At 66.4% G+C, this 56185-nt stretch carries 51 protein-coding genes and 4 tRNA genes (2 of these 55 running past the window's edge); 22 read left to right on the forward strand and 33 right to left on the reverse strand.

The genetic code is table 11. The features are described 5' to 3' along the window. The 3 genes from ACY65G_RS11515 to ACY65G_RS11525 form a co-directional block, all read right to left on the reverse strand. Positions 1–221, reverse strand: the start of a protein-coding gene (locus ACY65G_RS11515) for an efflux RND transporter periplasmic adaptor subunit (protein WP_464997487.1). 997 nt of this gene lie to the left of the window's left edge; the window shows 221 of its 1218 coding nt (coding positions 1–221); it begins with the start codon at positions 219–221; its stop codon lies beyond the left edge, outside the window. Positions 222–403: 182 nt separating this feature from the next. After that, on the reverse strand, positions 404–1291 hold the full coding sequence (locus tag ACY65G_RS11520) for an alpha/beta hydrolase (RefSeq protein ID WP_464997488.1): 888 nt from the start codon (positions 1289–1291) through the stop codon (positions 404–406). Continuing rightward, a complete protein-coding gene (locus ACY65G_RS11525) occupies positions 1288–1482 on the reverse strand; it encodes a hypothetical protein (RefSeq protein ID WP_464997489.1) in 195 nt (64 codons plus the stop codon). Before ACY65G_RS11525 ends, ACY65G_RS11520 begins: the two co-directional genes overlap by 4 nt. Before the next feature lie 193 nt (positions 1483–1675). On the opposite strand from ACY65G_RS11525, the gene ACY65G_RS11530 reads away from it, so the two are divergent. From ACY65G_RS11530 to bla, 5 genes are all read left to right on the forward strand, one after another. Then, the gene (locus tag ACY65G_RS11530; protein WP_464997490.1) at positions 1676–2617 is read left to right on the forward strand and encodes a LysR family transcriptional regulator; all 942 of its coding nucleotides are present in this window, start codon (positions 1676–1678) and stop codon (positions 2615–2617) included. Continuing rightward, positions 2614–3591 carry a D-2-hydroxyacid dehydrogenase gene (locus ACY65G_RS11535; RefSeq protein WP_464997491.1) on the forward strand — a complete coding sequence of 326 codons (978 nt, stop codon included), beginning with the start codon at positions 2614–2616 and terminating at the stop codon, positions 3589–3591. The genes ACY65G_RS11530 and ACY65G_RS11535 overlap by 4 nt, the downstream gene beginning before the upstream one ends. A gap of 145 nt (positions 3592–3736) precedes the next feature. Beyond that, a complete protein-coding gene (locus ACY65G_RS11540; protein ID WP_464997492.1) occupies positions 3737–4711 on the forward strand; it encodes an OmpA family protein in 975 nt (324 codons plus the stop codon). Positions 4712–4727: 16 nt separating this feature from the next. Further along, complete coding sequence (locus ACY65G_RS11545; RefSeq protein WP_464997493.1) at positions 4728–5132, forward strand: hypothetical protein; 405 nt, start codon at positions 4728–4730, stop codon at positions 5130–5132. Positions 5133–5239: 107 nt separating this feature from the next. Continuing rightward, on the forward strand, positions 5240–6094 hold the full coding sequence (gene bla, locus ACY65G_RS11550; protein WP_464997494.1) for a class A beta-lactamase: 855 nt from the start codon (positions 5240–5242) through the stop codon (positions 6092–6094). A 125-nt stretch (positions 6095–6219) separates the two neighbouring features. Here the strand turns inward: bla and ACY65G_RS11555 are convergent. The 4 genes from ACY65G_RS11555 to ACY65G_RS11570 form a co-directional block, all read right to left on the reverse strand. Further along, positions 6220–6296, reverse strand: a tRNA-Arg gene (locus ACY65G_RS11555). An 81-nt stretch (positions 6297–6377) separates the two neighbouring features. Then, positions 6378–6454 (reverse strand) — tRNA-Arg (locus ACY65G_RS11560). Positions 6455–6561: 107 nt separating this feature from the next. Continuing rightward, a tRNA-Arg gene (locus tag ACY65G_RS11565) sits at positions 6562–6638 on the reverse strand. Between the two features lie 116 nt (positions 6639–6754). Next, a tRNA-Arg gene (locus tag ACY65G_RS11570) sits at positions 6755–6831 on the reverse strand. 232 nt (positions 6832–7063) lie between these two features. Between ACY65G_RS11570 and ACY65G_RS11575 the strand changes: the two genes are divergently transcribed. The 3 genes from ACY65G_RS11575 to ACY65G_RS11585 all read left to right on the forward strand — a co-directional run bounded on the left by ACY65G_RS11575 (position 7064) and on the right by ACY65G_RS11585 (position 12310). Beyond that, positions 7064–7876: a response regulator gene (locus ACY65G_RS11575; RefSeq protein WP_464997495.1), complete on the forward strand. Its 813-nt coding sequence runs from the start codon at positions 7064–7066 to the stop codon at positions 7874–7876. Between the two features lie 164 nt (positions 7877–8040). Then, on the forward strand, positions 8041–11019 hold the full coding sequence (locus tag ACY65G_RS11580) for a hybrid sensor histidine kinase/response regulator (RefSeq protein ID WP_464997496.1): 2979 nt from the start codon (positions 8041–8043) through the stop codon (positions 11017–11019). 292 nt (positions 11020–11311) lie between these two features. Further along, the gene (locus ACY65G_RS11585) at positions 11312–12310 is read left to right on the forward strand and encodes a diguanylate cyclase domain-containing protein (RefSeq protein ID WP_464997497.1); all 999 of its coding nucleotides are present in this window, start codon (positions 11312–11314) and stop codon (positions 12308–12310) included. A 212-nt stretch (positions 12311–12522) separates the two neighbouring features. Here ACY65G_RS11585 and ACY65G_RS11590 read toward each other — a convergent pair whose 3' ends face one another. Beyond that, positions 12523–12939 carry a hypothetical protein gene (locus ACY65G_RS11590; RefSeq protein ID WP_464997498.1) on the reverse strand — a complete coding sequence of 139 codons (417 nt, stop codon included), beginning with the start codon at positions 12937–12939 and terminating at the stop codon, positions 12523–12525. A 205-nt stretch (positions 12940–13144) separates the two neighbouring features. Here ACY65G_RS11590 and ACY65G_RS11595 point away from each other — a divergent pair, with 205 nt between their 5' ends. Then, positions 13145–14788 (forward strand): response regulator, encoded by a 1644-nt coding sequence (locus ACY65G_RS11595; RefSeq protein WP_464997499.1) that lies wholly within the window; start codon positions 13145–13147, stop codon positions 14786–14788. A gap of 45 nt (positions 14789–14833) precedes the next feature. Here ACY65G_RS11595 and ACY65G_RS11600 read toward each other — a convergent pair whose 3' ends face one another. Beyond that, entirely contained in the window at positions 14834–15346 is a 513-nt protein-coding gene (locus ACY65G_RS11600) for a hemerythrin domain-containing protein (protein ID WP_464997500.1), read from the reverse strand. Positions 15347–15500: 154 nt separating this feature from the next. Between ACY65G_RS11600 and ACY65G_RS11605 the strand changes: the two genes are divergently transcribed. Beyond that, entirely contained in the window at positions 15501–16202 is a 702-nt protein-coding gene (locus ACY65G_RS11605; protein ID WP_464997501.1) for a sensor histidine kinase, read from the forward strand. A gap of 11 nt (positions 16203–16213) precedes the next feature. Here ACY65G_RS11605 and ACY65G_RS11610 read toward each other — a convergent pair whose 3' ends face one another. Next, the gene (locus ACY65G_RS11610) at positions 16214–17503 is read right to left on the reverse strand and encodes an NAD(P)/FAD-dependent oxidoreductase (protein ID WP_464997502.1); all 1290 of its coding nucleotides are present in this window, start codon (positions 17501–17503) and stop codon (positions 16214–16216) included. A gap of 195 nt (positions 17504–17698) precedes the next feature. Next, complete coding sequence (locus tag ACY65G_RS11615) at positions 17699–19300, reverse strand: hypothetical protein (RefSeq protein ID WP_464997503.1); 1602 nt, start codon at positions 19298–19300, stop codon at positions 17699–17701. Between the two features lie 203 nt (positions 19301–19503). On the opposite strand from ACY65G_RS11615, the gene ACY65G_RS11620 reads away from it, so the two are divergent. Continuing rightward, a complete protein-coding gene (locus tag ACY65G_RS11620) occupies positions 19504–22344 on the forward strand; it encodes a hypothetical protein (protein WP_464997504.1) in 2841 nt (946 codons plus the stop codon). Positions 22345–22481: 137 nt separating this feature from the next. Here ACY65G_RS11620 and ACY65G_RS11625 read toward each other — a convergent pair whose 3' ends face one another. Both ACY65G_RS11625 and ACY65G_RS11630 read right to left on the reverse strand, forming a co-directional pair. Further along, positions 22482–24137 carry a DUF4214 domain-containing protein gene (locus ACY65G_RS11625; protein ID WP_464997505.1) on the reverse strand — a complete coding sequence of 552 codons (1656 nt, stop codon included), beginning with the start codon at positions 24135–24137 and terminating at the stop codon, positions 22482–22484. A gap of 167 nt (positions 24138–24304) precedes the next feature. Next, positions 24305–24796 carry an Lrp/AsnC ligand binding domain-containing protein gene (locus ACY65G_RS11630; protein WP_464997506.1) on the reverse strand — a complete coding sequence of 164 codons (492 nt, stop codon included), beginning with the start codon at positions 24794–24796 and terminating at the stop codon, positions 24305–24307. Positions 24797–24896: 100 nt separating this feature from the next. Between ACY65G_RS11630 and ACY65G_RS11635 the strand changes: the two genes are divergently transcribed. Continuing rightward, positions 24897–26195, forward strand: coding sequence for a D-amino acid dehydrogenase (locus tag ACY65G_RS11635; protein ID WP_464997607.1), 1299 nt, complete (start codon positions 24897–24899; stop codon positions 26193–26195). A gap of 73 nt (positions 26196–26268) precedes the next feature. After that, positions 26269–27102, forward strand: coding sequence for an HDOD domain-containing protein (locus ACY65G_RS11640; RefSeq protein ID WP_464997507.1), 834 nt, complete (start codon positions 26269–26271; stop codon positions 27100–27102). A gap of 36 nt (positions 27103–27138) precedes the next feature. Here the strand turns inward: ACY65G_RS11640 and hmpA are convergent, their stop codons facing one another. From hmpA to ACY65G_RS11665, 5 genes are all read right to left on the reverse strand, one after another. Beyond that, positions 27139–28344 carry an NO-inducible flavohemoprotein gene (gene hmpA, locus ACY65G_RS11645; protein ID WP_464997508.1) on the reverse strand — a complete coding sequence of 402 codons (1206 nt, stop codon included), beginning with the start codon at positions 28342–28344 and terminating at the stop codon, positions 27139–27141. Between the two features lie 114 nt (positions 28345–28458). Next, positions 28459–28917, reverse strand: coding sequence for an RrF2 family transcriptional regulator (locus tag ACY65G_RS11650; protein WP_464997509.1), 459 nt, complete (start codon positions 28915–28917; stop codon positions 28459–28461). A gap of 61 nt (positions 28918–28978) precedes the next feature. After that, complete coding sequence (locus ACY65G_RS11655; protein WP_464997510.1) at positions 28979–29215, reverse strand: hypothetical protein; 237 nt, start codon at positions 29213–29215, stop codon at positions 28979–28981. Between the two features lie 84 nt (positions 29216–29299). Continuing rightward, entirely contained in the window at positions 29300–31522 is a 2223-nt protein-coding gene (locus tag ACY65G_RS11660) for a hybrid sensor histidine kinase/response regulator (RefSeq protein ID WP_464997511.1), read from the reverse strand. 10 nt (positions 31523–31532) lie between these two features. Beyond that, entirely contained in the window at positions 31533–32738 is a 1206-nt protein-coding gene (locus ACY65G_RS11665; protein WP_464997512.1) for a pyridoxal phosphate-dependent aminotransferase, read from the reverse strand. A 158-nt stretch (positions 32739–32896) separates the two neighbouring features. On the opposite strand from ACY65G_RS11665, the gene ACY65G_RS11670 reads away from it, so the two are divergent. Then, positions 32897–33373 carry a hypothetical protein gene (locus ACY65G_RS11670; RefSeq protein WP_464997513.1) on the forward strand — a complete coding sequence of 159 codons (477 nt, stop codon included), beginning with the start codon at positions 32897–32899 and terminating at the stop codon, positions 33371–33373. A 42-nt stretch (positions 33374–33415) separates the two neighbouring features. Here ACY65G_RS11670 and ACY65G_RS11675 read toward each other — a convergent pair whose 3' ends face one another. The 3 genes from ACY65G_RS11675 to ACY65G_RS11685 are packed head-to-tail and all read right to left on the reverse strand — an operon-like array spanning position 33416 to position 37765. Then, positions 33416–36082 (reverse strand): bifunctional diguanylate cyclase/phosphodiesterase, encoded by a 2667-nt coding sequence (locus ACY65G_RS11675; protein WP_464997514.1) that lies wholly within the window; start codon positions 36080–36082, stop codon positions 33416–33418. Further along, entirely contained in the window at positions 36082–36507 is a 426-nt protein-coding gene (locus ACY65G_RS11680; protein WP_464997515.1) for a phosphate ABC transporter substrate-binding protein, read from the reverse strand. Before ACY65G_RS11680 ends, ACY65G_RS11675 begins: the two co-directional genes overlap by 1 nt. A 13-nt stretch (positions 36508–36520) precedes the next feature. After that, entirely contained in the window at positions 36521–37765 is a 1245-nt protein-coding gene (locus ACY65G_RS11685) for a hypothetical protein (RefSeq protein WP_464997516.1), read from the reverse strand. Positions 37766–38056: 291 nt separating this feature from the next. Here ACY65G_RS11685 and ACY65G_RS11690 point away from each other — a divergent pair, with 291 nt between their 5' ends. Then, positions 38057–38479 (forward strand): NUDIX hydrolase, encoded by a 423-nt coding sequence (locus tag ACY65G_RS11690; RefSeq protein WP_464997517.1) that lies wholly within the window; start codon positions 38057–38059, stop codon positions 38477–38479. 4 nt (positions 38480–38483) lie between these two features. On the opposite strand, the gene ACY65G_RS11695 is transcribed toward ACY65G_RS11690, so the two are convergent. Genes ACY65G_RS11695 through ACY65G_RS11705 form a run of 3 tightly spaced genes read right to left on the reverse strand, consistent with a single transcriptional unit; the run spans position 38484 to position 41789 of the window. Further along, positions 38484–40028 carry an FAD-dependent oxidoreductase gene (locus ACY65G_RS11695; protein ID WP_464997518.1) on the reverse strand — a complete coding sequence of 515 codons (1545 nt, stop codon included), beginning with the start codon at positions 40026–40028 and terminating at the stop codon, positions 38484–38486. 12 nt (positions 40029–40040) lie between these two features. Continuing rightward, positions 40041–40595 carry a hypothetical protein gene (locus ACY65G_RS11700; protein WP_464997519.1) on the reverse strand — a complete coding sequence of 185 codons (555 nt, stop codon included), beginning with the start codon at positions 40593–40595 and terminating at the stop codon, positions 40041–40043. Positions 40596–40604: 9 nt separating this feature from the next. Further along, positions 40605–41789 (reverse strand): zinc-dependent alcohol dehydrogenase, encoded by a 1185-nt coding sequence (locus tag ACY65G_RS11705; RefSeq protein ID WP_464997520.1) that lies wholly within the window; start codon positions 41787–41789, stop codon positions 40605–40607. A 131-nt stretch (positions 41790–41920) separates the two neighbouring features. Between ACY65G_RS11705 and ACY65G_RS11710 the strand changes: the two genes are divergently transcribed. Then, on the forward strand, positions 41921–42571 hold the full coding sequence (locus tag ACY65G_RS11710) for a hypothetical protein (RefSeq protein ID WP_464997521.1): 651 nt from the start codon (positions 41921–41923) through the stop codon (positions 42569–42571). 189 nt (positions 42572–42760) lie between these two features. Here ACY65G_RS11710 and ACY65G_RS11715 read toward each other — a convergent pair whose 3' ends face one another. Together ACY65G_RS11715 and ACY65G_RS11720 are read right to left on the reverse strand one after the other, a co-directional pair. Next, entirely contained in the window at positions 42761–42961 is a 201-nt protein-coding gene (locus ACY65G_RS11715) for a DUF2905 domain-containing protein (protein WP_464997522.1), read from the reverse strand. A gap of 71 nt (positions 42962–43032) precedes the next feature. Beyond that, positions 43033–44199 (reverse strand): 4-hydroxybenzoate 3-monooxygenase, encoded by a 1167-nt coding sequence (locus tag ACY65G_RS11720; protein ID WP_464997523.1) that lies wholly within the window; start codon positions 44197–44199, stop codon positions 43033–43035. 125 nt (positions 44200–44324) lie between these two features. Here ACY65G_RS11720 and ACY65G_RS11725 point away from each other — a divergent pair, with 125 nt between their 5' ends. Further along, positions 44325–45209 carry a helix-turn-helix domain-containing protein gene (locus ACY65G_RS11725; RefSeq protein WP_464997524.1) on the forward strand — a complete coding sequence of 295 codons (885 nt, stop codon included), beginning with the start codon at positions 44325–44327 and terminating at the stop codon, positions 45207–45209. 186 nt (positions 45210–45395) lie between these two features. On the opposite strand, the gene ACY65G_RS11730 is transcribed toward ACY65G_RS11725, so the two are convergent. Continuing rightward, on the reverse strand, positions 45396–46154 hold the full coding sequence (locus ACY65G_RS11730; RefSeq protein WP_464997525.1) for an IclR family transcriptional regulator domain-containing protein: 759 nt from the start codon (positions 46152–46154) through the stop codon (positions 45396–45398). A 139-nt stretch (positions 46155–46293) separates the two neighbouring features. Here ACY65G_RS11730 and pcaH point away from each other — a divergent pair, with 139 nt between their 5' ends. From pcaH to pcaCD, 4 genes are read left to right on the forward strand one after another with little or no spacing between them, the layout of a single operon-like run. Then, complete coding sequence (gene pcaH / locus ACY65G_RS11735; RefSeq protein WP_464997526.1) at positions 46294–47016, forward strand: protocatechuate 3,4-dioxygenase subunit beta; 723 nt, start codon at positions 46294–46296, stop codon at positions 47014–47016. A 10-nt stretch (positions 47017–47026) separates the two neighbouring features. Then, a complete protein-coding gene (locus tag ACY65G_RS11740; RefSeq protein WP_464997527.1) occupies positions 47027–47545 on the forward strand; it encodes a peptidase associated/transthyretin-like domain-containing protein in 519 nt (172 codons plus the stop codon). Between the two features lie 19 nt (positions 47546–47564). Further along, positions 47565–48953 carry a lyase family protein gene (locus ACY65G_RS11745; protein ID WP_464997528.1) on the forward strand — a complete coding sequence of 463 codons (1389 nt, stop codon included), beginning with the start codon at positions 47565–47567 and terminating at the stop codon, positions 48951–48953. After that, the gene (pcaCD, locus tag ACY65G_RS11750) at positions 48950–50194 is read left to right on the forward strand and encodes a bifunctional 4-carboxymuconolactone decarboxylase/3-oxoadipate enol-lactonase PcaCD (protein WP_464997529.1); all 1245 of its coding nucleotides are present in this window, start codon (positions 48950–48952) and stop codon (positions 50192–50194) included. Before ACY65G_RS11745 ends, pcaCD begins: the two co-directional genes overlap by 4 nt. A gap of 122 nt (positions 50195–50316) precedes the next feature. Here pcaCD and ACY65G_RS11755 read toward each other — a convergent pair whose 3' ends face one another. The 3 genes from ACY65G_RS11755 to ACY65G_RS11765 are packed head-to-tail and all read right to left on the reverse strand — an operon-like array spanning position 50317 to position 53535. Then, positions 50317–51489: an ABC transporter substrate-binding protein gene (locus ACY65G_RS11755; protein WP_464997530.1), complete on the reverse strand. Its 1173-nt coding sequence runs from the start codon at positions 51487–51489 to the stop codon at positions 50317–50319. Between the two features lie 28 nt (positions 51490–51517). Then, positions 51518–52474 carry a PDR/VanB family oxidoreductase gene (locus ACY65G_RS11760; protein ID WP_464997531.1) on the reverse strand — a complete coding sequence of 319 codons (957 nt, stop codon included), beginning with the start codon at positions 52472–52474 and terminating at the stop codon, positions 51518–51520. Next, positions 52471–53535, reverse strand: coding sequence for a Rieske 2Fe-2S domain-containing protein (locus ACY65G_RS11765; RefSeq protein ID WP_464997608.1), 1065 nt, complete (start codon positions 53533–53535; stop codon positions 52471–52473). The genes ACY65G_RS11760 and ACY65G_RS11765 overlap by 4 nt, the downstream gene beginning before the upstream one ends. A 118-nt stretch (positions 53536–53653) precedes the next feature. Between ACY65G_RS11765 and ACY65G_RS11770 the strand changes: the two genes are divergently transcribed. Then, positions 53654–54166, forward strand: a complete 513-nt coding sequence (locus tag ACY65G_RS11770) for a MarR family winged helix-turn-helix transcriptional regulator (protein WP_464997532.1) — start codon at positions 53654–53656, stop codon at positions 54164–54166. A 63-nt stretch (positions 54167–54229) separates the two neighbouring features. Here the strand turns inward: ACY65G_RS11770 and ACY65G_RS11775 are convergent, their stop codons facing one another. The 3 genes in view from ACY65G_RS11775 to ACY65G_RS11785 are tightly spaced (each overlapping or abutting the next) and all read right to left on the reverse strand, a layout consistent with a single transcriptional unit that may run on beyond the window. After that, on the reverse strand, positions 54230–54931 hold the full coding sequence (locus ACY65G_RS11775; RefSeq protein WP_464997533.1) for an ABC transporter ATP-binding protein: 702 nt from the start codon (positions 54929–54931) through the stop codon (positions 54230–54232). Further along, entirely contained in the window at positions 54924–55676 is a 753-nt protein-coding gene (locus tag ACY65G_RS11780) for an ABC transporter ATP-binding protein (RefSeq protein ID WP_464997609.1), read from the reverse strand. Before ACY65G_RS11780 ends, ACY65G_RS11775 begins: the two co-directional genes overlap by 8 nt. After that, positions 55676–56185, reverse strand: the 3' end of a protein-coding gene (locus ACY65G_RS11785; RefSeq protein ID WP_464997534.1) for a branched-chain amino acid ABC transporter permease. 525 nt of this gene lie beyond the right edge of the window; 510 of the gene's 1035 nt are visible here — the last part of the coding sequence; its start codon lies off the right edge, out of view; the stop codon is at positions 55676–55678. Before ACY65G_RS11785 ends, ACY65G_RS11780 begins: the two co-directional genes overlap by 1 nt.

Raw genomic sequence — 56185 nt, forward strand, 5'->3', positions numbered from 1 at the left:
AGCCGGCCGGAAAATTCCTGCGTTTCCGTGATCTGCTTTTCGATGACGAGCGCCGCGGAAATGGGCGGGCCGCCGGCGGCCGGTGCGGATGCCTCGGCAGCCTTGCTGTTGGCATCTTCGCAGCCGGCCAGCGTGACGGCAACGCCGGCCGCAGCCAGGGCCATGACGACCCTGGCAAGTGCCGGCCGCGTCCATGATGACAGTGGATTCGTGTTTTTCATTGTTAACCCCTTTTTGTATGAAAAATATTAATAACCTAGCGTTGCCGATTTTCACTCGCCTAGTTCGAGAGAAAAAGCGGTGCCACCACGCCTCATGGGCGCGTTTTACTTTTGGTTACAGGAAATCGGTCGTTCGACTATATCGCCAGCCTGACGATAAGTAAACGTTTTTATTTATTTATCTAAGAGGCTGGTGGGGGCTCCACCCCATCGGCGCCGCGAATGAACGCGACAATTTCGGTCAGTGCAAAGACGCAGGCACAATCGTTGCGCCCACCGGGTTGTTCGAGCGGCGCGGGGGGCAGGCGTTTCACCGTGGTGGTGATGCCGCACTTGATGAGTTTTGCCCCGTATTGTTCAGCTTCGTCGCGTAACGGGTCGTCCTCGGCGGACAGGATCAACGCCGGCGGCAGGTTCTTCAGGCGCGACGATTGCAGCGGCGATGCATACGGATGGCTGCGGTCGGCCGCGTTCGGCAGGTAGCCGCGGTAACCGGCCGCGCAGGTATCGGCCACCTTGTCGATGACGGCCGCCTTGTCGCGGCACACCGGCACTTCGCGCATCGAGCACGTGGACAATGCCGGATCGAGCATCGGCATGATGAGCACCTGGCCGGCCAGCGGCGGTCCGCCGCGGTCGCGCGACATCAGCGACACCACGGCCGCCAGGTTCGCACCGGCCTCGATACCGGCCACGACGAGGCGCTTGCCGTTCCACGACAGCTTCGACTTGTTCTTCTTCGCCCACAACAGGAGCGCGTGCGCATCCTCGACGGCGGCGGGGAACGGTTTCACGCAGGCCAGCGTGTAGCCGGCCGACAAGGCCACCTGGCTGCGGTCGCCGCTGACGAGGTGCGACAGGAAATCGTCCGCCTCGTCGATCGAGCCGCCCACGAAGCCGCCGCCATGGAAAAACACCACGAGCGTTTCACGCTTCGCGCTGGCGGCGCCGGCCAGGTAGAGCCGCGCCGGGAGTGGCCCTTCGGCACCCTGCACTTCCAGGTCGCGCAGCACGATATCGTCCGCCACCGGCGCGACTTGCTGCAGCGCGTTGTGCTGCGAGCCACTCATCGGGAGGCTCCGCGTGGCGCTTCGGCCAGCAGCGGATCATGCGCGGTCGCACGCACTTCCGCCATCAGCGCATGCAGGCCGCGCGCCTCGGTACCCGCCGCCTGCGAGTAGGCATCCGTGCTGACGATGCCGGCCATGGCCAGCGCATACAGCGCCAGGGCCACGATGATGAGAAGGTTGCGCAGTTCCATGATTGCTTTCCTTGCTGAGACTGCCAGTGGCAGCGTTTCTATGATGCAGTGCAGTAATCATAGGCTTGATCTACAATCTGATAAATACGGCAATGACGAATTGATTGTTCATGGATCCGAACAATGACAGGTTCGTGACGGAACAGCACTCCGGATCTTGCCGTGCAATGACGGGGCACAGGTGGAGGGTGGAATGAACAAACTACAGGCGATGGAAGTTTTCGTGCAGGTCGTGGATGCGGGCGGCTTTTCGCGTGCAGCCGACCTGATGCAGTTGCCGAAAGCCACGGTGTCCACCCTGATCCAGCAGCTCGAAGCGTCACTTTCAGTTAAATTGCTGCACCGGACCACGCGCCAGGTCAGCGTCACGGCCGATGGCGCGGCCTATTACGAGCGCTGCCTGCGCATCCTGTCCGACGTGAAGGATGCCGAGGAGTCGCTGTCGCGCACCCGCCTGTCGCCAAGCGGCCGGCTGCGGGTGGAATCGCCGACCGGCCTGGCTGGCGAGGTCCTCGTGCCCGCCCTGCCCGCGTTCTTCGAGCGCTATCCGGACATCCAGCTGGAACTGGGGAGCTCGGACCGCCCCGTGGACCTGATCGAGGAAGGTGTCGACTGCGCCGTGCGCGGTGGCGCGCTGGGCGATTCCACGCTGATCGCGCGGCGCATCGGCATCGTCAACTTCGTCACCTGCGCGGCCCCCTCGTACATCGCGAAGTACGGCACACCGCAGCATCCGCGCGACCTGGAACGGCACCGCTGCGTGAACTATTTTTCCGCCAAGACTGGCAAGATCTACGACTGGGATTTCACGAAGGATGGCGAGCGCATCCAGGTGCCGATGCCCGGCGTGATCGCGCTGAACGACTCGAACGCCTACGTGCAGGCGGGGCTGGCCGGCCTGGGCGTCATCCAGATGACGGATTACCTGCTGCTGCAGCACGTGCGCGAAGGCCGCATGGTGCAGGTGCTGCCCGACTGGACCACCGACGCGCTGCCGATCCACATCGTCTACCCGCAGAACCGCCACCTGTCCGCGAAGGTGCGCGTGTTCGTCGAATGGGTCGCCGAACTGTTTGCCAACCACCCGGGCATGCGCCTGCGCACGCCCCACCAATCATTACCGGAGGCTGCTTGAATTCCGACCGACACACCGTCACCCACCACATCGTTTTCCTCGACCGCGACAGCGTGATCGCCAATGTGCGCCGCCCGGCCTTCGACCATACGTGGACCGAATACCCCGCCACCACGGCCGCGCAAGCGGGCGAACGGCTGCAGCACGCCACGATCGCGATCACGAACAAGGTGCCGCTGCGTGCCGACACGCTGGCCCGGCTGCCGAACCTCAAGTTGATCGCGGTGGCCGCCACCGGCACCGACATCGTCGACCTGCAGGCCGCACGCGAACGCGGCATCGTGGTATCGAACATCCGCGACTACGCGTATGCGGCGGTGCCCGAACACACCTTCGCGCTGATCCTCGCACTGCGCCGCAACCTGGTGGCCTACCGCGCCGACGTGGAAGCGGGCAAGTGGGAAACGGCGCCGCGCTTCTGCCTGTTCGACCACCCGATCCGCGACCTGCACGGCAGCCGCCTCGGCCTGTTCGGCTATGGCGCCCTGGGCCGGAAAGTGGCGCAGATCGGCAGGGCGTTCGGCATGGAGATCGCCGTGCACACGCGCACGCCGGTGCCGGATGCCGACGTGGTGAACGTGACCTTCGACGAACTGCTGGCGACGTCCGACGTGCTGTCGCTGCACGCGCCGCTGTCGGATGCGACGCGCAACCTGATCGGCGCGGCGGAACTGGCGCGCATGAAGCGGACGGCCCTGCTGGTCAATACGGCCCGCGGCGGCCTTGTCGATGAAGCGGCGCTGGCCGCCGCGCTGGAGCGGGGCACGATCGCCGGCGCGGGGTTCGACGTGCTCACGCAGGAACCGCCGCCCGCCGACAATGCGCTGTTAAAGCTGCGGCTGCCGAATTTCATCCTCACGCCGCATAACGCCTGGGCCAGCCACGAAGCGATGCAGGGGCTTGCCGACCAGTTGATCGGCAATATCGAAGCCTTCGTGGAGGGGGCACCGGTCAATATGGTGAATGCAAGGTGAACTGATTACGGATGAGTGGCTTGCATATCGCTATGAAATCCAGAGAATACCTGCACAAAGCAATGCCTATTGCAAAGTTGCATTTTATGCATTTTTTAGGTTTTTTTGCTTATAATGCGGGACTTTCATTCCCGATATTCCGGCCATGAGCTTGCGTAAATCCGCGTTTCTCTCCCTTTCCCTTGCCGCCGTATTATCTTTCCCACTCGCCCAGGCGCACGGCGCGGCGACGGCCAAGGCCGCCACGGCGGCCGCATCTGCCTTCAATTCCGACAGCGTGCCGGTCAGCACGAAGCCGCTGCCCGCCTTTCCATACCTGGACTGGCCGGAAAAGCTGGCCGAACGCGAACGCCGCGGCAAGACCGAGGATTTCGACCGGGCCTGGTTTGTCGCGGGTAATGCCCGGCATGCGGCCGAGGGCCGCGTGTCGCGTCGTTGGTATTATCTTTCGAGAGCCGGTTTATCCCAGCTGGCCGCCACGCGCAATTATGAGCATGCGCTGAAGGAACTTGGCGCCGTGCGCGTCGATACGGTCAAACCTTACAGCAAGGAGTTCCCGGCGGAGAATGCAGCGGAACGAACAAAGTTCATCCGGAAGGAATTCGGCGTCTATGGCGCAAATACCGAGTATTCCACCTGGCTGATCCGTACGCCGGAAAAGCGGATCTGGTTCGGCCTGACGACCACGGACCAGAAGGTGGAACTGACCACGCTGGAAGAAAAGCAGATGGAACAGTCGATCGCGCTGACGAAAGCCGATGAAATGAAGGCGGCCCTCGACAAGCAGGGCTTCATTGCGCTGTACATCAATTTCGACACCGACAAGGCGGCGCTGCGCGACGATGGCAAGCCGGCCGTCGAAGAAATCGTGCGGCTGCTGAGGAACAATCCCGGCCTGAAGATTTCCGTCGAGGGCCACACGGACAACAGCGGCGATGCGAAACGCAACAAGGCGCTGTCCGAGCAGCGCGCCGCGACGATCGTGACTGCGCTGAAGGGCGCGGGCATCGAGGCGGCGCGATTGAAATCGGCCGGCTTCGGCGCCGACAAGCCGATCGCCGACAACCGTACCAAAGATGGCCGCGCGCGCAACCGGCGCGTGGAACTCGTCAAACTCTGATCAGCAAGGACTTTACATGACTCACCGCTACTGGATCGCCGCGCCGCTGCTGGCCGCCGCGTTTACCGCCTCGGCCGCGCCGCAGGTTACCGACCTGAACAAGCTGCAATTCAACACCGTGCAGCAAAAGAAGAACGTGACCGTCAATATCCTGAATGCGGCGATCGGCGATATCGGCGACACGGGCGGGCTGAACGGCCTGCAAGGCGCCACCACCGACTTCCAGGGCAAGCGCCTGCCGCTGTACGTGCTGTTCGCGCCGTCCGTCGACGAGGCACAATACGAACACCTGGCCGAGAAGCAGGGCCGCATCGAAGGCAGCCTGCAATGCGCCCTGGTGCGCGTCGGCAGCAGCCCGCAGTTCCCGCTCATCAAGATGGGCGTGCTGGCCCAGGACTGCACCGTCAGGAAGCTGCAGTAGCCAGTCCCGGTGGGATGAAATGCCCGGCCGGCGTGACAGCCGGCCATGGTGCCCACCATGCCGGCGCACCTACAATGCTCCCGACACTTTCCACCATCGAGAGCCTCATGACCATCACCCGCCGTACCCTGCTGGCCGCCGCCGCCACCCTTCCCTTCGCTTCACTGCCGGTCCGCGCGGCCACGACGGGCTTTGCCGCCATCGAAGGCGACCTGAAGGGCCGCCTCGGCGTGGCCATTATCGACACCGCCACCGGCAAGAGCGCCGGCAACCGCCTCGATGAACGCTTCCCCATGTGCAGCACGTTCAAGGCGATCCTTGCCGCCCAGGCACTGCACCGCGACGCGCGCGAGCCGGGTTTCATCGAACGGCGCCTGCGTTACGCGGAGGCAGATCTGGTGAGCCATTCGCCCGTCACGGGCAAGCACGTCGACACGGGCATGACGGTGGCCGAGCTGTGCGCGGCCACGGTGCAATACAGCGACAATACCGCCGCCAACGCGCTGATGAAGGAACTGGGCGGCCCGGCCGGCCTGACGGCGTTCGCGCGCAGCCTTGGCGACAGTGCGTTCCGGCTGGATCGCTGGGAAACGGCGCTCAACAGCGCCATCCCGGGCGACGAGCGGGATACGACCACGCCGCGGGCGATGGCCCGCTTGCTGCAAAAACTGGTGGTGGGCGATGCGCTGCCGGCACCGCAGCGCCAGCGGCTGAAGGACTGGCTGCTGGGGAATACGACCGGCGGCAATCGCATCCGCGCCGCGGCGCCGGCGGGCTGGCAGGTGGGCGACAAGACGGGAACCGGCGCCTACGGTGTCACCAACGATATCGGCATCGTGTATCCGCCGGGCCGGGCGCCGCTGGTGGTGGTGGTCTTCACGCACCAGGAGGGAAAAGATGCCGATGCGCGCGAGGATGTCGTGGCGGCTGCGGCAAGGGCAGCCATCCAGGCAGCAGCCTAGCCTTCGACAGTGGCAGGCGGCTCGTCCGAGGCGGGCCGCCATCGCAAAAGGACAGAGAAGCGGACACGGAAGCGGACATGGAAACGAAAAAAGGGACCGGATTTCTCCGGTCCCTTCTTCACTTCTGGTGCGGCTGGCAGGAATCGAACCCACGACCCCTTGGTTCGTAGCCAAGTACTCTATCCAGCTGAGCTACAGCCGCAAAAACCTCCATCGACCCGGATCACTCCGGGGGTACGACAACTGCTACCGAAAAGCCGGATCGCTCCGACTCTCGATTTACTGGTGCGGCTGGCAGGAATCGAACCCACGACCCCTTGGTTCGTAGCCAAGTACTCTATCCAGCTGAGCTACAGCCGCAAAACTCTTCAACAACTTCAACTGCTTCAACTGCTTCAACTGCTGGGAGGCGACCCTCGCATGCAGATTTCGACATGCTCCGACGGACTTCCATCCATCGGTAAAACTGGTGCGGCTGGCAGGAATCGAACCCACGACCCCTTGGTTCGTAGCCAAGTACTCTATCCAGCTGAGCTACAGCCGCAAAAACTTGTCACAGACACTGTATAACAAGCAGCGCAATGTCGAGCGCACGCCTGTCATCCAAGACTGCTTCTTACTTTACTGCTCCCGCCGCCTTCCGGCTGCGGTACGAAAATCTGGTGCGGCTGGCAGGAATCGAACCCACGACCCCTTGGTTCGTAGCCAAGTACTCTATCCAGCTGAGCTACAGCCGCAATCAACAGCGTTCGGCATTTTACAGTATTGATTACGGTTTGGAAAGCTTGATGTTTCATCTCGTTTTCCGCCGCAGCGATACTGCCTTCCGCCGCCCTTCGTGGTGTTCGTTGCGAAGGAGGCAGGATTATAGGGACAAGCCTCCTGCTTGTCCAGCGTCAAAGTGCTGGCATCGCCTCCTGTATGGTGTAGCATGCATCCACCTTATCTACACAACAATGGAGACCCTGCATGAGTGTGCCTGCGATGAACAGCCTGTCCACGCTGGAGGCCGACTGGACGCGTACCGACGTGGGCCATCCGGACGGCTGGCCGCTGCCCCTGCGCGTGGCCGCCGACCTCATGCTGAACTCGCCCCTGCCCACGCTGGTCATGTGGGAGCGCCGGCAGGTCATGCTGCTCAACGCCGCGTACACGGCATTGTCCGGCCTGCCCACGCAACCGCCCGGCGGCCGCATCCCGGCGATGCAGCCTTCGGCGTGGAGCTGGAACGCGGCCGCGCTGGAGCGGGCCTGGCAGGGCGAATCGCTGGTATTCACGGGCCAGGTCCTGCAGATGTGGCGCGCCGACGGCGTCAGCGAACAGCGCTTCGACCTGTACTACACGCCGCTGCGCGACGGCGACGGCACGGTGCTGGGTATCGTATGCACGCTGGCGCCGCCCAGCGCGACGGTTGCCCCGGCGGCCGCGCGCGCGCTGAAGATGCTGGTGGTCGAGGACAATCTCGATGCGCAATACCTCGTCTGCGAAATGCTGCGTGCGATCGGCCACGAAGTCGAGGCGGTGGCCGACGGCGAGCGCGCACTGCAGTACCTGGAAGGCACCGCATACGACGTGCTGTTCACCGACGTGAGCCTGCCCGGCATTTCCGGCGTGGAGGTGGCGCGCCACGCCGTGGCCCGGCGGCCGGGCCTGCACGTGATCTTCGCGTCCGGCTACAGCGACACGCTGACGCAGCAGCTCGACTTCCGGGCCGAGGCGATCCAGAAGCCCTACGATATCGAGCAACTGCAAGCCATCCTGGATCGGATTCCGCGCGCCTGACATACCGTGCCGTTCAGTCAACGGTGCGAGCGTGACGCGCCGCGCAGCGCTACAATCCGCAGCGGCAGCCGCACCGGCAGCCGGCAAAACCAATCGTCCTGAACCGTCCATCAATGATTCTTTCCAACGGGGCTATCCCTCCTGAAGCAGACCCGCTGCGCGCCATGCTGGAAGCAAGGGAAGCGTTGCGCCGCGCGCGCGCCTGGACGGGAGATGTTCTGGACAGTATCGCCGACGGCCTGGCGATCGTGGACGAGGCATGGACGATCACCTGGATCAATGCGCGTGCCGCCGGCTTGCTGGGCAGCGACGGCGTGGGCCGTGAAAACGGCGCCGCCAGCCTCGCCGGGCGCGAACTGTGGCAGGCCTTCCCCGCCCTGCCCGGCACCGCGCTGGAGGCACGGCTGCGCCAGGCCATGGCCGATCGCGCGGGCGCAACCTTCGAGCTGTTCCATGCACCCTGCCAGCGCTGGCTCGAGGTGCGGGCCTGTCCCTCGGCACAAGGCCTGACATGCATGCTGCTCGATATCGACGCGCGCAAGCGCGATGAACGGGCGCTGCGCGAGAACAGCAACCGGCTGCAGGTGGCGATGGCGGCGGGCCGGCTGGGCGAATGGACCTGGGACGCCGCCACCGACGTCGTCACGCTGGGCCGCCGGGCCGCCGAGATCTTCGACCTGCCGGAAGGAACGCCGATCGCGTGGCACGCGCTGCAGGAGCGGATCGCGCCGGAAGACCGCGCCGCGGCGCGCCAGGTCTTCGTCGACGCCTACGTGGCGCACCGCGACTTCGACATCGAATGCCGCATCCGGGCCCGTAATGGCGTTGGCGGCGACGGCGGGGAACGGCGCTGGCTGTCCGTGGTCGGCCATGGCAACTACGGCGATGGCGACCGCCTGCTCGGCATGACCGGCATGGTGCAGGACATCAGCGCGCGCCGCGCCGCCGAGGAAGCGCTGAAGGACAGCGAAGCGCAATTGCGCGCGCTGGCCGATTCGATCCCGCAGCTGGCCTGGATCGCCCACCACGACGGCCGCATGACGTGGTACAACCGCCGCTGGATCGAATACACGGGCCTGGCGAGCGACGACCTGCGCGGCGAAGGCTGGCGCCAGGTCTACGATCCCGAGTGCATCCCGGCGATGACGCAGCATTGGAAGGGCTCGATCGAATCGGGCCAGCCGTTCGAAATGGAATTCCCGATCCGCGGCGCGGATGGCCAGTACCGCTGGTTCCTGACCCGCGCCAACCCGGTGCGCGACGCCGAGGGCCGCACGCTGCGCTGGTTCGGCACCAGTACCGACGTCGACCAGGTCAAGCGCGCCCAGGAAGCGCTGCGCGACGAGACGGCCGTGCTGGAACTGCTGAACAGCACCGGCAACGCGTTGTCCCGGCATCGCGACCTGCAACCACTGCTGCAGGAAGTGACCGATGCGGCCACGCGGATCAGCGGGGCCCGCTTCGGCGCCTTCTTCTACCACAGGAATCGGGAGCATTCGCGCGAAGATGCGCGCCATGCCGCGCCGGATAGCGGGGCTGGGCAGGATGGCAGCGACGATGCGCTGACACCCTACACGCTCGCCGGCCGCCCACCGTCGTCCTTCGGCGAACTGGCGCGTGCGCATGCCGCGGCCCTGTTCGGCGACACGCTGCGCGGCAGCACGATCACCCGCTGCAGCGACCTGCTGCGCCAGCCCGGATGCGAGCCCGCGCTGCCGGCCGGGCACGCGGGCGCGCTGCGCAGCTACCTGGCAGCGCCGGTGATGTCGCGCGATGGCAGCGTCATCGGCACGCTGCTGTTCGGCCACCCGGAGCCGGGCATGTTCAGCGAGCGCACGGAGCGCATCATCGGCGGCATCGCGGCCCAGGCCGGCGTGGCGATCGACAATGCACGGCTGAACGAAGCGGCACGCCGCGCCGCCGAGGAGCGCATCGCGCTGCTCGACAGCGAACGCAACGCCCGCGCCGAGGCCGAACGCACGAGCCAGATGAAAGATGAATTCCTCGCCACGCTGTCGCACGAACTGCGCACGCCGCTGACGGCGATCCTCGGCTGGTCGCAGATCCTGCGGCGCGGCGGACGGGGCGAGTCCGACATGGAAAAAGGCCTGCAGACGATCGAGCGCAACGCGCGCGCCCAGGCCCAGCTGATCGAGGACCTGCTCGACATGAGCCGCATCATGTCGGGCAAGGTGCTGCTCGATATCGAAGCCGTGGCGCCGGCGACGGTCATCGATGCCGCCATCGAAACCGTGCGCCCGGCCGCCGCGGCCCGGCATATCCGCATCGAACGCGATTTCCAGCCGTGCGGCATGGTGGCGGCGGACCAGAGCCGCCTGCAGCAGGTGGTGTGGAACCTGCTGTCCAACGCGATCAAGTTCACGCCGCAGGATGGCACCGTGCGCGTGAGCGTGCGCGAGGCCGACGGGCAGGCGGAAATCGTCGTGGCCGATACCGGCATCGGCATCGGCGCCGGCTTCCTGGCCCACGTGTTCGAACATTTCCGCCAGGCCGACGCGTCCTCCACGCGCCGGCATGGCGGGCTTGGCCTGGGACTGTCGATCGTCCGGCATCTGATCGAGCAGCACGGTGGCGCCGTGATGGCGGACAGCGCCGGCGAAGGCCGCGGCGCCACGTTTACCGTGCGGCTGCCGCTGGCGGCCCGCGTGCCCGGTGCGGAGCGAACGCCCCGCCCGGCCCTGCCCGATGGCGCACCGCGCGCAGCCGTGGCAGACGATTTGCGCGACCTGGGCGGATTGCGTGTATTGATCGTCGACGACGAACCGGACACGCGCGAGCTGATCAAGCGGGTTTTATCGGATTGCAACGCCGAAGTCGTGACCGCCGACAGCGCCCCCGCCGCGTTGTCACTGCTGCCGCGCTGGCATCCCGACCTGCTGCTGTCCGATATCGGCATGCCGGAAATGGATGGCTTCGAGCTGCTGGCCAAGGTGCGCGCCCTTGGACCGGAGTCCGGCGGCAACGTGCCGGCCATCGCCCTGACCGCGTTTGCCCGCACGGAAGACCGGCTGCGCACCCTTGCCGCCGGCTTCTCCGACCACATCGCCAAGCCCGTCGAGGCACCCGAGCTGGTCGCCGCCGTCGCGCTGGCGGCCGCCCGGCGCCGCGCCCAGCCCTCTTGAGTCATATCTGTTTTTCGCATATACACTACTGAAGTGTGTGCATGCTACACATTTGCGTAAGAAAATACTCGATGCGTATTAATTAATTTATAATTGGGAAAAAGTGTCCTACTGCATGACGCGGCAATGTCCTACAAGAAACTTGTCAGCGGTTTGCTACACTCGAAGTGCTGAAAATTCTTCATCAGGAGAAGATTTTTCCTTTACGTGCGCCGCAGCAAATTCTTCGGCGCTACACTGAGTATTCCGCCCCGGCCTTGAATCCGCCGGGGCACAGTATGCGAGACCAATTATGCCCAGCCCGGATGAGATCCTGAATGCCAAGATTCTGGTCGTGGACGACTGCGCCGACAACGTCGATCTGATGCTCGAGATCTTGCGTGAAGCCGGCTACGCGAACGTCACGGCCACCATGCTGCCCGACCAGGTTTGCTCCCTGCACCGGCAGCATAACTACGATCTGATCCTGCTGGATCTGCAGATGCCCGGCCTGAACGGATTCCAGGTGATGAAGGGCCTGAAGGAAATCGAACAGGAAGGCTACCTGCCCGTGCTGGCGCTGACAGCCCAGCCGAGCTTCAAGATCGCCGCGCTCGAAGCGGGCGCCCGCGATTTCATCAGCAAGCCGTTCGACCTGCTCGAAGTACACAAGCGCATCCATAACATGCTGGAAGTGCGCCTGCTGTACAAGGAACTGGCCCAGTACAGCAAGCGCCAGCAGGAACTGGCCCTGCACGACCCGCTCACGGGCCTGCCGAACCGCCGCCTGCTGGAAGACCGCATCGAAACCACGTTCCAGCACGCGCTGCGCAACCAGCGCAAGGCGGCCGTGATGTACCTGGACCTGGACGGCTTCAAGCCCATCAACGATACCCATGGCCACGCCTATGGCGACGAGATCCTGAAGCTGGTGGCCCAACGACTGGTCGGCTCCTCGCGCAAGGAAGACACCGTGGCGCGCGTGGGCGGCGACGAGTTCGTGATCGTGCTGGGCGATGTGAGCGGTTTGAACGATGCACGCGAGCCGGCGTCGAAGCTGATCGAAGTGGTGTCCGAACCCTATGTCGTCAACGGCGTCACGCTGCGGCTGTCCACGTCGATCGGCATTGCGCTGTTCCCCGACGATGCGGAGTCCGTGGGCGACCTGATCCATGCTGCCGACAATGCCCTGTACGACGCGAAACGCTCGGGCAAGAACCGCTTCTGCTCGGCGCCGGGCAGCACCGCACTGGCGACAGCCGCCGCGGCGGCGATGCCGCACCAGCTCAAGAGCGTTGCAACGACGGTCTGACGCTGATCCGATCGTCCCGCGCTCGACCGTCTCGTAACCCCGCAAGCACAAGACCGTGGTCAGCAAGGCATGCAAGCCGTCAGGCTCGCGCGCCTTGCTGACCACGGTTCTTCGTCCGGGTCTGGTTTGCAAAAAAATGCCGGCCACCTGCTCGAAAGCGGGTGGCCGGCATCGATGCATCGGCGAGCAGCCCGTTCGCAGGGCTGCCGGGCTTACTGCGCCGCTTGCTTTTCCTTGCCGGTGGCCGTGCACTCCTCGACCTTGTTGGCGTGCTGGTGATCGGTATGGGCATCGACCTTGTCCGGCGACACTTCGATGCGCGTGATGCCGGCATCGACGGAGATCGGGTCGCTGGCGGGGAACGTCATTTCCACGGCATCATCGAGCAGCTCTTCCTTGGCTTTGTCCTGGGGCAGCATCTGCTCCTCGGCGGCCAGCGTGGCAATGGCGGAAGCCCATTTGATGAAGTTCAGGTTCGCCAGTTCCCGCACGGTCGTGACGCCGAACGCTTGCTGCAGGGCTTGCGCGCCTTCCTCACCGACACCGTTCAGTGCGCTGACCGGCGCATCGGCCAGCTCGCGAAAACATTTACCCAGATAATCCTTACCCACCACGGTATCGACATTCATGATCGTATCCTTTCGTATTTTGATTGCTCGTTCAACGCTTTCACTATTGCATGACGACTTTGTCCTGTATGTGCGCAATCGAACAATCCAGGTCGCGTCCTGTTGCACGCAGGACTTTTGACAGCGCCGATGCCTGTTGCTATGATCGATCAGATGTTTGTCTTATAGAATTGTTTTCAGCAGTGCATCCCAACGACAAGTGCCCGTGCCTAAAGTAGACAAACCAAAGATCCTCGTCGTTAACGACGACGCGAACAGCCTGTTTGCACTCACGAGCTTGTTGGCGCAGTGGGCCGAACTGGAGTCGTATGAAGTGATCGCCGCGCGCAGCGGCGAAGAGGCACTGCGGCAGGTACTCATGCACGACTTCGCCGTGATCCTGCTGGATGTGAACATGCCCGGCATGGACGGCTTCGAGACCGCCGAGGCGATCCACCAGCGCGCCCGCTCGGCCAATATCCCGATCATCTTCATCACGGCATTCGTGGCGGATGAACTCGACCGGCTGAAGGCCTACCAGAAAGGCGCGGCCGACTTCCTGTTCACGCCGGTGATCCCGCAGATCCTGCACGCGAAGATCTCCGTCTTCGTGGCATTGGCAATGAAGAACGAGGAGTTGAAGAAACAGGCGCGCCAGCTGAGCCAGCGCACCAATGACCTCATCAGCAGCAACAAGCGGCTGCTGCAGGAAATCGAGGAACGCAAGGTGGCCGAGCGGCAGAACCATGCCAAGGACGAGTTCCTGGCCATGCTCGGGCACGAGCTGCGCAATCCGCTGTCGGCCATCAGCAGTGCCGCTTCGCTGCTCGGCCTGCCCACGGTAACGGTCGATGCGGCCGTGCGCGCCAAGAAGATCATCCAGCGCCAGAGCCAGCACCTGGGCCGCATCGTCGACGACCTGCTCGACCTGTCGCGGGCGATGTCCGGCAAGATCCTGCTGAACCGCACACCGGTCGACGTGGCGGCCCTGATCCGGAACTGCCTCGAGACCTACCGCACCACGGGCCGCACGGCCGACTACGACGTGCACGTGGCACTGGAAAGCGGCTGGGTCGACGGCGACGTGACACGGCTGGAGCAGATCTTTTCGAACCTGCTCGACAACGCACTGAAATACACGCCTCCCGGCGGCACGATCGATATCCTGCTGGAGGTGGAAGAAGAAGACGTCGTGCTGACCGTGCACGACAGCGGCGTCGGCATCGCGGCCGAATTGCTGCCGCACGTATTCGACGTGTTCGTGCAGGGCACGAGCACGCTGGACCGGGCCCAGGGCGGGCTCGGCATTGGCCTTGCGCTGGTGCGCCGCCTGGCCGAACTGCATGGTGGCGGAGTGGAAGCCGACAGCGCCGGCCCCGGCGAAGGCAGCACCTTCCTGATCCGCCTCCCGCGCACCGAACGAATCACCGAACCCAACCTGCAAATCATGGAAACCACTGAACGGGCCAAGCCCACTGTCCTGCTGATCGAAGATAACGATGACGGCCGCGAAATGATGGCGATGATGCTGTCGTGCTACGGCTATGAGGTGCGGCATGCCGCCGACGGACTGCAGGGCCTTGCCGTGGCGCGCGAGTACCGGCCCGGCGTGGCGCTGGTCGATATCGGCCTGCCCGGCATCGACGGGTATGAAGTGGCGCGCCGTCTGCGCGGCGATCCGGACATGCGGCATATCCGGCTCATCGCGCTGACGGGCTACGGCCTGGCCGAGGACCAGCGCCGCGTGCTGGAAGCGGGTTTCGACATGCACCTGGTGAAACCGGTCGACATCGACAGCCTGATGAAGGCCATTGCCAGCCTGACCACCGACGTCGCTCCGCCGGCAGCCGCGGTGGCCGCCAGGTCGTAGCACGGCTGCCCCCATCGGGGCGGGCAGCCGCCCGTCAAACGAAGTTCAGGCCGCAGGCTGGGTGGCGTACACGACCTTTCCCGGCACGGGCATCGGCGGGATTTCATCGATCTCGTCCTTGCGGGCCTGGATCCGTTCGCCGAGGGCCACGAGGTCGACGCCGGCCTTCTTCGCCTGCGGGAACATCTCCTGCTCTTCTTCCTTGACGTGGTGCTCGATATACTCGCCCAGCACCTTCACCTTCGCATCGTAGAGGTCGTCGTGCGGATCCATCGCGTGGATCTGTGCGATCAGGTCCTTGGCCGATGCGTGCTCGACGGTGGCTTCGTCGACCAGGTCATCAGCATCGTCGACCTCGGCGCGCACGGCCGGGTAGAAGATCTCTTCCTCGGCGATCGCATGCTTCGTCAGCTCCAGGCAGATTTTCTCGGCCAGCTTCTGCTTGCTGGCAAAGGCGCGGTCGCCGAGCTCTTCATATTGCTTGAACATCGCTTTCACTTCATCGTGATCCTGCTTCAGCAGGGCGACGGCATCACGCGGCTTGGCTGTTGCACTCATGGCTGCTCCTTGTAATGGTTTGACAACGTGGGTTCAGTGTGCCCGCTGCCGTTACCGCTGACTGTGCGACAACACACGATAGTGCCAGTGCGACATTTCCGAAAAACATCCGGTATGATCCCGCTGTCTTATCGGCCAAATACCTATACCAACCATGCCCGACGAAATCACCAACGGCAGCGAGCGCGCCGCCGAACTCTCCGACCTGCTGGGCCACGTGGTCACCAGCTGGGATAACGACCGCCGCGCCCTGGCACGCCAGCTGCACGACAGCCTGGGCTCGTCGCTGACGGCGCTGACCATGCACCTGGGCCTGCTCACGGCCAAGCTGCCGCCGGACCAGCCGCTGCGCGACCGTGCGGCGCAGATGAAGAACCTGCTGCACACGATCATCGAGAACAACCGGCAGATGCAGCACAAGATGTGGAACGACAAGCTGGAGTTCCTCGGCATCAAGGTCGCGTTCTCCGAACTGGTGACGCAGTTCGCCCAGCAATACGCACTGACGGCACGCTACAGCCTGCCGGAAGACGAACCGAGCTGCCCGCGCGAATACGGCGTGGTGCTGCTGCGCGTGCTGGAACAGGGCTTGTCGAACGTGACCGCGCATTCGGGCGCCAGCGAGGTCGATGTCATCGTCGACGACAACGAAGACGAGATCATGCTGACGGTGCGCGACAACGGAAAAGGCATCGGCGATGGCGGCATGCCGCCCGAAGGGGCTGGCGTCGGGCAGTACGGCCTGCGGCTGCTGCGCGAACGGGCCCGCCTGCTGGGCGGCGTGCTGACGCTGGCCACCCACCCGGAAGGCGGCACGGTGCTCACCGTGGTGCTGCCGAAGCCCGCCGCCGCCTGACCGTCACTTCCTCAATGCAGCTTGACCATCGGCGTGGTGCGCTTGATCAGGAAGCGCGCCAGCGCCAGCACGCCGGTGCGCAGCGTGCCCATGATCGCCTTGTGGTGCATCAGGTGCAGGCTCGTGTACATCAGCCGCGCGAAGAAGCCTTCGACGAACCAGTTCCTGCCCTGCAGTGAACCCATCAGGCTGCCCACCGAATCGCGCTGGCCGAACGACACGAGCGAGCCGTAGTCCTTGTATTCGTAAGGCTTGCCGAGCGGTGGCTGGCCGCGGTCGCGCCGCAGCAGGGCCGCGAGCAGGTAGTCGGCCTGCTGGTGCGCTGCCTGCGCACGCGGCGGTACCGGCTTGCCATCCGCGCCGATGCACAGCGCGCAGTCGCCCAGCGCGTAGATGTCCGGGAAACCTTTCACCACCAGTTCGCCCGTCACATCGAGCTGGCCGCCCTTCACCGTGGGCAGCCCCAGGTTCTTCAGCAGGTCCGGCGCCTTGATGCCGGCCGCCCAGACCACGATGTCGGAAGGATAGACATCGCCCTTCTGCACGGTGACCTGGTCGGCGTCGATCTGCGTCACGCGCGTATCGGTCAGCACGCGCACGCCCCGCTCGGCCAGCAGGCCGGCCGCGGCGGCGGATACCCGTTCCGGCAGCGGCGCCAGGATGCGCGGCGCGCCTTCGATGATCGTGATGCGCACGTCGCGCATGGGATTCAGGTCGCCGAAGCCATACGCGGCATACACGCCGGACGCCTCGCGCAGTTCGGCCGCCAGTTCGACACCCGTCGCGCCGCCGCCGATGATGACGATGTCCACGCCCTGCCCGGCCTTTTCCGTGGCGGCCCTGGCCATCAGTTTGAGCAGCGTGAGGCGGAAGCGTTCCGCATCCTCGGTGCCGTTCAGCGAGATGGTGTGCTCGGCGGCGCCGGGCACGCCGAAGTAATTCGACGTGCTGCCCACCGCCAGCACCAGCGCGCCGTAGGCGATCGTGCGCGCCGGCAGCACGGTTTCTCCCGCCGCCGTTTCGATCGGGCCGATCCGGATCGTGCGCCCGGGCGCGTCGAGTCCCTCGAGCGCGCCGTACACGTAGGTGAAGCCATTGTCGTGCGCCAGCATCTGGTACGACAGGCCTTCCGCGTGGATGTCCAGCGTGCCGGCCGCCACCTCGTGCAGCGACGGCTTCCAGATGTGGTACAGCCGGCTGTCGACCAGCATCACGTTGCCCGGCCCCAGCTTGCGGCCCAGCTTGCAGGCCAGTTCCAGGCCGCCCGCCCCGCCTCCGACGATCACATATTTGCTCTGCAAACGCTTCTCCCCGAAAAATGTTGAAAAGACATCGCGTTCCATTGTATGCGGAAGCCGAACTGCCGTTCGTACGCAAGCGCACCCGGCAATCGAGGCGGCCGCGTTCGCGGGGCGGATGGGCGGAACGGGAAAGGAAGCGGCGAGGCGATGAAACGCCCCCGGTGCGCACGCGATGTCCGCACCGGAGGCGCTTCGTCAGCCGAGGGGAACGGCGGCGCTCAGCGCCGCCTGCAGCTGGCCGATGGCGCCCTGCGCCTGGGCGATGACCTTGTCGGCGATGCGCTTGCGCACGGCCTGGATGCGCGCGGCCGCTTCGGCTTCCAGGATCAGCGGGGTCAGCAGGGCGCTGGCCGATTCGTAGAAGGCGCTGCCGATGCGATCGAGCTGCACGACGAAGCCCTCTTCCGCCTCTTTCAGCCGCCGGCGCAGTTCTTCCTCGAACACACGGCGCTTGTCGCGGATCTCTTCGCGCTTGCGCTTGTTCGTATCGGTCGCCCACTTGAATGCGGAGGCCAGCAGCACGGCCCCGCCGACGAACGGCACCACCGGCGCCACGACCGGCACCACGACGGCCACGCCGAACAGGTAAGCGGCGGTGCTGGTGCCGGCAGCCGCCACGGCACTGCCCATCAGCGTGAGGTTGGCGGCCGTGTCGACGCTGTTGACGAGCCGCGTGCCGATGCGCAGGCGCGGCATCAGCCGGGCCAGGGCCGCATGGTGCTGGCGCGCGAACGCATCGCCCTGCGTGATCCGCATGTCGGCCTGGAACAGCTTCAGGTCGTGGTGCAGCAGGTCCAGCGCTTCCTGCTTGCGGCGCGCCACGCGGTCGAGGCGGTGCTCCATTTCGCGGGCGAACTGGTCGCGCGCGATGCCCGACCAGACCTGCTCATCCTTCCAGCCCTCGCTGTCGAGCCGCTCGCCGATCGCCACCTCGATCGCGTTGCCGGCATCGTGCACGGCGTCGTCGATGTCCTGCCACAGCATGCGGCGTTCGTAGGCGATGCGGGCATCCACGAGGGCAAGGCGCTGCAGCACCTGCTGGCGCAGCTGTTCGGCGGTGGCCGACAGGGCGATCGCTTCCCCATCGCCCTGCGGCGGGGCGGCCGCCTTTTCCTGGTAGGTGGCGATGCCCTGCGTGATCGTGTCGACGGCGCCCTGCACCACGTCGCGCAACTGCTCCTGCGACATCATGCCGCCGTTGAAGCCGCGCGCATGGTTCAACAGTTCGACCTGGCCCGTGCTGCGGCCGAAATCGGCCACCGCGTCGACCAGCCCCCTCCCCTTCACCAGCTTGCGGGCCTGCGTGCCCAGGTTGTTCAGCAGCCGGCGCTCCTCCTCGGGGGGCAGGCCGTAGTAATGGTCGGGGACGAGCCGGATGCCGAGCGCGCGCGCCGCCTTCACGGCCAGCGGACGGGCACGCCGGCCCTGCAACGCCAGCAACGGTTTCATCATCGTGAACGCCGCTTCGCGCGCCGACGGTTCGACCGATCCGCTGCTGCGCGCCAGCGCATTGGCGGCCCAGTCCACGGTGACGCCCGACTCGATGGCGTTCAGGACCAGTGCCGTGAAGACGGCCGACGCCTTGCCGTCGCCGGAAAGATCGGTCACGGCGGCGAATTGCGCCAGCGTCATCGCGCCATCATCGCCGACCGCCAGGGCGCCGAGCAGCCGCGCCAGCGCGGAGGCAAAGCTCTGGTCGGTACACAGATGCTCGTCGAGCGTGCGCAATTTCAGTACATGCTCCGGCGCGGCGGGCGTGATTTGTGACGTTACTTGCGACGTGGCGGTTTGGTTCACGGCAGCCCCTGTTGTGTCATGTTTTTTCGACATTCTAGCGGAACGGACACCGGGCCGGCGCAATCCCTTGACCCGCATCACAAGGAAATCTGAGTTTCCATAATGCATTGATTCCATAGGGCAATACCATATGTGCTGCCTAGTACTGCTTGTGCTGCCTTGTCCTGCCTTGTTCAGGACTGTCTCACCCATGGAGAAAAAGAATGACCAGATCGCTCGCCGCTTGCTTCGCCGCCGGCCCCCGCCGTGCGCGCAACCCCGCGCCCCCCGGCGTGGCTGCCGCTGCCTTGCGCATTGTTCCCAGCGCCGCTTCGCGCACCCTCGGACGTTGGTGCACGGCCGCCGTGCGCGGATGCCTTGCCTTGCTGCTTGCCGCGGCATGCGGCGCCGCGCACGCCGCGCCGGACCTGGCGGCACATGTCGCCATTGCCGTCGACACCCCGGTACTTGGCGCCACCAACGTGTCGGACAGCGTGGTGACCGTCACCAATACCTCCGCAATACCGATCGGGGCACCGTTCACGCTGCGGATCGCCCGCAACATGACGCCCGGCGTGGCGGTGGCCTATCCCACGTCGCTCGATCATTCCGGCAATGCCGGTATCGCGGTCCCATTGCCGCTGGGCGTGCTGCAACCGGGCGCGCAGGTCGCCGTTCCGGTCAGGTTCGTCAACCTGCAGCGCCGGCAGTTCACGTTCGAAGCACGGGCGACCGGCACGCTCCTCGCGCCTGACACGAGCGTGCCGCTGGAAGTCGCCGTGCACCGGTATTCGGGAATGGCCGACAGCCCGCGCGGGACACCGGCCGGTGCCGGCGTCGCCATCGTGGTCGACGGCGCGGTGCGCGCGCGGACGGACGCCGACGGCCGGGCCACGGTACTCGTTCCGGCCAGCCTGCAAGCCGTCTCGGCACGCCTGGCGCCCACCGGTACCGGTATCGCCCGCCTTGCGCTGGCGGCGGGCATGACGAACAGCACCGACATCGTGCTGGCCGATGACGGCCAGGTCTACGCCGACGCCACGCTGCGCTTCGACGCCGTGATGCAGTCGCTGCTGCCCGCGGGGCTGCGCACGCTGACCGGCCGCTTCGTCGCGCCGGATGGCGCCACGGTGCGCCTCGCCCACCTGGCCAGCGTCGAACTGCGCGACCTCCAGCGCGACGACGCATACCGGAACATCACGAACAAGTTCTCCCTCGATGCCGACGGCACCGTGCAATGCCGCGACACCGCCGCCGTGCAGGACCAGGCGTCGCGCGGCAACGCCATGGTGGTGGTGACGGGGACGGACGCCCAGGGCCACGTGTACCGCGGCTCGGTGGACATGTTCCTGGCATCGGTCGCGCCGACTGGCATGCTGGTACCGCCCGCCGCGGATCCGGACATGGACCTGGCGGGCATTACCGTGACCGCCGCCAGCACCTGGAACGGCAAGACGGTTGCCATGTTCACGGCCGTGACGGATGCCGGCGGCAAATTCACGCTGCCCGCCATGCCGCGGCAGGGTCTCTCGCTGTCGGCGCACGCGGTGCGCGATGGCCGGCACTTTACCGCCGCCAATGTCATCGCTGCGGGCCGGCCAGGCACGTTCGAGCTGCCGCTCCAGGGCGGCGCGGAGCTGCAGCGCTCCCTGCCCGATCCGGAAGCCACGGTGGCGCACGTCAGTATCATGCGCGACTGGGGCAGCGATGGCCTGAAGAGTTCCACCCTCATCGTGCCGCGCGGCACCCGGCACGTGACGCTGTCCTACATGTCCTCGGTGGCAGGCGGCGACATGGATGCCGTCAGGGATGTCCGCGTCGTTGCCGGCCCGGCCGGCACGCCGCTGTACGGGGCCGCCCACCGCTATGCCAGCCACCACGACGACTATGCCAATGCGCCCTACATGAGCATGCTGGTCGACCGCCAGCTGGATGTGGCGGAACTGGCCGCCGACGGTCCCCTCGAGCTGACGCTGTACGCCAATCTGTTCGGCGGGTCGACGAAGATGCAGCGCATCGAAGCCACGCTGGGCACGGGTACCCCGCTGATCATCGAATCGGCGACGATCGGCGACGACTTCCATATCGCCCATGGGCGGCGCCACATCAGCATGCCCGAGCCGGGCGAGGCGAACCTGATCCAGCGCCGCGTACGGCTCGCCGTGCGCATGAGCGCCGACATGGAAATCACGAACGTCAAGGTAGATCTGGCAAACCAGTACATGCCCGAATACGAGCTCAACTATGGGTTGCTCACGGTGCTGGATGCGCCCCCGGGCCCGGACGTGGTCGTCGATGGCGGGGTGATCGATACGCATGTCACGTTCACGGCGCCGCACGGGCACGACCTGCGCGCACTGGACGCCCGCATGGTCATGCACTACCAGGTCACGGTCACGGCGCGGGCGCCCGATGGCACCGAGACCAGGGCGACCAGCCTGGTGCCGGGCAAGTGGCCGCTCTGGCGCGCACCGGCCGGCCTGCCGCGCTACGGCATGCGCGAAGCGGGCGGCGACGATTGGGTTTCAGGTTCCACGCACGACTGGCTGGTCGAGCATGCCGACGCCGTCACCGCGATCAACGATTTCTCCGGCGAGCATGGCACCGACCTTGGCCACGCCTCGCACGGCAGCGGCAACGAATTCGACATGTACCACTTCCATACCTTCCCGGGAGCCGATCCGCAGAGCGGCACGTCGAACTACCGCGAGCTGGTTGCGCGCATCCTCGACCTGCCCCTGCTGCGCGGCACGGATCCGGAGCAGGTCGCCAGGGGCAAGGCCGCCGCCGCCCAGTTGCAGGCCTGGATCCGGGCCAGCCGCAGCGGCATCGACAAGCTGTACGCGGCGAATGCCAGGCAAGTCGGCTACATCCTGGGCGGCCCGGACGCGGCCGGGATCGGCGGCATGGACTGGGGCTACAAGCTGCTCACGACGGGCCGGGTGACGGTCAACGGCGTGGCCCACGACCTGGGCACCGGTGCCTGGAACAATGCGATCTATTACCCCTTGCCCAATCACCATCATCACGTGCACGTGGCGCTGATGCCGGATTTCTGGTTCTAGTGGCTCACTTGCAACCGATCGGGGGGCGGAAGCGCCCATTTCCGCCCCATGCGTCATCGTCAATGCCTGGCCTGACACGAAAATCCACCGCTTTTACCGCCACGCCGTGGCCAGTCAACTCACTGCCCCGGCGCCGGTCAGGCCAGCGGGATCGTACTGCCGACGACGCCCACCAGGGCGACGGCGTCCGGCGATTCGGACACCTGCAACAGGACCTGACCACGGTCGAGACCGAGGTCGAACAGGTCGAGCAGCTGCGCCTTCTCGACCGCCGTCGGATCGCGGTGCAGGCCGGTAGTATAGACATGGTCGATGAATGCGCTGTCAGTCAGGTTGCCCGCCTCGTCCGCGTGGGCGAACTGGTTGGCGATGCTCGTCATCGACATGCCCGCGGCACGGTTGCCAAGCCAATGGTTCAAGCCCGCTTCATCGGGCGCGCGGTCGAACATCGTGTAGTACAGCCGCAGCAGCACGCCGATATCGCTGCCGCCCAGTTCCAGCGTCGCGGGCCGCGCCATGTTTTCAGCGGAGTTGATGAAGCCAAGGGCAATCTCGGTCCGATCGGCTCCAGTTGCGATCTTGCCGACCCAATGATCGACTTCATCGGCGGAGGGCGCACGGCTGAGTATGCTTTCATACAGTGCCGTGACGAAACCGGCCGACCCGCTCGTGCGGTAGATCCCTGCAGCTTCCGGCGAGCTGATGAATTGTTCGGCTACATCGTGCACCGACATGCCGCCGGCGATGACGCCGGCCCAGAAATCGATTTCGAACACGTTGCCGTCGCGTCCCAGAATGCTCTGGTACAGGAGCGCGGCGCTGTCGGCAGCAGAATTGCCCCTGCCACCGAGGAATTCGAACGATTCGATGTCGTGCAGCGCATAGCTGTTGCCGCCAGCTCCGGACACCAGTAGCGTGCCATTGACGACTTTCATCGTGTAGTCGGCTGCGTGGCCGGACAACTGCACCGTGTCGTAACCGGCGCCGCCGGCAATCGTGTCGTGGCCACCGCCTGGTGTGAACACATCGTTGCCGGTCCCACCAGTCAAAACGTCGCTCCCCTTGGTTCCGGCGAACACCGCGCCCAGCGTGGGGCCGCCGGTCGGCGTAGGCGTAGGTGCAGGTGCAGGTGCAGGTACCGGGGCTGGTGCTGGTGCTGGGGCTGGTGCTGGGGCTGGTGCTGGGGCTGGTGCGGGTGCCGGCGCGGGTGCGGGAGCCGGCGTAGGTGCGGGCACCGGAGGCAATTCGGGAGCCGGTTCAGGTTCAGGGCTGGTCGCACCCATTCCCGGCATGTCGATCACGGCTTCCGCGAAGGACACATTGGCAGTGCCCGTCAGCCCGGCCTCGCGGCTGGCGACGACAAGCACATATTGCATGCCGGCATGCAACGTCACGCCGCTGAGCTTCGACAGCAGGTTACCGACGCCGCCGTCGTCAGTGAACGAGTCGATGTCGTCGTTCGCCGCAACGAGGTTCGCCAGCGGGTAGGCGGGATCGAAGCTGCCTTCGTACAACCAGAGCTGCGTGTCGGCTTCGCGCGGGTCGTCGGAATAGCTGAAGCCGGTTGCGCTGTCGATCGTGAAATCGTAGCGGCCATCCGCCGGCACGGTGATCACCTTGCTGGCATAGGCATGCCTGGCGGAATAAGTGCCAAACGCATTGGCGGCAGCCACGTCGGCGCCGAGCCATGTTGCTATGTAAGCATCCTCGGTAAAGAGAAGGTCACCCGGAAGCAGTGGCCGACCGAAGGTCAGTGTACCGTTTACCGCAAAAGTAAAGTTTTCCGTGATCATCGTCAATTTCCCAAAAGAATCTTTAGCGGATTCTAGCAGATGGTCCGAGCCACGTTGTTGCGGAAATGCCTCATGGAAACAATAAGGGATCAAATGCTACGTCTGATCAGGTGCTGCCTGCCGCCAGCGCTTGCCAAAGAATTTCCTTATGGGTATTTTTTTGGCCGTCAGGCAACTTCTGTCGACAGGGTCAGCGTCTCCTTGATCTCCTCCATCACCACGTAACTCTTCGATTGGGCCGCACCGGGCAAGTTCAACAGCATGTCGCCCAGCAATTTTCGGTACTCGGCCATCTGATGGATGCGCGCCTTGATGAGGTAATCGAAGTCGCCGGATACCAGGTGGCATTCCTGCACTTCCGGAATGCGCAGCACTTCACGCCGGAACTGCTCGAAATGGCTGGCCGATTTCTGGTTCAGCGTGATTTCCACAAATACGAGCAGGGTGGCGCCGATGGCCGCGGGGTTGAGCCGGGCGTGGTAGCCGGTGATGACGCCATCGCGCTCCATGCGCTTGACGCGTTCGATTGCCGGCGTGACCGACAGGCCGACCTGCTCGGACAAGTCCTTCATCGAGATCCGCCCGTCCTCCTGGAGGATGCGCAGGATCTTGCGGTCGAGCTTGTCGAGTGCGCGAACCGACTGAATTTGAGTACGCATTATTTTTTCCTGTTTTATCGCCGATATATAGTAACAACCACTACCAAACAAAACTTACCATAGGCGAATTACCCAGGCAATCAACCATACCTATTCTTATATTCGAGGCAATCATATGCGCGTAGTCATTCTCGGTAGCGGCGTCATCGGTGTCACTACGGCGTATTACCTGGCCCGTGCAGGGCATTCGGTAACCGTGCTGGACCGCCAGCCCGGCCCGGCCCTGGAAACGAGTTTTGCCAACGCGGGCCAGATTTCGCCCGGCTACGCCTCGCCCTGGGCCGCTCCCGGCATACCGCTGAAGGCACTGAAATGGATGGTGCAACGCCATGCGCCGCTGTCGATCGCGCCGGATGGCACGCTGTTCCAGCTGCAGTGGATGTGGCAGATGCTGAAGAATTGCAATGCCGACAGCTATGCGGTGAACAAGGAACGCATGGTGCGGCTGGCCGAGTACAGCCGCGATTGCTTCAAGGCCCTGCGCGCATCGACGGGGATCGCCTACGAAGGCCGCCAGCAAGGCACGACACAGTTGTTCCGCACGCAAAAGCAGATGGACGACGCGGCCAAGGATATCGACGTGCTGGAGGAAACCGGCGTACCGTATGAACTGCTGGACGCGCGCGAACTTCTGTCGGCCGAGCCGGGCATCGCCAGCGGCCGGCTCGTGGGTGGCCTGCGGCTGCCCAACGATGAAACGGGCGATTGCCAGCTGTTCACCACGCGGCTGGCCGCGCTGGCCGTCGAGCTCGGCGTGCAGTTCCGCTACGGCGTGGCCATCGACGCCCTCGACGTGGAAGGCGGCGCCATTCGCGGCGTGCGCTGCGGCGGCGAAACGGTCACGGCCGATTCGTACGTGGTGGCGCTGGGCGCGTATTCCACGCCGCTGCTGCGCGGCATCCTCGACATTCCCGTCTACCCGCTGAAAGGGTATTCGATCACGGTGCCGATCGTGGATGCGGCGCGCGCCCCCGCCTCGACGATCCTCGACGAGACCTACAAGATCGCGGTGACCCGTTTCGACGACCGCATCCGCGTCGGCGGCATGGCCGAGATCGCGGGTTACGACAAGCGCCTGAACCCGCGCCGCCGCGCCACGCTGGAAATGGTGGTCAACGACCTGTTCCCCGGCGCCGGCGACACCGCCCAGGCGTCGTTCTGGACGGGCCTGCGGCCGATGACGCCGGACGGCACGCCGGTCGTGGGCCGTACCCCGTTGCCGAACCTGTTCGTAAACACGGGCCACGGCACGCTGGGCTGGACGATGTCATGCGGCTCGGCACAACTGCTGGCCGACATCATGTCGGCACGGCGCCCGGCCATCCGGGCCGACGACCTGTCGGTGGAACGCTACCAGCGCACCGGCCAAGTCCGGCAGCCCCAGCTGGCCGGCGCCTGAAGCCCGTCCTCCCCGGAGGATTGCAAGCCTGTCCTCAATTGTGCAGGCAGTAGGGCGTGCGTATAATCCGGCCATGAACAAACTGGAAGCCTTCGGGCATATCGCCGCGCTGGCAATCCGGGGAGACCTGGTCTTTCCCACCAGCGTCAACGCGGCCTTGCGCGTGCAATTGGCGCTGGAAAATCCGGATACGCCGATCGACGAGGCCATTCGCCTCGTACTGGCCGAGCCGCAACTGGCGGCGCGTACCGTCGCGCTTGCCAACTCGGCCATGTTCAACCGCAGCGGCAATTCCGTCACCAATGTGCGTGCCGCCATTACACGCGTCGGATACCACAACCTGTATGCGCTGGCCGCCGCGATGGTGGTGCGCCAGTTCGGCAGCAGGATCGTCGACCCGGTCGTGCGCGCCAAGGCCGAGCAGCTGTGGCAGCACTGCGTCTACGTGGCGTGCCTGGCGCGCATCATCGCGCGCGAGGTGACCGAGGTGAATGGCGATACCGCGCTGTTCGCCGGTATCGTGCATGAGGTGGGCGGCTTCTACCTGCTGTCGCGGGCCGACGAATTCCCCGGCCTGCTCGATCCCGATCCGGATAACTGGCAGCCCGCCAGCGAGGAAATCATCACGCGCGAAGTGATGAACAAGCTCGTGATCCCCGAAGAAGTGGCGACCGCGATCGAAGGCCTGCGCGACGGTTTCCTCGGCGTGCCGCCGGAAAGCCTGCTCGACACGCTGCTGCTGGCGAACCACTTTTCCCCGGTGGATTCGCCGCTGGCGCTGCCGCGCGAGGAAACCCCGCAAGCCGAGTCCGTCGTCGACCTGTTCATCGACGAGGAAATGGCAGCGCGCTTCCTCGATGAGGCGGAGAAGGATGCCACGTCCATGACCGCGGCCCTCCTCGTCTGACATGACGTCCCGCGGTGGTTGCCGCGGTCCTGCCTGTCATTCCAGCGCGGCGGCCGGGCCGAAGAACTCGTAGCGGGTCTGGCTTTCCGGCACCCCCAGTTCGCGCAGCGAGCGCTTCACCGCCTTCATGAACGGCTGGGGTCCCAGGAAATACGCATCCACGTCGCGCGATGCCGGCAGCCACGCCGCCAGTTTTTCGCTGTCCAGCAGGCCCACCGCATCCGGCGCCGGGTGCCGCGATGCGGCGTCCGCCGCCAGGTGCCGATCCTCGGCATACACATAATGGCGGCGCAGCTGCGGATGGCGCGCGGCCAGCTCGTCGACATGGGCGCGGAACGCATGCACGCCGCCGTGGCGCGCGGCATGGATGAAGTGCACGTCGCGCCCGCTCGCCAGCGCGGCCGGCAGCATCGCCAGTGTCGGCGTGATGCCGACACCGCCGGTGATGAACACGATCGGCCGGCTGTCGTGCGGCGCCAGCGTGAACACGCCCGATGGCGGCAGCAGCTCGACGACGTCGCCTTCGCCCACCGCGTCGTGCAGGTGGTTCGACATCGCTCCGCCCGCCTCGCGCTTCACGCTGATCTGGTAGGTCTTGCCGTTCGGCGCGGCCGACAGCGAATAATTGCGGCGCTGGTCCTGGCCGTTGGCGATGGCGCGCACGCCGATGTACTGGCCCGGCTGGAAGTCCGCCACCGCCGCGCCGTCCTCGGGGCGGAACACGAACGTGGTGATCTCGTCGTTTTCACGGCGCTTCGCGGCAACGACGAAGCGGCGCAGGCCGTTCCAGCCGCCCGGTGCCGCCTTCAGCGCCTCGTAGGCCTTGCCTTCGACGCCGATCAGGATAGTGGCCAGCTGGCCATAGGCCGCGCCCCACGCTTCGATCACGGCATCGGTGGCCACCTCGGCCCCAAGCACCTCGCGGATCGCCTGCAGCAGGCTGGCACCCACCATCGGGTAATGCTCCGGCAGGATGTTCAGCGCCACATGCTTGGCGACGATCTGGCCCACGAGCGGCCCCAGCGCCTCCAGCCGGTCGATATTCTTCGCGTACATCAGCACGGCATTTGCCAGGGCGCGCGGCTGGGCGCCATCGGCCTGGTGGGTCTGGTTGAAATAGGGCTTCACCTGCGGGTAGTCGCGGAACAGGATCGGGTAGAAGTGGCGCGTCAGCGCCTCGCCGCCCTGTTCGAGGATCGGCACGGTGGCGGAAACGATGGCGCGGTGTTCGGTGGAAAGCATGGTGTTCTCCTTTTGGCTTCGGTGTTCGTTTAAAGATGCATTCAGTTTGCATCTTTAATTCGTGCCGAGGAATTGGACAAAATGTCCCACCCAGGGAAAAACAACGTTGTTCTGTCAGGAGGCTGGCCGGCGCTCCGGCATGTGCAGCAGGATCGCGTGCTCCTGCTTGCGCGCGCCGGGCAGCAGGTCGGCCAGCGTGACGCCGTCGAGCACGGCCAGGAACGCTTCGGTGGCCTGCGCCAGCTTGCCCTGCAGAGCGCAGGCGCCGGCGAACGCGCAGCCGGCGCTGGCCGGATCGAAGCATTCGGCCATGTGGAAGTCCGACTCGCTGGCGCGCACCACGGCGCCGATATTGATGTCGCCGGGTTCGCAGCGCAGGCGCAGGCCGCCGTTGCGACCGCGCACCGTCTCGACCAGGCCCGACATGCCGAGCTGGTGGATCACCTTGGTGAGATGGTTTTTCGAGATGCCGTGCAGGTCCGCGATATCCTGGATCGTGACCAGGCGGTCGCGGTGCATGCCCAGATACATCAGGGAACGCAGCGTATAGTCGGTGAAGGTGGTCAGTCTCATGGTATGCGGGCAAACGGCTGCGCCATTATAGCGGTGCAGCGGCCCGGCTGCCCGGACCGGCCTAATGCCTGCCTTCGTGCTTCTGCTCGTAATCGTCGCGCACGTAGCGCGAGATGAACGTGGACAACCCCCTGCCCGCCTCGGCCAGCGCCTTCATCGTTTCCACGCGGGCCCGGCCGGTTGCGCGGTACGTGTAGTCGTACGTGTCGCCGCCGGAAAACTTCACGGCGATCGCCTCTGGCTGGATGTCGTAGGCCACCACGCCGGAATGGCCTTCGAGATTGCGATAGCGTTTCATGGCACTCAGTCTAGCGCGCGCTCCGGCGCGCGCGCGCACGCTTCGATGCATTCGCTTCGATGCATTCGCTGCGATGTGCCCGCTTCAGTGTACCCCGTCCGGTTTCATGGCCACGAGCAGCTGCACCAGCTTGGCCGTATCCATCGGCTTGACGAAATACTGGTCGAAGCCGGCGGCGATCGATTTTTCCTGGTCTTCCTTGCGCCCATAGCCAGTGACGGCGACCAGCCGCGCATGGGCCGTTTGCGGCAACGCGCGCAATTGCCGGGCGAGCTGGTTGCCGTCCGTGTCGGGCAGGCCGATGTCGAGGAAGCACAGCTGTGGCGCATGGAGGCGCGCCAGCTCCAGCGCCTCGGCGGCGCGGAATGCCACGTGCACGACGTGGCCGGCGGCCTCGAGGAACAGCGCCAGTGTCTGCGCCGCATCGGCGTTGTCGTCCACCACCAGGCAGCGCAGCCTGTCCGGCCGGGCCTGCCTGGCGCCGGCGGCATGGACGGTGCCGGCGGCCCCCGGTTGGGACGGCGGCTCCGCATACGGCAGTTCGACGGTGAACGCGCTGCCCTGGTCCAGGCCCGCGCTGTCGGCATGCACCGTGCCGCCATGCAGCGTCACCAGGGTGCGCGCCAGGGCCAGACCCAGGCCCAGTCCGCCCTGCGAGCGGTCGGACGTGCGCTCGGCCTGCGTGAACAGCTCGAACACGCGCGCCACCAGCTCCGGCGTCATGCCGATGCCGTCGTCCGCCACCACCAGCCGCACACGTTCGCCGTCGCGCGTCAGCTGCACGCGGATGTGGCCATATTCCGGCGTGTACTTGGCGGCGTTGTTGAGCAGGTTCGCCGCCACCTGCACCATGCGCTTGTGGTCGGCGTTGACGCCCATCGGGGTGTGCGGGATATCCAGTTCCAGTTGCTGGCGCTTCGACTTGAACAGCGGGTAGGCCTGTTCCACCGCGTCTTCCACCACGGCGCGCAGGTCCAGCGGCTGCCGGTTCAGCTTGACGAGCCCGCGCGTGACGCGCGACACGTCCAGCAGGTCGTCGATCAGCCGCGTCATGTGCTCGACCTGGCGCGCGATGATTTCCGCCGTGCGCGCGATGGCCGGATTGTCGGCATGCGCCATCTTCAGCACCTGGGCACCCGAGCTGATCGGCGCCAGCGGATTGCGCAGTTCGTGCGCCAGCATGGCCAGGAACTCGTCCTTGCGGCGATCGGCCGCCTGCAGCGAGGCGGCCGCGGCGTCGCGCTCCAGCTCCTTCTTCTGCAATGCCTGCGCCATCTCGTCGAGCGAACGGGCCAGCGCGCCGATTTCCTCGTCCTCGTAGCGCAGGCCGGTGCGGGTGTCGAGCGAACCGGTGGCGATGCGGTTGGCGGTGCGCGCCAGGGCCTGCACGCGGCGCACGATGAGGATGTCGCCGCCAAACCATGCCGCCAGCAGCGCCAGCGTGACGGTCGCGGCGAGGCCCACGATGGCGATCATCTGGTCGCGCGTGGCGGCGGCCACGATCTCCGTGTACGGGATGCCGATGATGACCGTGTAGTCCGAAATATCGGGCTTGCCGACGCGCGCGAACGCGTACAGCCGCTCCACGCCGTCGGCATCGGTGAGCAGCACCGGCACGCCTGGCCGCGTCGCCAGCGCCTGCCGCAGGTGCGGCGCGACCGGCTTGCCGAACCAGCCCGTCGGATCCGGGCGGCGCGAGATGATCGTACCCTGCGCGTCGAGCGTCCACATCGCCGAGCCGGGCGACAGGTGCACGTCGGCCACGAACTTGTCCAGCTCGGCCAGGTCCATGGCGGCGAACAGCACCGCCCTGACGGTGCCGTTCTTGATGACCGGGAAGGTCAGGTTGATCGTGTGCTTGCCGATCACGCGGCCGAACACATAGTTGCTGGCGATGAAGCGGCGCTCCGCCACCGCGCGGCGGAAATGCAGCCGGTCGCTCAGGTTGACCAGCCCGACCGACGATACCGCACTGCACGTGACGTCGCCGTTCATCTGGATCAGCCCGAAATTCACGTAATCGGTGTTCTTCGACAGGATGTCCGACAGCAGCACGCTGCAGTCGTCCTGGTTGTCCAGCAGGTCGGGAATGCTGGACAGGTCGCGCAGGATCTGCCGCGCGCCTTCCAGCGACTGCGCCTCGTTGGCCGCCGCCAGGTTGGCCACCCGCTGCAGGTTCTCGCGCGCCACGTCGATCGCGTGCTCGCGCTCGCGCAGGCCGGTCAGCACCGTCATGGCCGCCATCGGCGTGATCGCCAGCGCAACGAGCAGGATCAGGCGGGCACGCAGGCTGTTCAGGCGCGGCACGAAGCGGCCCTCAGCGCGCGGTGCCGGCGGCCGCCCACCGGTCGCCCAGCGCGATGATGGCGGCCACGCCGCGCCGCAACGTGGCCTCATCGTCGGCGATGTAGCCGATGCGGATGAAGCCGGGGCAGCCGAGCGCCTCGCCCGGCATGACCGCCACGCGGTATTCGTCGATCAGCGTTTCGGCAAAGGCGACCGTGTCCACCGTCAGCGCGGACACGTCGCCCCACAGGTAGGGGCCGGATGCCGGCGCCGCCATGGCGATCCACGGCACCGGTGCGAACAGCCCCACCACCAGGTCGCGCCGCGCACGGTAGTCGGCCAGCAGTTCGGGCACCGCGCCGATCGCGAACGCCGCCCCGGCAGCCGCCTGGGTCAGCGCCGGCACGGCCGCCGTGATCGGCCCCTGCAGCGCCTCCATCGCCTTGATCCACACGGCCGGCGCGCACGCGAAGCCGGCGCGCCAGCCCATCATCGCGTAGTTCTGCGAGGCGGAAAAAATCGTCGTGATGCCCAGCGCTTCCCAGTCCGGGCAGGCACCCAGGCTGTGGTGCGCGCCGTCGAAGACGAGCTTTTCGTAGCTCTCGTCGACGATGCAGGCGCTGCCCCGCGCGCGCAGCCAGGCACGGATGGCGGCCAGTTCCGCCGGCGTGTACACCTTGCCCGTGGGGTTGTGCGGGTTGTTGAGCATCAGCACCTTCGCCGGCGGCAATGCGTCGAGGAAGGCCGCATCGACCGTGTCGGGCTGGTCCGCCAGCACGATGTGCAGGCCCAGCAGCTGGGCCGTCGCCACGTAGGCCGGCCAGTGCGGGCGCAGCACGATCACCGTGTCGCCCGGATCGGTCATCACGTACAGTGCCTGGTACAGCGCCTGCTTGGCGCCATTGGTGACGATGACATGCCGCGCGAGCGCATCGATGCCGTTTTCATCGCGCAGCTTGGCGGCCAGCCTGTCGCGCAGCGCCGGCAGGCCGCCGACGGCGGTATAGGGCAGCAGGGGTTCGTCGAGCGCGGCGCGCACCGCGGCGCGCACCGACGAGGGTGCGGGAAAGTGCGAGATCGCGATCGAGAAATCGATCACCTCCTCGCCGCGCAGCTTCAGCAGGTCGACGCGCTCGTGCATGGCGGTGGTCGCCAGCGGCCGCGCCGCCGCGATCCGCCGGGACACGCTGCGCGGAAGGGGATGCGGCTCGGGAAAGTGATGCTGCTGATAGTTCATCGTTCGCTATCTTTCTTATAGTTAAACGACCGCTCTGGCGATGACCATATTTTACCAAGATGCAATATTATCGCACCACCCTTTCGTATCGTGCGCGTATTTGCCATCACTCCCGCCGGCTACAATGCGGGCAATCCACATCCTCGCAAGGAGACTCCATGAACCGCTGGCTTGCCGGCACCGCGTCCGCCGCCGCCGTCGTGCTCGCGGGGCTGGCCGGATGGGTATTGTTCGGACCCGGCGTACCGCCGCCGGCCGCGCCGGATGGTACGGCGCCCCCGGCCGCGGCCCGCATCGCCGACCATGCCCGCGCGCTGGCCCGTGGCGCGCATGGCGTGCAGTACGTGGGCACCGAGGAATCGCTGGCGCGGCCGCGCCAGGGCTACCAGGTCACGTTCCGGTCGGCCGAGCCGGAACTGGCAAGGGCGCGCGACGATGCCGCCAATGCCGCGCGTCGGGCAGCCTGGCAACGGCGCTTCTGCACCGACGAGCTGAAAGGCGAGATGGCGGCACAGGGCGTGACCGTCGTCACCGGCCGCGTCGTCGACGGCAGCGGGCGCACGCAGCACGTGGCCGACTGCATGGCTGGGGGCGGTGCGACGCAGCAGGCTGGCCCGGGCGGGCCGCTGCTGTAGCGGCGCAGGAGAACGTCCGTGTCCTGATGCGGATTCAGGACACTAGGCTGCCGCCGGTTGGCCCGTCAGCATCGCGCCGATATCGTCGGCCGGCACCGGCTTGCTGAACAGGTAGCCCTGCATCTCGTCGCAGCCGTACTGCGTGAGGAATGCCCGCTGCTGCTCGGTTTCCACGCCTTCCGCGATGACCCGCATCTGCAGCTGGTGCGACAGCGAAATGATGGCACGCGCGATCGCCTGGTCATCGGCGCTGTGCGCCAGGTCGCGCACGAACGACTTGTCGATCTTCAGGCGCGAAATCGGGAACGACTTCAGGGCGGCCAGACTCGAGTAGCCGGTGCCGAAATCGTCGATCGACAATGCGATGCCCATGGCCTCGAGTTCGCGCATCTTGTCGACGGCCTGCTGCACGTCGCGCATGATCAGGCTTTCCGTCACTTCCAGCTCGAGCCAGCCCGGTTCGAGGCGCGCTTCCTCCAGCGCCGCGGCCACCCGCGCCACGAGCTGGCGATCGTCGAACTGGCGCGGCGACACGTTCACCGACATGCTGATCGGCGGCAGGCCCGCGTCCTGCCAGCGGCGCGCCTGGCGGCATGCCTCGCGCAGCACCCATTCGCCGATCGCCACGATCATGCCGCTTTCCTCGGCCAGCGGAATGAACAGGTCCGGGCGCACCATGCCCCGCTCCGGGTGCTGCCAGCGGATCAGCGCTTCGACGCCGAACACGCGTCCGCTCGCCAGGTCCACCTTCGGCTGGTAGAGCAAGCGCAGCTGGTTGTCGTCGACCGCGCGGCGCAGCCCCTCCATCAGCGCCAGTTTTTCTTCCAGCGACGCGTTCATCTCGTGCGCGTAGAACTGGCAGTTGTTCTTGCCCAGATCCTTGGCGCGGTACATCGCCGCGTCCGCGTTCATCATCAGCGTATCGCGGTCACGCCCGTCGCGCGGATACACGGCGGCGCCGATCGAGCAGCTGACCTGGACTTCCTGCCCGTCCAGCATCACCGGCCGCACCACGGCGGCCAGGATCTTCTCCAGCAGCACCGCCCGGTCCGCGTCGCCGGCATCGGCCTGCGGCAGCACCAGCACGAATTCATCGCCGCCGAAGCGGCCCACGGTGTCGCTCTTGCGCACGCAGTCGACCATGCGGCCGGCCACCGTCTTGAGCAGCTCGTCGCCGGCCGTGTGGCCCAGCGTATCGTTGACGAGCTTGAAGCTGTCCAGGTCCACGAAGGCCACCATCACCTGCTGCGATTCGCGCTCGGCCAGCAGGATCGACTGTTCGAGGCGGTCGCCGACCAGGCTGCGGTTCGGCAAACCGGTCAGCGCGTCATGGTGCGCCATGTGGAAGATGCGGGCGGCATCGCGCTTGCTTTCGGTAATGTCGCGCAGGATCGCGACCACGCCGCCTTCCACGCCCACGATCTGCCAGTGCATCCACTCGGCCTTGAACTCGGGCATGTCGTTGTGCCACTCCTGCTGGTACACACCACCCTTCACGGTGATGGCGCACAGCCGGTCGAAGACGCCGGCCTCGCGCGCACGGGGCAGCCATTGCAGCAGCGTGTTGTCGCGCATCGCATCCTTGCTGCGGCCGGTGATCTGCTCGGCCCGGGAATTGGCCGAGACGATGCGGAAGTCGATGATGCGCCTGTCCCTGCCCGTTTCCTTGTCCCAGATGGCACGCAGGACAAAAAAGGCGTCGAGGTTGGCCTCCGACGCGGCGGCATAGGTTTCCTGGGCGCGGCGGATGCGGCGGCGCGCCTTCGCGCCCTGCCACGACCACGCCCAGATGAGGGCGATGACGAGGACCAGCACGGCCGACGCCACGCCCGCTTCCCACAGATGGGTGCGGCGCCGCTCTTCGAACGACGCCATCTGTTCTTCCTCGGCGAGTCCCACGGCCACCACCAGCCCATAGGTGCGCAGCATGCGCGTGGCCGTGTAGCGCGGCACGCCATCGAGCACGGATGTCCACGGCTGCACGGCCGGGCGTTCCCAGGCCGCGAGGTCGACAGGCTGGCCCCACGACGTGCGTTCGCCGATGCGCACCGAGCGCATCACCCCGTCGCTGCCGGCGATCGCCAGCAAGCCCTTGTCGCCCTGGCGCGAACGCTCGTAGCCGATGGTGAAGTAGGACGGATCGACTTCGAGGATCACCGCGCCCGCGAACAGGCCGTCCGGGCCGTTGATGCGGCGCGAGAAATGGATGTGCCAGTCCCGGCGGCCGGCATCGCGTGCCGTCGTCGCCACGAACGGCTGGCCGGTGTCGCGCCCGCGATGGATGGAGAAATAACGCTCGTCGGCCACCGTAATCGCGGGGGCCTCCGGGCTGCTGGCGACGATGCGGCCTGTCGCATCGGCGATGCTGACGGCAAACACCACGCCGGGCGGCAGCAGGCCTTCCTGCGCCAGTTCCGGCAGCGCCGCGGTCGGCCCCTTGCGCTCGGCGGCATACTTGACGAGCTTCAGCGTCTGGTCGATGCCGTTCAGGTTGCGCGCCACCTGCGCCTCGTAGGTATCGAGCAGTTCCATCACCGAGTCGCGCGCGGCTTCCTGCGCGGCCACCCGCTCGTTGCCGACGAAGTGGAACGTGGCGGCCCAGATCACGCCCAGCAGCAGGAGCGTGAACAGCGGCAGCGACACATAGGTCTCCAGGCCGAGCCGCAGCCAGCGGTTGCCGCGCGATTCGGGACGGGCAACCGGCGCCATCACCGCACCATCAGGACGGCGCGCACGCTCGGGTCGAGCGCGGAACGCTCGATGTAGCCGATCATGCCGGGGTTGTCGGCGACGAGCTTGCGCACGGCGGCGTTGCCGGCCACTTCGCGCGGCGGCTGGCCACGGCCGGTGAAGATCAATTTTGTCCAGTAGGCCTTCATGAGCGCCGGCGACCGGCGCGCCACCTTGCCGTAGAACTCGTCGCGCACGATGGTGCCGGCCTGCTGGTCGACCGCGACCGCCTCGCTGCCATCCGGGAAACGGTTGGCTTCGGACAGGAAGATGTCGGCCACATGCTCGGCGCTCAGCGCCGTGACCGGGGTGCGCGCCGAGACGATGACCACCAGGTCGGCGGCACCGGCGTTGCCGATGGCCAGGGCGGCTGCCAGCGCACAGAGGAGTTTTCGATTCAACATGTTCGCCCCCCGCTCAGAAGACGAAATCGACGCTGGCGCTGACGACGCCGAACGCACGGCCCGGGCGGTAACCGGGCTGCACGTTGATCAGCGTGCCCTCGGTGCCGGCCCGCGGGCGCACCCGGTCGACCTGCATCTTGAACGCGTAATTCGGTGCGAAGTCCCAGCGCACGCCGATGCTGGCGGTGTCCTGCGCGGCGATCCGGCGCAAGCGGTAATTCAGTTCGCTGTTCAGCATGCCGGCCATCGCCGCCGCCTGCGGCGGCAGGCCAGCGGTTGGCAACCCCGCCACCTCCGTGGCCATGTTGGCATCGACACGTGCGTAGGTCGCGTACGGGGCGATATTGTCGAAGCGGTAGCCGCCCGACAGGTAACCGGCGGTCTGGTCGCCCAGCAGCGAGCGGGTATCGATGCGCGCGATCTCGCCCATCAGGAACCAGTTGCCCGGATCGTAGTTGAAGCCGGCGCCGAACACGCGAACGTTGCGCTTTGTAATGTCGTAGCGGTCCGCCAGCGCCTGACCCGGCGGCCCGAAGGCCCGGAACGCATCGAAGAATTCCTGGGCGCCCTGCACTTCCAGCATCGAACGGGCAACCGTGGCACGCAGCGTCAGGGCCCCCGAGGTGGCATTGTGCGTGATGCCGAAGACATTATCGGTCTCGCCACGGACTTCGGGGTTCATCTGCACGGACATCCCGCCTACCGACACCTGCGTTTCGTGCTTGAACCCCGCCGCGTTCCACCGGTAGCTCGCATCGATCCCGTCGCTGTTCGAGATCGGCATCAGGCCGTACAGCTCGACAGGCGTGCGCAGCCACGGCAGCGCATAGCTGGCCTTGCGATAGTCGGCGGCCAGGAACAGCGGCAGCGCGATGCGGCCGGCGCGGATCGACAGTTCGGGCGTGACCTGGAACTTCACGTTGGCCCAGTTGAGGGTCGGTCTGAACGAATTGTCGACGGTTTTTTCATGCACCACCTGCACGACCGCGGACCAGCGCTTGTCGAACTGCACGCCCAACTGGGCGCCGACACGGCTGTCAACGTCGAATGCCCATGCCTTGCCCAGGCCCGCCTGGCCCGGCGAGATCGGGCTGGCCGTATAGTTGGCCTGGCGTTCCGTGGAATGCACCGCGGAGAGCGTGCCGAAGCCGCCGAACGTCCACTGGACCTCGGCCTGGGCGGCAGGATGCGCGCACGCGATGGCAGAGGCCAGCGCGGCCATGCGCACCGCACCGCGGCAGCGCGGAACGTGAAGCATCGGAATCGTGTTTGCTGGGAGCATGGACAGCTACGCGCCCCAAGGGCGCCCGGTTGATGACGAAAAGTAACCGGCCGGGAATCGAACAGGGCGTCGATACGCCGGCGGAACGGCTTGCGTCATGCGGCTCGGTGCCGGCGACGCGTGGCGGTACGGGGACGAGGAACCGCGCGAACTCCTACTTTATCGCAAGGAATAATGCCTGTCGATAAGTTTCCTTGTGGAACCACGGATAATCCCCAATGCAACGCCCAAATACAACAGTAAAATAAGTGTTTCGACAAGAAAGGAATGCGATTGGATACGTCTTGCGGCACCCTGATCGTCGATGCGGCAGGTCGCCTGCTGCTCTGCCATGTGACCGGTACGAAGCACTGGGACATTCCGAAAGGCGTGCGCGATGCCGGCGAATCCCCACTGCAGGCGGCGCGCCGCGAACTGTTCGAGGAAGCGGGCCTGGCGATCGATCCCGGCCGCTTCACCGATCTCGGCGAATTCGACTACCGCCGCGACAAGCGGCTGCACCTGTTCCGCGTGGATGCCGGCGCCGAACTGTGCACGCTCGACCACCTCGCCTGCACCAGCTTCTTTGCGCACCACGTGACCGGCGAACCGACGCCGGAAGCGGATGCGTTCCGCTGGGCCACGCGCGACGAGGTGCGCACGCTGTGCTGGCCCAGGATGGCCCAGCGCCTGCTGTCGCTGGACTGGTAGCCGGTCAGCTGTTCTGCGTATCGGGTCCCGCCGGCGCCAGCGGCGCGTTCGACGGGCCGTGCAGCACCTGCCCCGCAATGTCGAAACGGGAACCGTGGCACGGGCAATCCCAGGACTTCTCGGCCTTGTTCCAGTGCACCGCGCACCCCATGTGCGGGCAGGCGGCGGACAGGAACGTGAGCTTGCCATCGTCGGCGCGGTGCACGGCCAGCAGCTTGAGGCCATCGCGGATCAGCGCGCCTTCGCCGGGCGGGATGCGGTCCGGCGAACCCACTTCCCCGCCCTGCAGCCAGTCCGTGTACTGGGCCAGCACGTTGGCCTGCTCCTTTGTGAATTCGCCGAGGCCGTGCAGCGGCATGCGGCCCGGATCAAACAGCGACACCCACGGGTTGGTGCGGCCCGCGACCAGGTCGGTCACGAGCATGGCGCCGGCCGTGCAATGCGTCATGCCGTTGCCGGAATCGCCGGTGATGACGAACACGTTGCCGCGGTCGGCCGGGTTGCGGCCCAGGTACGCCACGCCGTCGGCCGGCTCCATCACCTCGCCGGACCAGCGGTACATGGTTTCCTGCGCCTGCGGGAAGCGCTCGCGCGTCCAGGCCTCGATCGCGTCCCAGCGATGCTGCGGCGCGCCTTCCTGGCCCGTCTTGTGGTCCTGTCCGCCGACCACGAGGATGTCGTACGGCCGCGGCGCATCGCGCTGGTCGTCCAGCCGCACGTAGTAATACGGGTCGCCCGTGTCCCACAGCAGGAATGGCGCGACCGACCCGCGCGGCACCTTCAGGCCGACGACATAGCTGTGGTACGGCGCCACCTTCGTGTGCAGCACGAAGCGGTTGTTGAACGGCGTGTTGGTGGCCACTACCACGGCCGATGCCCGCACGGTGCCCTTTTCCGTCACCACGTCATTGCCTTCGATGTCGTTGGCGTTCACGTCGCGCGCCCGCGTGTCGCCGTGGATGCGCCCGCCGAGCCGTTCGATGGCGCGCACCAGCCCCGCCAGGTATTTCACCGGGTGGAACTGCGCCTGGTGGTGAAAGCACAGTGCCGGGCCCGTGTCCCATGCAAGGCCCGGCACGCGCGGCAGGCGCGTGGTGGCAACGCCCAGGCGCTGCGTGCACGCGAATTCGCGGTCGATGATGTCGACGCCGCCGGCCGCGGCCGGCACCAGGTAGCCATCGAGCCGGCGGAAATCGCACGCGATACGCTCGGCAGCCACGATCGATTCCACCAGCGCCGTGGCGCGCTCGTAGCTGTCGCGCAGCTGGGCGGCGCGCACTTCGCCGAAGCGCCTGGCGATTTCAAAGTAGCGCTCGTCCGGCGGGAAGAAGTGCGCCGTGGTGCGGCCCGTCTCGCCCGCGCCGGGCTGCAGCGCTTCGACGAGCACGACGGACTTGCCCTCCTTGAGCAGCAGGTAGGCCGACGTGAGCCCGGCGATGCCGCCGCCGACCACGCACACATCGGCCGCCGTGTCGCCATCGAGGGCCGCGAACGACGGCACCCGGGCGGTGTCCGTCCACAACGACACCGACGCGGCGTTCGAGCGCATGGCAGCGTTCGTTCAGCGGCGGGCGTTGCGGCGCTGGTACAGGTAGCAGGCGATGCCGGCCACCGCCGCGCCGATGGCCACCTTCTGCGCCAGCCCGCGCTTGTTGTGCTGCCACTCGGCCTTGATGCCCATCTCGCCGAGGATGTTCGGCACGTGGCCGCGCGCCAGGTCTTCCACCAGGCCCTCGACCACGTCGATGCGGTCGGCCAGCATCAGCATCAGCCAGTGGCGGATGTCGTTTTCCGTTTCCTTGAATGCGGCGCGGCGCACCATGCCGGACACGCCGCGCGGCGGGTTCGGGCTGCCGAACAGCGGCGTCATGTGCGGGCGCTCGGGCGAGACCAGCACCTCCACATGCTGCGGCTGCTGTTCCGGCTGCGCCAGTGGCGCGTCGATGCGGGGCGGCGTGCGCTCCATCGGCACGCCGGGGCGGTTCTTGCGGTCCAGGTCGGCGCCCCAGCCCTGGATCGCCGAGCGGTCCACGGGTGGGCGGCCGTGCTGAAAGACAGCGAGGTCATGGTTGTGATTGCACGTTTCGTCATGCTTGTGTTCGGTGTCGTGGGCCATGGCTCCTCCTCAATGGTTCGCGGTGGACGCCACGGCGCGCACCTGGTTCGCCGACGGCGGGATCAGCACCGTCTTGATGCAGTTGTCCAGCTTGGACGAGAAGATGTGATAGGCATCCGATACTTCCTCGAGCGGCACGCGGTGCGTGATGATCTGCTTCGGGTCGATGCGGCCCGCCTGGATATGCTCGATCAGCCGCGGCAGGTGGCGCTTCACGCTGGCCTGGTTCATGCGCAGGGTCAGACCCTTGTTCAGCGCATTGCCGATCGGGATCGCATTGAACGTGGGGCCGTACACGCCCACGATCGACACGTTGCCGCCCTTGCGCACCGAGTTGATGCACCAGTGCAGCGCGGTGGCCGAGCCGGCCTGCATCATCAAGTGGACGCCGGTGATCGTCTGCGCGGCGCTGCCGGCCGCCTCGCAGCCGACGGCATCGATGCACACGTCGGCGCCCAGCCAGTCCGTCATCTTCTTGATGTGCAGTGCCATGTCGTCCACTTCGCGGAAATTGACGACCTCGCACTGCGCATAGCGCCGCACGAAGTCGAGCCGGTAATCGACGTGGTCGACGACGATCACGCGCCCCGCGCCGAACAGCCATGCCGACTTGGCGGCGAAGATACCCACGGGCCCGGCGCCGAACACGACGACCGTGTCGCCTTCCGAGATATCGCCCATCTCGGCGGCCTGGTAGCCGGTCGGCAGCGCGTCGGTCAGCAGTACCGCGTCATCCTCGTCCATGTCGGCCGGGATCACCGTCGGGCCGACGTCGGCCATCGGCACGCGCACGAACTCGGCCTGGCCGCCGTCGAAGCCGCCCGCCGTGTGCGAATAGCCATAGATGCCGCCCACCGCCGTGGCCTGCGGGTTCGTGTTGTGGCAATTGCCGTACAGCTCCTTCTGGCAAAAGAAGCATGAACCGCAAAACACGTTGAACGGCACCAGCACATGGTCGCCGACCTTCAGCTTCGTGACCTGCGAGCCCACCTCCTCGACGATGCCGACGAACTCGTGGCCGAAAGTGGTGCCGACGCGCGTGTCCGGCACCAGGCCGTGGTAGAGGTGAAGATCGGAACCGCAGATGCAGGAACGGGTGACGCGCACGATGGCGTCGCCGGGGTGTTCGATGACGGGATCGGATTTCTGTTCGGCGCGGACACGGAAGGGTCCACGGTAATTCATCGCCAGCATGGTTTCTCCTGTTGTTGTTGGGCTGCGGCGCCCCGCGACAGGGCGCCGGCATGCCATTGCGTAGATCGCGCGCCATCGCCATCGCCTGCCCAAAGGCTGAGCAAGCCGGGTGCACGCAAAAGAAGCCGCCCATGGGCGGCTGGGGTAGCACCGGTCAGCGGGTCGGCAGCGGCGGCGTGGTCGTGCCGGAGGTACCCGATCCGGAGGTGCCGGTGGTGCCGGTACCGGTGGAGCCGGCACCGGTCGAGCCGGCGCCCGAACGCGTCATGCCCGTGCCGGACGTGCCCGAAGAGGCGCCGGTGGCGCTGCTGCCCGACGTGCCTGACGTGGACGAGCCGCTGCTGTCCATCGAGGAGGAGCCGCTCGCGCCCGACGTGGACGAGCCACTGGTCGAGGCCGGCGGCGTGCTGTTCATGCCCGCCGTACCGCTGGCACCGCGCCACGTATCCGTGCCGCTGGTGGTGCTGCTGCCGGTCGAGCCGCTGCTGCCCGAGCTGCCGCTGCTGGAGCCGCTTCCCGTGCCCATCTGGGTTGATTGCGAGCCGGCCGTGCCGCTGGCGCCGGACGTGGTGGTGTCCTGGCTACCGGAGCTGTGCTGCTTGGATTTGCTGGACTTGTGTTTCTTGGTATCGCTCGACTTCTGCTGGTCCGCGCCCGTTCCGGTGGATGAGCTGGTCGACTGTGCCGCAACGCCAGCGCTGACGAACATGGCTGCAAGGATTACCGCGAGTTTGCTCTTCATGTCATTCTCCTTTTGCTTGGGGGTGCATACGGTGAATTGACATTCTGGCACCTTACCGTGTCGCGCTACGTAGGAGAACATGCCGTGCAACAGTCGGAACCGCCCCAAGCAAAATGCAATATTTCCAGCGCTTATCACTAGCCTGAAACCGGTGAAAAACGGGTGACAGACACCCGTTCTTTTGCAACACCTGTTCCAGCAAAACCGGTGTCTGTCACCGGTTTTCGGGTCAGCGGCGGAACCACCAGACGAGCAATGAGATCACGATCGACACGACGATGCAGGTGACGATCGGGAAGTGCAGGCTGAAGCCTTCGCGCACCACGTTGACGTCGCCGGGCAGCCGGCCCAGGGGCAGCTTGCTCAACCAGGGCCAGGCGAGGCCGGCCAGCAGCAGGATGGCACCGAGAATGATCAGCAGCTGTCGCATCGGGGAGCGGGAGTGTTCGTGGACGGTATGGCCAGTGTAGCGCGCCGCCGGCCCGGGCGGCGCGCCGTCGCTCAGAACGCCCCGACGTAGTTTTCCGCCAGCGCCTGCGCCAGCGCCCGCGAACCCACCACGTTCTCCAGTTCCGCGCGCTGCATCTCGCGTTCGAACGGCGTGGCTTCGGCGAACGTATGCAGCATCCGCGTCATCCACCAGGAGAAGTATTCGGCGCGCCAGATGCGCTTGAGCGCGCGCTCGCCGTACCCGTCCAGCAGAGCGCTGTCGCCCCGTTTGTAGAACATGTCCAGGCCCTCGGCCAGGAACTTGACGTCGGACACGGCCAGGTTCATGCCCTTCGCGCCCGTCGGCGGCACGATGTGCGACGCATCCCCGGCCAGGAACAGGCGGTTGTGCCGCATCGTCGTGCAGACGAAGCTGCGCATGCCGATGATGCCTTTCTGGAAGATGCGGCCTTCGTTTACCTTCCAGCCATCGCTCGTTTCCACGCGGGCGTGCAGCTCCGCCCAGATCCGGTCGTCCGACCAGTTGTCCACGTGGTCCGCCGGATCGCACTGGAAGTACAGCCGTTGCACCTCGGGCGTGCGCGTGGAGATCAGCGCGAAGCCCCGCTCGTGCTGCGCATAGATCAGTTCCTCGGACGACGGCGCCGATTCGACCAGGATGCCGAACCAGCCGAACGGATACGTGCGCTGGAATTCGGTGCGCGCCGCATCCGGCAGCGTCTTGCGGGAGACGCCGTGGAAGCCATCGCAGCCGATGACGAAATCGGCATCGATGCGGCCACGCTCGCCGCGATGGGTGAACGATACCGATGGCGCCGTGCCGTCGATGCCGTCGATGGCCACGTCCGACACCTCGAACAGGATCTGCCCTTCCGCGGCGAGCCGGGCGGCGACGAGATCCTTGATCACTTCGTGCTGTGGATAGACCGTGATCGCCTTGCCCGTCAGTTCGGTCAGGTCGATGCGGTGGCGGCGGCCGCCGAACGCCAGTTCGATGCCGTGGTGGAGTGCGCCGAGTTCGCGCATCCGCTGGCCGACGCCGGCATTGTTGAGGATGTCCATCGTGCCCTGTTCGAGCACGCCGGCGCGGATCGTCGATTCGATCTCCTCGCGGCTGCGGCTCTCGAGCACGACCGATTCGATGCCCTGCAGGTGCAGGAGGTGGGACAGCAGCAGGCCCGCGGGGCCGGCGCCGATGATGGCTGCCTGGGTACGCATGATGAGTCTCCGTCTGGTATTAATTTGAGTACGTGAACGGATCGTAATGCCGCTGTCACAATAAAAAAATGGATGAAGCGCGCAATTACTTGTACTATTTTGCAAAGCTGATGTCCAGGACACCCATGAGAGCGCTGCCAAACGAGATCCCCCAGTTCGCGCTGTATGGCGACAATACGCCGATCGACAATGCCGAGTTCGTGCACATCGAGCTGATCGAAACGCGTAGCCGGCTGCACGACTGGCACATCGGGCCGCACACGCATCGCGCCCTGTTCCAGGTACTGTTCCTGATGTCCGGCCACGTCAGCGCGCAGGTGCAAACCATGCTGTGGAAATGCGACGGCCCGACCGTCATCACAATCCACCCGAGCGTCGTGCACGCGTTTGATTTTTCCGAGGGAGCGCAGGGCTATGTGCTGACGATGGACCAGAACGTGGTGCTGTCGGTGGACCTGTTCGCGCCGCTGTTCCTGCGCCCGCAGGCAATGCGGCTGCACGAGAATCCCGTCGTGCAGGACCGCCTCGCCGCGCTGCTGCACCAGCTGATGCAGGAGGCGGCTGGGCCCCGCTATGGGCAGGCGCTGATGGTCGAGTGGCTGGCCCGCAGCGTGCTGCTGCTGCTGGTGCGGCTGGAAACGGAGCGGCGCATGGCCGACCAGTCGGGCCATGTGGAATTCGAACTGTTCAGCCGCTTCCGCGCGCTCGTGGAAGAACATTTCCGCGAGCAGTGGCTCGTGGGCCGCTATGCCGACGAGCTGCGAGTGACGGCCGTGCGCCTGAACCGGCTGTGCATGAAGTTGGCCGGCAAGTCCGCCTTCGAGATGGCGCAGGACCGGCTCATGCTCGAAGCCTGCCGCAAGCTCACCTACGTGCCCGCGTCGGTGGCCAGCATCGGCTACGAGCTGGGCTTCCAGGACCCGGCCTATTTCAGCCGGCTGTTCCGCAAACGCATCGGCATGACGCCGAAGCAGTATCGCGAACAGTCGCGCAACGGCACGGCCATGTAGACCTCATGCAGCAAAGCAAAACTGGGGACGTACCCTGGTTTCCAGGCAACAAAACTGGGAACGTACCGGATCGCCGGACCGCTGGTTTCCAGGCAACATAATCTGCATGCCCGCAGCCAGACGTGAAAACCGCCGGCCATCGTTCAGCATGTTTCCGATAAACAGGGGTACGTCCCCAGTTTTTGCCTACAGCAATGCCGACAGCTCGGCCTGGATTTTGACCATGGCCGGCAGGCAGCGCTCCACCATGGCGTCGAGCGGCATTCTTCCTTCGTGCACGCTGACATTCAGCGCGGCCACGATCTCGCCGCGGAAGTTGCGCAGCGGGACGGCAATGGCCCGCAGCCCGAGCTCCAGTTCCTGGTCGACGACGGCATAGCCCTGCTCCCGTGCCCGCGCGATTTCCAGCGCGAGCCGCTCGTGGTGCACGATCGTGTGCGCCGTGATCCGCTCGGGCTCCACGGTGCACAGGTAGCGCTCCACCGCATCCGGCGCCAGATGGGCCAGCAGCACGCGGCCGTTCGCCGTGCAGTAGGCCGGCACCCGCGTGCCCGGCTGCAAGGTCGTCGACACGAGCCGTCCCGCGCTGACGGCGGCCACGCACACGAGTTCGAGGTCGTCCAGTACGCCGCACGACGCGGCCTCGCCCAACGAATAGGCGAGCCGGTACAACAGCGGCTGCGCGATGCGCGGCAGCCGCGCCGAATGCAGGTACGACTGCCCCAGCCGCAGCACGGCCGGCGTCAGCGAAAAGAGCTTGTTGTCGTGCCGCATATAGCCCAGGTGCGTCAGCGTGATCAGGTAGCGCCGCGCCGCTGCGCGCGTAAGCCCCGTGCGTTCGGCCACCTCTGCGATCGTCAGCCGTGCGCGCTCCTGGTCGAACGCCTCGATGACCTGCAAGCCCTTTTCCAGGCCCGCAACGAGGTCGCGTGGATGAGGCATCATCGGGTCCATCAGAAATCCCTTATTTTGTGCGAGTATCGCACAAAGTGTGCGCATTGCGGATACGTCTCGACATGGGGCCGTTGAAGAGAAGGATGACAAGCGCCTAACATGGCTGCATCCGACATCCACAACGCATCACATGGCGCACTGCGCACGAGGAGACCCAGTGAAATTCGATTCCGTCCCATCCGGCGTGTATCCGGAACTCGTCTATCCAGAGTACAAATCCACCGTCAGGCGCGGGCCGTTGCAACCACTGCTGCGCCTCGATGCCGCGCTGCCCGTGACCGACAACATCGCAACGTCCAGTCTGGTCCTGCCGGGCGAGATCGACCTGACCCGGCCGGAAGGCTGCGCCGGCGAAGCGATCGGCGAACGCATCGTCGTGACCGGCCGCGTGACGGATGAAGACGGCAAGCCCGTGCGCAATTCGCTCGTCGAAGTGTGGCAATGCAACGCGGCCGGCCGCTATCGCCACAAGAAGGACCAGCACAACGCGCCGCTCGACCCGAATTTCAACGGCTGGGGCAAGATGCTGACGGACGACGAGGGCCGCTACCGCTTCGTGACGGTGCGCCCCGGCCCCTACCCTTGGGGCAACCATCACAAGGCGTTCCGTCCGGCGCATATCCACTTCTCGCTGTTCGGCAACGTGTATGCGCAGCGTCTCGTCACGCAGATGTATTTCCCGAACGACCCGCTGTTCGACTACGATCCGATCTTCAACAGCGTGCCCGATGCCGCCGCGCGCCAGCGCCTCGTTTCCCGCTTCAGCATCGAGGAAACGATGCACGAGCACCTGCTCGGCTATGAATTCGACATCGTCCTGCGCGGACGCGACGCTACCCCGATGGGCCTGTAAGGAGACCGACATGACCAAGCCAGCAAGCAGCATCACCACCTCGCAAACCATCGGCCCGTTCTCGCATGAAGCGTGGCAATGGGCCGTCGACGCCACCGCGAATGTCGAAACCGCCGCCCCCACCGTCATCGTGCGTGGCGTGATCCACGACGGCGACGGCGCGCCGATCAACGATGCGCAGCTCGAGGCATGGAACCCGCACGCGGTGGCCGCCGAGGCGCAGCACGCGATCCCGGGCTTCCGCCGCATCCCCAGCGGAGCCGAGGGCGAGTTCCAGTTCCGCCTGTCCCGCCCCGCCGACGCGCCGGCCGATGCGCCTGCCGCCTTCGTCACCATCTTCGCGCGCGGGCTCGTGAAGCACCAGTTCACCGCCGTGTTCCTGGACGACGCCCCGGCGTCGCCGCTGCTGGCGCAGGTGCCGGAAGCGCGCCGCGACACGCTGCTGGCGCGCCGCCAGCCGGACGGCAGCTACCGCTGGGACATCCACATGCAGGGCGACGCCGAAACCGTCTTCTTCGACTACACGTGAAGAAGGGGAGAAGAAACGCATGAGCGTATCGATCTTCGACAGCTTCCTCACGACGACCGAGATGATCGCGGCGTTCGACGACGCCGCGATCGTGCAGGGCATGTTCCGCTTCGAGCAGGGCCTGGCCGCGGCGCAGGCGGCCGAAGGGCTGGTGCCGGCGGCGGCGGCGAGAGCCATCGCCGGCGTCTGCAATGCGCAGCTGTATGACATCCCGGCGCTGATCGCGGCCAGCCGCCGCGCCGGCAGCCTGGCCATCCCGCTGGTCAAGGAACTCACGAAAACGGTCGCGCTGTACGACAAGGACAGCGCCGCCTTCGTCCATTGGGGCAGCACCAGCCAGGACGTGGTCGACACGGCCCTCGTGCTGGCCACGCGCGAAGCACTGAAACTGGTCGATGCGGGACTGGCGCAGCTCACGGCCACCCTGCTCTCCCTGGCCGAAGCGCACATCGACACGCCCGTGCTGGCGCGCACGCTGATGCAGCCGGCGCAGGTGACGAGCCTCGGCTGGAAGATGCTGGGCTGGACCGCGCCGCTGCTGCGTGCCCGCGAACGACTGCGCGACGCGGCCGGCCGCGCGCTGCGCCTGCAGCTGGGCGGCGCCGTCGGCACGCTGGCCGTGATGGGCGAAGCCGGCGAAGCGGTGGCGCGCCGGCTGGCGGACGACCTGGGCCTGGCAGTGGCCGACGCGCCATGGCACACGCAGCGCGACGAATGGGTGCGCCTGGGCCTGGAAGTGGCCGTCATGACGGGCAGCCTGGGCAAGATCGCCACCGACCTGTCGCTGATGGCGCAGGGCGAAATCGGCGAACTGGCCGAACCGTCGGGCAATGGCCGCGGCGGATCGTCGGCCATGCCGCACAAGCGCAATCCGGTCTCGGCGATGATCGCGCTCGCCGCCGCCGGCCGCACGCCGCAGCATGCCGCGTCGCTGCTGGCCACGATGGGGCAGCAGCACGAGCGCGGGCTGGGCAACTGGCAGGCCGAGCTGGCCGAATGGCCGCCGCTGTTCATCAGCGCGCATGGCGCCCTGCAGGCGCTGAACGACGCGTTCGGCGCCCTCACGGTCGACACGGGCCGCATGCGCCGCAACATCGATGCGCTGCAAGGCCTGATCTTCGCCGAAGCCCTGTCGATCGGGCTGGCCGACACCATCGGCCGCCCTGCTGCCCACGCATTCGTCGAAGGGCTCACGCGCCGCGCGGTGTCCGAAGGCCGCCACCTGGCCGACCTGCTGCCGGAAGCGGTGTCCTCCAGCGACGCGCTGCGCGGCCGCTGCGACGTTCCAGCCCTGCAGGCGCTGTTCGATCCGGTGGCCGCCGCATCTTCCGCGCGCCGGCTCGCCGCGCGCGAGCTGGTTCGCCTTCGCGCACAAGCCGCTTCACTCAACACGGAATCCAACCGATGACCCACGATCCTTTCGACCACGACTTCGAACGCGGCCTGCAGAACCGCCGCACCATCCTCGGCGACGAATGGGTGGACCGTTCGCTGAGCAACGCCAACGCGTTCAATGCCGACTTCCAGAACCTGATCACGCGCTTCGCGTGGAACGAGATCTGGGGCCGCCCCGGCCTGGAGTACAAGACGCGCCGCGCCATCGTGCTGTCGATCACGATCGCGCTGGGGCGGTGGGAAGAATTCGAATTGCACGTGCGCGCCGCGCTGCGCGCCGGCGCCGAAGGCGGCATGAGCCCGGACGAACTGAAGGAAGTGCTGATGCAGTCCGCCATCTACGCCGGCGTGCCGGCCGCGAATACCGCGTTCGCGCACACGCAGCAGATCCTGCGCGAGATGGGCCATGCGCTCGCGGCCACGCAGCCGGGCACCGTGCCGCATCCCGGCGTCGGCAGCGAACGGCGTACCGCCAGCCGCCCTGCCCTGCACTACACCATCCGCGAGCCGCGCAACGGCCAGGCGCCGCGCCGGACCATCGTGCTGAGCCACGCGCTGGGCATGGACCTGTCGATGTGGGATGGCCTGGGCAGCCTGCTGGCGGAGGATTGCCGCGTGATCGCCTACGACCACCGGGGCCACGGCGGGTCCGAAGCGCCGGAAGGCGCGTACGGCATGGCCGCGCTGGCCGACGACGCCGCCCGCCTGCTGCTGGAACTGGGCACCGGGCCGGTCACGTGGATCGGGCTGTCGATGGGCGGCATGGTGGGCCAGGAACTGGCGCTGCGCCATCCGGCGCTGGTGGAAGCGCTCGTCATCGCCAACTCCTCGTCCGGCTATCCGGAAGCGGCGCGGGAAGGATGGAAGCAACGGATCGCCACCGTGCGCGAACAGGGCATCGAAGCGATCGCCGACACCGTGATGGGCCGCTACTTCCACGAAGCGTTCCGCGCCACGCACGGCGGCACCGTCGCACGCTGGCGGCGCCGGCTCACCAGCACCGACCCGATCGGCTACGTGGGTTGCTGCCATGCGGTCGGCAACGTCGACACGACCGCCCGGCTTTCCGCCATCGCGGTGCCCGTGCTGGTCATCGCCGGCGAACTCGACCAGGGCGCGCCGGTGGCCATGTCGCAAACCATCGCCGACGCGATCCCCGGCGCGCAGTTGATCGTGCTGCCCGACGCGTCGCATATCGCCGCCATCGAACAACCCGCCGCCTTCGCCCGCGCCGTCCAGGCTTTCCTGGCATAAAAACTGGGGACGTACCCCTGTTTTCAGGAAATGTCATTGAGCATAGGCGGCCTGGCGAACCGGCCCGTCCCAGCTTCAGCTACTTTCCTGTAAAACAGGGTCTGTCCCCAGTTTTGCCATTGTTATACACCCGGGTCGGCGAAGTTGGCGACCTGGTCGAACTCCACATTGAACATGCCGCCATCGACCTGGGCGGCCTTGCGGATATAGACGGTCTGCACGATGTCCCGGCTGGCGGCATCGATCCGTACCGGCCCGCGCACGCTGTTCCACGCCATCCCCTTCATCGCGGCAACGAGTTTCGCGCCATCCGCATCGCCACCCGCCTTGGCCAGCGCCTGGTAGAGCAGGTGCATGCCGTCATACGCGCCCACCGAGTGGAAGTTCGGCCGCATGCCCTTGTTGGCCGCCATGAACGCGCTCACGTAGGCCTTGTTCTCTGCCGACGGGTGCGCCGCCGAATAATGGTGGCTGCTGACGACGCCATTGGCGGCGGCGCCGATGCCGGGCATCAGGTCATCGTCCAGCACGTCGCCGGTGCAGATCAGCCGGATGCCGGCGGCGGCCAGGCCGCGGTCGTTGAACTGCTTCAGCACGGCGGCGCCCTCGCCGGAAGGCACGAACACGAACAATGCGTCGGGTTTGGCATCCTTCACGCGCGCGAGGAACGGCGCATAGTCGGGATTGCGCAGCGGTACACGCAGCGAATCGACCACCTTGCCGCCGCCGGCCGTGAAGCGCTTGACGAATACCTTCTCCGCATCGAGCCCCGGGCCATAGTCGGCCACGAACGTCATCGCCCGGCCGATTTTGTTCTTCGCCGCCCAGTCGGCCAGCGGCGCCGTCACCTGTGCCAGCGTGAACCCGGTGCGCACGATGAACGGCGAACGCTGCGGGATGATCGACGTGGCCGCGGCCATCACGATCATCGGTACCTTCGCCTGCGTGGCGACGGGCGCGGCGGCCAGGGCGAGCGGCGTCAGGCCGAAACCGGCCAGCACGCGTACCTTGTCGCGCGCCACCAGCTCCTGGGCAATGCGCTTCGTCACGTCGGGCGCCACACCCCCATCGTCCTTCAGCACGATCTCGATCCTGCGGCCGGCCGCGCTGTCGCCATGCTTTTGCTGGTACAACTTGACGGCCGCTTCGATCTGCCGGCCGGTGGAAGCGAACGGGCCGGACATCGGCACGATCAATCCCACCTTCAACGGCTCGGCGGCAAATGCGAACGACGGCAGCAGGCCCGCCGCAGCCGCGCCGGCCAGCAGGGTACGGCGTTTCGGTTGGTGTGTCATGTCTCCTCCTTGTTATAGGTTTGCGGAACTATAGGTCGAGCACCAGCAGCGCAGTCTTCGCGCGCGAGCAGCACGGCGTGAACTGGTCGTTCGCCGCCTGTTCTTCCTCCGTCTGGTACAGATCGCGATGCTCGGGAACGCCGTCCAGCACGCGCGTCAGGCAGGTGCCGCAGACGCCCTGCTCGCACGACACCGGCACGTCGATGCCCTGGTCGGCCAGCACCTGCACCACCGTGCGGCCCGCGGGAACCGTGTACGTGGAGCCGCTGCTGGCGATGCGCACGTCGAATGCCCGTTCGCCCTCCTCGGCGGCCACGGGCGCGGCGCCGAAATACTCGCGGTGCAGGCGGTCGTCCCCCCAGCCCAGCGCACGGGCCGTGGCCAGCACGTGATCGATATAGCCGGCCGGCCCGCACACATACAGGTGCGTGCCCGACGGGCAATCCGCCAGCGCCGCCGCCACGTCCAGCCGCGTGCCTTCGTCATCGACGTGCAGGCGTACCCGCGGCGCGAATGGCGCGTTCTCCAGCCGGGCGCGGAACGCGGCACGCGCGGCATGGCGCACGCTGTAGTGCAGCGTAAACGGCAGGTCTTGCGCATGCAGGTGTTCGGCCATCGCCATGAGCGGCGTGATGCCGATACCCCCGGCGAACAGCACGCTGTGGTGCGCCCCTTCGGCCAGCCCGAAATGGTTGCGGGGCGCGCCGACTTCCAGCTCGGCGCCCTCGACGATCCGCTCGTGCATGGCGCTCGATCCGCCGCGCGACGCCGGCTCGCGCAGCACGCCGATCAGGTAGCGGTGCGTTTCATGGGGTCCATTGCACAGCGAGTACTGGCGCACGATGCCGCCGCCCAGGTGCACGTCGATGTGCGAGCCGGCGGTGAATGCCGGCAGCGGCGCGCCGTCGGTGGAGACCAGCTCGTAACTGCAGATACCCTCGGCCTCGTTGGTGCGGCAGCCAACCCTGACACGCAGCGTGCTCATGCCGCCACCTGCGCCGGTGCGGGTACCGATGCCGGCGCGGGGGTTTCCCGGGCCAGCCAGCGGTCGATCACCTTGCGCGACTGCACGCCGCCGGCATCGATGTTCAGCATCAGCAGCCTGCGCTCCGGATGGCGCAGGATATTGGCCTGCTGCTGTTCCAGCATGTCCCGGTCTTCGCTGAAGATCTTGCCCTGGCCGGCGCGGATCGTGTCGGTAAGCGCCTTGTCGTCCGCCTTGAAGTTGCGCGCCATGCCCCAGAAATACCAGTGCGTGGTATCGCTTTCCGGCGTGATGAAGTCCACGACGATCGACGAGGCCTTGAATTCGGCCGGCGCGTCGTAGCCGCCCTTGCCGGCCAGCGCCACGCCCACCTCGATCAGCACATGGCTGGGCGGCGTGAAGTGGCAGATCTGCCAGCGGTCCACCGGCTGGTCATCAGGCAGGCCGTTGCCGCGCAGGGCCGCCTGCCAGAACGGCGGCGGCATCACGTTCTCCATGAAGCGGCTGGTGATCACCTCGTCGCCGACGGTCTTCGTGGTGACGGGTGCCTCGTCGATCTCCTTTTGCCCGATCGACGATGCGTGCACGTAGGTCTCGTGCGTCAGGTCCATCAGGTTGTCGATCATGAGCCGGTACTCGCAGCCGATGTGATACAGGCCGCCGCCATACGCCCAGCCTTCGTCGACGGCCCATTGCAGGTGCGGGATCGTCGCGGGATCGGCCGCTGCCGCGTCGCCCGGCCACACCCAGATGAAGCCGTAGCGTTCCACGACGGGATAGCTGCGGATGCACGGGAATCCCCGCACGCGCTGGCCAGGCATGGCCACCGGCTTGCCGTCGCAGCCCATCTGCAGGCCGTGATAGCCGCACACCAGCGTGCCGTCGCGCACGAAGCCCAGCGACAGGGGCGCGCCGCGGTGCGGACAGAAATCCTCGACGGCGGCCACGCCCTGCGCGGCGCGATAGAACACGATCTTTTCGCCGCAGACCTGGCGGCCCAGCGGCTTGTCGACGATTTCGTCGGGCGTGGCCGCGACGTACCAGGCGTTTTTCGGGTACAGGATGGAAGTCATGCGGTCTCCTTGTTTATAGTGCTGAACTTCGATATTCAGTACACTGAATATTCGCGCACACTGGCTCCGAAGTAAACTGCGCACGACAAATATTTATCGGCGACCCATGACCAACGAAAAAAACAGCGAGAGCGAGAAAGGCGAGCAGAACGGCAATGAGCTGCTCGACCTGCACGAACACCCTGGCCACCTGCTGCGCCGCGCGCAGCAGATCTCCGTATCGATCTTCCACGACGAGATTGGCGGCGAACTGACACCGGTGCAGTACGCGCTGCTGCGCACCCTGGCCTCCCGCCCCGGCATCGACCAGGTGACGCTGGCCGGCATGGTGGCGATCGACACGTCGACCGGCGCCAGCGTGTGCGCACGGCTCGAGGAAAAAGGGCTACTGGAGCGCAAGGTCATCCCCCACAACCGCCGCCAGCGTGCGCTGACGATCACCACCGCGGGCAACGCCCTGCTCAAGCGCCTCGACCCGGCCGTGCACCGGCTGCGCGAACGCCTGCTCGCCCCGCTGACGGAGCGCGAGCAGGCGCAGTTCATGCGGCTGCTGGACAAACTCGTCCTCGAGAACAACGACCAGAGCCGCGCACCGCTGGCCCGGCCGGATGCGGCGTGAACCATGACTCAGCTCGTGTTGCCGGGCTACAGCCCGGCTGCCTGGCACGGGGACACGAGCTGATCAGGCCACCGCCACCAGCCGGTCCAGCTTCGCGCCATCGTCGAGCAGCTCGCGGCTGTGCGAATCATGCACGATGCACCCGCGATCCAGCACGATGGCCCGCTGCGTCAGCGACAGGGCCAAGCGCGCATGCTGTTCGACGACGATCACCGATAAGCCTTCGTCCTGCACCAGCTTGCGGATGACACCCAGCAGTTCCTGCACGATGATCGGCGCCAGCCCTTCCATCGGTTCATCCAGCAGCAGCATGCGCGGGTTCGTCATCAGCGCGCGGGCAATCGCCACCATCTGCTGCTCGCCGCCGGACAGCTGGTTGCCCATGTTGGTGCGCCGTTCCTGCAGGCGCGGGAAGACGTCGTAGATTTTCTTCACGTCCCAGCGGCCCGGCCGCGCGACGACGGTGAGATGCTCCTCGACTGTCAGCGACGGATACATGTGCCGCTCCTGCGGCACCCAGCCGAGGCCGGCGCGCGCCCGTTTATACGGCGCCACGCGGGCGATGTCCTTGCCGGCCCACCGGATCGCGCCCTTGTGCAGCCGCGTCAGGCCCATCAGCGTGGTGAGCAGGCTGGTCTTGCCGACGCCGTTGCGGCCCAGCAGTGCCAGGCTGTCGCCTTCGTGCAGCGCGAACGACACGTCCTCCAGCACGACGGACTCGCCGTAGCCGGCCGTCACCCGTTCCACCGCCAGCAGTTCAGTCATGGCCGCCCTCCCCCAGATAGACTTCCTTCACACGCGGGTCGGCGGCGATTTCCGCAGGCGTCCCTTCCGTCAGCACCCTGCCGCCCACCAGCACCGTGATCCGCTCGGCGAACTTGAACACGAGCCCCATGTCGTGCTCGATGAACAGGATCGTCACGTCGCGCGGCAGGCTTGAAATCACTTCGAACAGTTCACGGCTTTCCGCCTGCGGAATGCCGGCGGCCGGTTCGTCCAGCAGCAGGATCTTCGGTTGCGTGGCCAGCGCCAGCGCGATTTCCACCAGCCGCTGCTTGCCGTAGGCCATGCTGCGCGTGACGCTGTTGGCCTGGTCGGCCAGGCGCAGCGACTGCAGCAGCGCCATCGCCTCGTCGACCGTGTCATGGTGCTGCGCCACCGTCTTCCACCACACATTCTGCAGGCCGCGCCGCTCGCCGATCGCCAGCACGACCGATTCAAGGACCGTCAGCCCCGCGAACAGCGTGTTGATCTGGAACGTGCGCGTCATGCCCCGTTTCACGCGCTGGTGCTGCGGCAGCGCGGTGATGTCTTCGCCGCCCAGGAACACTTTTCCGCTGGTCGGCGCGAAGCCGCCCGTGAGCAGGTTGATGAACGTGGTCTTGCCGGCGCCGTTCGGGCCGATCAGCGCATGGCGGGCGCCGGGCGTGAACGTCAGCGATACGTCGCTGTTGGCCTTGAACGCGCCCCAGCTCTTCGACAGGCCTTCCGTCTTCAGGGTCGTGTCCATCATTTCACCTCCTTGCGCTCGCGCAGGCGTTCAAGGAACGCGGCGCAGCCGCCGACGATGCCGCCCTTGGCGAACAGCACGATGCACACCAGCAGCAGCCCGATCCAGAATTGCCAGTACGTGGGGTTGATGCCGGCGATCTTGTCCTGCGCGATCATGAACACGGCCGTGCCGATCAGCGCACCGTACAGGCGCCCCGTGCCGCCCAGCACGAGCATGATCAGCAGTTCCGCGGAGCGGGGGAAGCCCAGCATGTCCAGGCCCACGAACTGCGTGGTCTGGGCCAGCAGTGCGCCGGCAATGCCCGCGACCACGGCGCCCACGGTGAAGACCGCGCGCAGCCGCCGGCCGACATCCGCGCCGATGGCCGGCATGCGGCGCCCGCCTTCGCGGATTCCCCGCAGGCCCAGCCCGAACGGCGAAGCCACGAGGCGCCGCAGCACGAGGAACACGAGGAACAGCACGACATAGCTGTACACAAAACCGGTCTTGCCTTCGAGGTCGAACTC

The sequence above is a fragment of the Pseudoduganella sp. jia 12 genome, from assembly GCF_055502675.1.

Excerpts from the sequence above, each read along its gene's own strand:
- ACY65G_RS11605 (WP_464997501.1), top strand. The coding sequence starts at position 15,501 with ATGCCCGACGAAATCACCAACGGCAGCGAGCGCGCCGCCGAACTCTCC.
- ACY65G_RS11730 (WP_464997525.1), bottom strand. The coding sequence starts at position 46,154 with ATGATGCCTCATCCACGCGACCTCGTTGCGGGCCTGGAAAAGGGCTTG.
- ACY65G_RS11770 (WP_464997532.1), top strand. The coding sequence starts at position 53,654 with ATGACCAACGAAAAAAACAGCGAGAGCGAGAAAGGCGAGCAGAACGGC.
- ACY65G_RS11650 (WP_464997509.1), bottom strand. The coding sequence starts at position 28,917 with ATGAGACTGACCACCTTCACCGACTATACGCTGCGTTCCCTGATGTAT.
- ACY65G_RS11530 (WP_464997490.1), top strand. The coding sequence starts at position 1,676 with ATGAACAAACTACAGGCGATGGAAGTTTTCGTGCAGGTCGTGGATGCG.
- ACY65G_RS11545 (WP_464997493.1), top strand. The coding sequence starts at position 4,728 with ATGACTCACCGCTACTGGATCGCCGCGCCGCTGCTGGCCGCCGCGTTT.
- ACY65G_RS11655 (WP_464997510.1), bottom strand. The coding sequence starts at position 29,215 with ATGAAACGCTATCGCAATCTCGAAGGCCATTCCGGCGTGGTGGCCTAC.
- pcaH (WP_464997526.1), top strand. The coding sequence starts at position 46,294 with ATGGCGCACTGCGCACGAGGAGACCCAGTGAAATTCGATTCCGTCCCA.
- ACY65G_RS11725 (WP_464997524.1), top strand. The coding sequence starts at position 44,325 with ATGAGAGCGCTGCCAAACGAGATCCCCCAGTTCGCGCTGTATGGCGAC.
- ACY65G_RS11710 (WP_464997521.1), top strand. The coding sequence starts at position 41,921 with ATGGGCGGCTGGGGTAGCACCGGTCAGCGGGTCGGCAGCGGCGGCGTG.
- ACY65G_RS11620 (WP_464997504.1), top strand. The coding sequence starts at position 19,504 with ATGACCAGATCGCTCGCCGCTTGCTTCGCCGCCGGCCCCCGCCGTGCG.
- ACY65G_RS11580 (WP_464997496.1), top strand. The coding sequence starts at position 8,041 with ATGCTGGAAGCAAGGGAAGCGTTGCGCCGCGCGCGCGCCTGGACGGGA.
- hmpA (WP_464997508.1), bottom strand. The coding sequence starts at position 28,344 with ATGCTTTCCACCGAACACCGCGCCATCGTTTCCGCCACCGTGCCGATC.
- ACY65G_RS11690 (WP_464997517.1), top strand. The coding sequence starts at position 38,057 with ATGCGATTGGATACGTCTTGCGGCACCCTGATCGTCGATGCGGCAGGT.
- ACY65G_RS11740 (WP_464997527.1), top strand. The coding sequence starts at position 47,027 with ATGACCAAGCCAGCAAGCAGCATCACCACCTCGCAAACCATCGGCCCG.
- ACY65G_RS11745 (WP_464997528.1), top strand. The coding sequence starts at position 47,565 with ATGAGCGTATCGATCTTCGACAGCTTCCTCACGACGACCGAGATGATC.
- ACY65G_RS11705 (WP_464997520.1), bottom strand. The coding sequence starts at position 41,789 with ATGCTGGCGATGAATTACCGTGGACCCTTCCGTGTCCGCGCCGAACAG.
- ACY65G_RS11675 (WP_464997514.1), bottom strand. The coding sequence starts at position 36,082 with ATGGCGCCGGTTGCCCGTCCCGAATCGCGCGGCAACCGCTGGCTGCGG.
- ACY65G_RS11640 (WP_464997507.1), top strand. The coding sequence starts at position 26,269 with ATGAACAAACTGGAAGCCTTCGGGCATATCGCCGCGCTGGCAATCCGG.
- ACY65G_RS11630 (WP_464997506.1), bottom strand. The coding sequence starts at position 24,796 with ATGCGTACTCAAATTCAGTCGGTTCGCGCACTCGACAAGCTCGACCGC.
- ACY65G_RS11525 (WP_464997489.1), bottom strand. The coding sequence starts at position 1,482 with ATGGAACTGCGCAACCTTCTCATCATCGTGGCCCTGGCGCTGTATGCG.
- bla (WP_464997494.1), top strand. The coding sequence starts at position 5,240 with ATGACCATCACCCGCCGTACCCTGCTGGCCGCCGCCGCCACCCTTCCC.
- ACY65G_RS11670 (WP_464997513.1), top strand. The coding sequence starts at position 32,897 with ATGAACCGCTGGCTTGCCGGCACCGCGTCCGCCGCCGCCGTCGTGCTC.
- ACY65G_RS11625 (WP_464997505.1), bottom strand. The coding sequence starts at position 24,137 with ATGATCACGGAAAACTTTACTTTTGCGGTAAACGGTACACTGACCTTC.
- ACY65G_RS11760 (WP_464997531.1), bottom strand. The coding sequence starts at position 52,474 with ATGAGCACGCTGCGTGTCAGGGTTGGCTGCCGCACCAACGAGGCCGAG.
- ACY65G_RS11680 (WP_464997515.1), bottom strand. The coding sequence starts at position 36,507 with ATGTTGAATCGAAAACTCCTCTGTGCGCTGGCAGCCGCCCTGGCCATC.
- ACY65G_RS11585 (WP_464997497.1), top strand. The coding sequence starts at position 11,312 with ATGCCCAGCCCGGATGAGATCCTGAATGCCAAGATTCTGGTCGTGGAC.
- ACY65G_RS11520 (WP_464997488.1), bottom strand. The coding sequence starts at position 1,291 with ATGAGTGGCTCGCAGCACAACGCGCTGCAGCAAGTCGCGCCGGTGGCG.
- ACY65G_RS11590 (WP_464997498.1), bottom strand. The coding sequence starts at position 12,939 with ATGAATGTCGATACCGTGGTGGGTAAGGATTATCTGGGTAAATGTTTT.
- ACY65G_RS11715 (WP_464997522.1), bottom strand. The coding sequence starts at position 42,961 with ATGCGACAGCTGCTGATCATTCTCGGTGCCATCCTGCTGCTGGCCGGC.
- ACY65G_RS11685 (WP_464997516.1), bottom strand. The coding sequence starts at position 37,765 with ATGCTTCACGTTCCGCGCTGCCGCGGTGCGGTGCGCATGGCCGCGCTG.
- ACY65G_RS11575 (WP_464997495.1), top strand. The coding sequence starts at position 7,064 with ATGAGTGTGCCTGCGATGAACAGCCTGTCCACGCTGGAGGCCGACTGG.
- ACY65G_RS11780 (WP_464997609.1), bottom strand. The coding sequence starts at position 55,676 with ATGGACACGACCCTGAAGACGGAAGGCCTGTCGAAGAGCTGGGGCGCG.
- ACY65G_RS11700 (WP_464997519.1), bottom strand. The coding sequence starts at position 40,595 with ATGGCCCACGACACCGAACACAAGCATGACGAAACGTGCAATCACAAC.
- ACY65G_RS11540 (WP_464997492.1), top strand. The coding sequence starts at position 3,737 with ATGAGCTTGCGTAAATCCGCGTTTCTCTCCCTTTCCCTTGCCGCCGTA.
- ACY65G_RS11600 (WP_464997500.1), bottom strand. The coding sequence starts at position 15,346 with ATGAGTGCAACAGCCAAGCCGCGTGATGCCGTCGCCCTGCTGAAGCAG.
- ACY65G_RS11665 (WP_464997512.1), bottom strand. The coding sequence starts at position 32,738 with ATGAACTATCAGCAGCATCACTTTCCCGAGCCGCATCCCCTTCCGCGC.
- ACY65G_RS11695 (WP_464997518.1), bottom strand. The coding sequence starts at position 40,028 with ATGCGCTCGAACGCCGCGTCGGTGTCGTTGTGGACGGACACCGCCCGG.
- pcaCD (WP_464997529.1), top strand. The coding sequence starts at position 48,950 with ATGACCCACGATCCTTTCGACCACGACTTCGAACGCGGCCTGCAGAAC.
- ACY65G_RS11755 (WP_464997530.1), bottom strand. The coding sequence starts at position 51,489 with ATGACACACCAACCGAAACGCCGTACCCTGCTGGCCGGCGCGGCTGCG.
- ACY65G_RS11775 (WP_464997533.1), bottom strand. The coding sequence starts at position 54,931 with ATGACTGAACTGCTGGCGGTGGAACGGGTGACGGCCGGCTACGGCGAG.
- ACY65G_RS11720 (WP_464997523.1), bottom strand. The coding sequence starts at position 44,199 with ATGCGTACCCAGGCAGCCATCATCGGCGCCGGCCCCGCGGGCCTGCTG.